We start from the raw sequence: 57671 nt of genomic DNA on the forward strand, positions 1-57671 counted from the left end.
CAATTCCATGAAGTAGTTACCTATTTTACTGGTGAGTACATTGGCGGAATCAATCACTTTTCCTCCAGAGCGGTAATAAGAGAGTTGGTTTTCCCTGTCAAAATAGAGCGTATCGGTAGTCAGGGTCATTTTGCCATCGGTAAGATCTACGTTTTCCCATGCCTTGGCCAATTTGGTATTTCCATCGTAATCCATTTTACCACTGTTCATTTCAATGGAATCTCCCTGTTGCAGGCGGATATTTCCGATTGCTTTCAACCGATTTTCTTGGGTATAAAAAATGGCGATATCACACCATAAATCTGCACCTTGATGTTCAAACTGAACTTGCCTTTCATCATCCTTGCTAAATATGGATGCACCTGGAAATTGTTCCTGATCCTGCGTGAAATTGGCTCCGTAAACAATATTGATTTGTCTTCCTTCACCTGGTTCGGTTTCTTCCTGTGCCAACATGGGGATGGCCAACAAACACAATACTAAAACTAGAAATGGTTTCAATACCCTAAAATTTTGTCCAAAAGTAGGACTTTTGACAAAAGTACATTCAAGGATTTAGAAAGGTTTGGGATAATTGTATCTGTTTTGCCTTAGGTATTTATCGACTGAGAAATATCCTCGGTCGATTTTAAGAGGCCCATATCTTATTAATTTGATTTCTTGTTAGTTCAAACATTGATTTTATGAAAAACCGCATTTTTCTATTTGGTTTTACACTGATTCTGCTATGTTCCTCCAGCTGCATAGATGACCAACCAGCACTTCCCGGTTTTATAAATGAGTTGCCCTTAGAGATCAGTATATTAGAGGATAGCAAGGAAAAACCAATATATGCGGAATATGCAGAGACGAATCCGAATTCAAAGGTCAGCGTTAATCGGCAATTGATAAGGCAGGAAGATAGTACTTGGCTTTATGTCTATACGATTAAGGCCAATGAGGAAGTAGCTATAAATTTGAAGAAGTCATGGAAGGTTAACAACGCCTTATTTGATGCTGCGGAATTTCTATTACCCGGCTTTTGGTATAAACGCAATATGAGATCTCCTGAAAATGCACCCTCTTTTAAAACGGCTGACTTCTGGTCTTTTAGGGAAGATCGCATGAGTGCACCCCTTGCTGTAGGATTTGACCCTAATTTAGAGCAGTGGGTAAAGTTGGAGCGCGCAGATAGCTTGTTACTGGAGTCAAAGCCTGATTCCACAGCGGGAAAAGTAATAAACAAAACAGATATAGGAAGTCTAGGTATTGGAAGAATAGATGAAAATCAAATTCAACTAAATGCAAGTTTTCCTTTTAACGAAAGCCCTAAATCGTATCAGTCTAAGTTGACCTTAAACCCAAGTTGGAAAGCTTTTTATCCACTGAAAAAGGGAGAGACACTTACTTTGAGCTGGGTAATTAGTCATGGAAATGCAGAAAATTTCTCTGAATTGGTGAACCAGACTTGGGAAAAAGCATATGAGGCTTATAACCCAGAACCAGTTCAGCCAAGAAAATCAGATTCCGAAATCAAAGAGATTTTAGCCAATTACTTCTATGAAAGTTATGCTGAAACAAAAAACCTGAAGGGATTTGCGGGATTATGGTTCAATACCGAAACCTGCGACAACACAGGGGTATTATCCATTGGTTTTTGTGGTAAAATCTTTGCCAACGTGTACAATCTGTTGGAATATGGCCATAAAATTGATAATGAAGAACATATAGAATTGGCACGTCGTGTTTTGGACTCGTATTATAAACATGGATTTACAGCGAATGGGCTTATTCGGGAATTGGTATATGGGGCGAACAAAGAAGATGTTTACACTTTGCGCAAGCAAAGTGAAGGTCTAAAAAATCTGCTGTTCTTACTTGATTTTGACCGGCGTCAAGGCGTGAATCATCCAAAAGTGGAGCGCATTGTGGTTGATTTATTGACTGCTCTTGCGGACTTACAAGACAGCGAAGGTGGATTTCCAAGAAAATTTGATGCTCAATTCAATGTTTTAGACGAATCCAGAGGAAGTACGCAAAGCATCATTACTCCCATGATAATGGCATCGCGATATTTTAAGAATACTGCTTTCTTGAAAGTTGCCAAGAATGCGGGACGCTACACAGAAGAAAACATCATTGATAAAGCGGATTATTTTTCTTCCACCTTGGATGCCAATTGTGAGGATAAAGAGGCCGCTGCTATCGCTGCCGTCTCTTATTATCATCTCGCTTCATCAACAACTGGTGAAGAACGAAAGCAGTATGTTAAATTGGCTACGCAAGCGGCATATTTTGGGTTGAGTTGGTATTATCTCTATGATGTTCCTTTTGCCGAGGACAGTCTTTTGGGAGAAACTGGACTTAAAACTAGAGGCTGGGGTAACGTAAGCACAGAAAACAACCATATTGATGTTTGGGCTTTCGACTTTCCACATGTTTTGGAATGGTTGGCCAAAGAAAACAGTGAACCTCGATTTGCTAAGATGGCACAAGTCATTACTTCGTCTATTAAAGATCAGATGCTACCCTACGAAAATCATATGGTTGGTGTGGGCAAAATAGGATATATGCCTGAAATTATCCAACATACGGTTTGGGATTATGGTGCCAATGGTAAAGGCTATTTAAACTCCCATATGTCTGTAGGTTGGACAGTGGCTTCCATTTGGGAAGTTTTGACACCTGGCAGGTTCCAACAATTCATGGAGAACAATCCTGTACAATAATCACTTTGGGTTTTCCATTTTGGCGTTGGTTTGTCTTGCGAAAGATTTTAGGTCGCTAAGCAGTTCTTGGGAAATCTCTGGATTAGCTTCAGCAACATTAAACGCTTCACTGGGGTCCAATTGTAGATTAAAAAGCTGCATGCCCGATTCCTCGGTATACCGCAATTTCCAATCGCCCTTGCGTACCGCTTGTAATGTAGCTTCTTTGCAATAAAAAAATGGCGCTGCCCTCGGTTCTTCATTTCCATGTAGTATCGCGGATATGTCTTTCCCATCAATTGGCCTATCCATGGGTAAGGTTGCACCAGTTGTTTTGGAAATTGTGGCAAACAAATCCATGGTGGTGACAACATCTCTTGAGACAATCCCGGAGGGTATTTTATTGGGCCATCTTATTACTGCAGGTACCCGAAACCCTCCTTCATAGGTGGTGGACTTCGATCCTCTAAGTAATCCTGCCGTTCCAGCATGGGTTTCTTCTACGCCTCGTTGCAGCATACGTTCCGGTAAATTCTGCCAAGGACCATTGTCACTTGTGAAAACAACCATAGTTTGCTCATCAATACCTTCATCTTTTAAGGTTTTCAGTATTTGACCAATACTCCAATCCAAGGTTTCAACAACATCACCATAAAGACCACCTTTGGATTTGCCTAAAAAAGGCGGTGCGGCACTTATTGGGAGGTGCGGCATATTATGTGCTAGATATAGAAAAAATGGTTTTTCCGTTCTGTTTTTAATGAAATCAACTGCTTTTTGGGTATAATCAACAGTTAAATTTTCCTGCATGAAACCTACTTCCACAGTTGGTTTAGTGTCTTCATACATAAAGAGTTTGTCGGCTTCAGTGAGCCACGGGCACCAAGGTAAAATCATATCATTGCTATACGGCAAACCATAAAAGGAATCAAACCCTTGTGCGGTTGGTAAGTAGGCTGCGCGATGGCCTAAATGCCATTTGCCAATTGCCATGGTAGAATACCCTTGATCTTTCAACAATTCTGCTAGAGTTATTTCACTTGGGTCTAGTCCATTTTTGGATTCTGGACCAAAATTGAATGGGGCATTCCTAATGGGATAGCGTCCGGTTAAAAGTGCAGCCCTTGAAGGTGTGCAAACAGATGCTGCCGCATAAAAGGAAGTAAATCGAATTCCCTCATTGGCCATTTGATCTATATGTTTTGTTATGATATTGGGGTGACCATAACAGCTTAAATCCCCATAACCCAGATCATCCACAAATACCAATACGACATTTGGTGGGTTTTCATTTTGTGCATATAGGCTGCTGGATGCGGTTAGAATAATACAAAGTAAACATCCGAGTGTTTTGAACGAGTTAAGGCTTATGTATTTCATTTAATTGGTTTTGGCGTTTTTTAGATGTTAAAGATTATCTGCTTACTAGTTCAATTTTTTTTCCAGGACATAATCGTCCATTACGTATCCATTGCCTATATCCTGTATTATGGCAGTTATAGTTTCAAAACCCATTTTTTCATAAGCCAAAATGGAATTGCTGTTATACTTGTTTACTGTTAATCTTATTTTGGAAAAACCATTAAGCTGCGCTTCATTTTCCATAAAACACATGGCTGCCTTACCTATTCCTTTACCTCTGAAATTCGCGTGTACATAAATCTTGCTTAGAAACAAATGTCCGTCTTTATAACAAAACGCAATATATCCTGCGGGTCTATCATCAAATTTCAAAAGGTGGTATTCATAACCATTGGCTAGTTGTGATTTTATGGAACTTTCAGATTGAAATTTCTCCAACATATAATTGACTTGATCTATTCCGATGATGGGTGTATAATGATGCGTCCATATCTCTTTTGCCAATTGTGCAATCAGCTCGATATCGGAATCTTGTTTTACCGCTGTTATTTGAATCATTCGGTTGCTAACGTGTGTTTAATTTAGTTTGGTTTTTGGAATGACCCAAATGTTCTTCTCCAGGTCAACGGTGCCACCCAGTTCCTTTTCAACAATACGATCAATTATAGAAATACCTACTGCTGACATGTTCTCAAAAGTATCCATGCCGTTATTAGGGAAGTTTTGCCTGGTACGATGAATGTTATAACGGTTGGAAAATGTTCTTCCAAATGCTGTTTCAACACCGTTTTTGCCCATCATAAAACCCAATAATCCTCCCCAAGTTGCCGTGGGATTATCCGAATCCCAACCTGTTAATGAACCTATTTTGATGGTTTCTTTTATATCTCCTTCTCCATAGAAAAGACTTACCAAACTAGCAGCAAAATTTATTCCCGCGGCAAAACAACCATTGCAATGCAAGTTTTGCCCGGTGATTTCATAGCCATCTTTTTGTTGTATTTGGTAACGCACATAGATGGAATCCCTAGTTTGTTCCCATGGTATCCCTGAATTGTACAGGTTCTTTGTGTAGTCATACATATGAGCTGCATACGTAGTATCCGGGAGAACTTTTCTAGCTTCTTCCGCCATCCAAAACAGTTGTGCTTTCGGATTGCTTGCTTTTTCAGTGCTAATGGGTGCCAACGCGTGCATTACAACGTAAAAATTTGAAATATGCTGTGCGGTACCCCTCGCTGTTGTTTGAATGGGTAAATCTGCCAACTTAAGCGCAAAGGCAGGTTGTGAGGGTGCAAAAAGCCCAAAAATTTCAGTCGTCAATTGAGCGTCTATCATATCAAAATGCGCATTGTTGGTTGGATCACCTGTTAACGGAGGTAGCATTCCAGCTTGCATTAAGTCGTAAGTTCTTTGATTGGAAACCCAAAGGTAGTTTTCTTCCTCTGGTATTATGTGTTTTAACCACCCATTTCGAATCTCTTCTGGGGTTAGTATTGTGTTCGGAGAAGCAGCCATCAGGTGCTGATACATATATTCGATATCTGTGTCATCATCTGCGCCCCAGACATCCGAACTATCTCTAAATACAAAATCAATGGTTGGGGATATGTCACTGATTTTATCACCAGACCAAATATTGGGTAAATCGGGTTTGCCCCAGTCATCTCGGATATAAAACGCTCCGGTTTTAATCGCTCCGATATTGCCAATTTTGTCCATTTCAGTAACCAATCCTGTCCAATTGGCAATACACTGACCTAACCAAAATCCATGAAGTTTATTGGCATAATCCTCTCTAGAAATTACATAGACGTCCTCATTTGCATACTTAGAAGTGTCCGTTTGACCTTTGCAGGCGATAAACAGGAGTAGTGGAAGAAGGTAGAATTTTGAGAAATGCTTACCCCATCCTAAACAGCGTAGAGGGTTGGCCATGGTTGATTTTGCTCTGAAGATACAGAATAAAAGCAAAAAGCGACCAAGAAAGTACCTTGATCGCTTTAGTTTTCTAAATAGATTAATCCAGTATTATTCCTCAGGTTTCGTGTAGGTTACAATGTCTATGCCTATTCCGTTTGGATCTACAATGGTAAAATGACGATCGCCCCAAGGTTCGTCCCTTAGTTCGATTGCGATTGGAATTTGCTTTCCTTTGATTTTTTGGTAAAGCACATCAACATTCGCGACTTCAATCGTTAAATACACCCCTTTGCCTGAAAATGCGGTTTGGAAAATGGGTTTCTGACTTGGGTGGTTGGGTTTTAAGAAACTTAGCTGGGCAGATTTGTCTTTGGTATGCATTAATAGGTAAAAATCATTCTCAAAACTTATCCCGAAATCCAAAACATTCGTATAAAACGATTTGGTCTCCTCTATTTTATCCGTTATTATTCCAGCATTTAGTTTCATTTGATTCGAATTCTGAGCATTTAAGACGATCGATAGGGTCATAAATGCAATGGTTAAACATGTTTTCATAAGTGTTGTTTATGGAAACAAAATTCGCATCACTTTGGAGGTTAGGATTGTAAAAAACGGACATGTTTCAACTAAAGGCCTTGCTAGGGGTTATGCCGTAAAATTGCTTAAAGGATTTGATGTAATGTGCCTGGTCAAAAAATCCAACGTCGTAGTAGATTTTGTTGTCATTATTCTGTGCAGAAGGACTAGCATTAAGAATGTATTGGAATCGCACAACATTACTGAAAGCTTTGGGTGTGGTACCGATATAATAATTGAAAACCCTTCTAAGTTGTCGAGCACTTAAGCCAGTGTTCAGCTCTTTTGTGGTGTCTAAAGCACCATTACGTTTGATAATTTCATTCATGGCGTTGAAAAACCGAGTATCATAATCGAGAGTTTTGCCTTTCACCATTAAAAGCAATTTATCCTGAAGTTTTTTTATGCTATGTTCAACGCTATTGGATGCGGCCAACTCTTTACTTATCCATTCCGATAAGGTGGGCAATATGACACTTAAATGCTGTGTCTGATTGGTGAGTGACTTCGCATTGAACCCAAACAGTAGAGGAAATGCGGCAGGAAGAAACCGCACTCCGATATAGTTAAATTCCGAACCTATGTCAAAAGCAGTGAACTTTCGGCAAAAACCCATTATAAAGTTTTCAGATGGAATCAACTGATTGAAAAAAATATCGACACAGCCGTCCGAGACAACACGATAACTATAGTCTTGTTTTAAAGGGCTTTTAGTCCTCAATTGCCAAAAACAATGGATAAAATTGCCAAGTTGGCTATCTGGGGGATATTCTTGATAAGAGATTTCTGGATTTCTGGCCTTAACTGAAGGTTGAATAGGGTGGAAATTGATTTTTGGAAAATCTGAAACCTTCAAAATGATTATATTTCTATTGCAGTTTGATTGGTGCTAAGTTAATTTATAAAAGTCATCTTCGTTTACTTTAATGGAAGTCAATTCAACCGTATGGCCATCTGGATCTTGGGTATATACAGAATCAAAATAAGTGTGGTCTTTAACGGTATATTCCAACCCAAGTGATTCGTATTTTTTTAATGCATTTGCAAAGTTTTCTTGACTCACGTTGAAGGCAAAATGATCAATTTTGACGTTTCTGGAAGTTGCAGGAATTTTCGGGTCATCGCTATCGGCTGGAAATAAGGCAACGCCTGCTTTTCCTGCCATCATGAAAACAGGAAACTCACCCCAAGCTTCCAGTTTGTATTTCCTAAGACCTAAAACCTTGGTATACCAATCCGCCGAAGTTTCAAGGCTTTTTACCCGTATTGCTACGTGATCTAAAAAGTTGATTTTAAACTCATTTTTCATACTACCTGCTTTTAAAGTTCCTTTTTCATTATGATCTCGGTGCGATCTACAACCAACATGCCTTTTGGAGCTGGACAATCCAGGAAACCCATTTTTTGGTACATTATTACTGCAATTTCAAGCTTATGGAAACTTTGAAGGTATAAGGCCGTTCCTCCAACTGCAATAACATAATCGAGACATTTTTGAACGAGCATTTTACCTAATCCCATACCCCTGGCTTCTTTGGTTACAACCAATTTGCAGAATTCATATTCCAATTCATTCAATCGCTTAACTGCTACAACACCCAGACAGGATTTGCCTTTGTTGGCGTAAAATACCATGCCACCTTGCTTTATGTAATTTTTAATGGGGTTTTGTACATCTTCCAAATCTTCCTGCTGCGGCTCAATTCCCATAGTATTCAACAACCAGTCCACCCAAATTCGTTCAAAATCCGACTTGTTATTTTCTGAGTAGTTGTCTATCGTCATTAGTGGTCTTTTGATTTTTGAAAATGCATATCAAAAATGATATTGGAGCAATAAAATCCTGATTTTTCTAAAGCCTTTTTTGATGCAATATTTTCCACAGTTGTAGAGCAAATAGGTTTCCTGCCCATACGTATCACCCGATTGGCCTGTTTTCTCATTACTTTGGTTGCAATTCCTTTTCGCTGATGATCCCGATTTACAATTATCCCTAAATCTGCGAACTGAGGTTGACTTTCACTTAGTCTGCATTCACTGGTGGCAACAAGTTCACCAGAATCTTTATAAAAATACAATTCAGAGCGTTTGACAAGATTTTCAGTATAGCCAAAATCATCTATAAACCCGATCTGTTCTTTCAGAAAGTTCTGAATGGCCAGAATATCATTGGGTTTTGCCTGCGTCAACAACAAGGTTTCGTCTTCTTCAACTTCAATGTTGTTATGCTCAAAACAGAGCGTATTGGCTTTTATCTTGGTGGAAAGATGCAAACATGCATTAAAGGCAAGGGTTTCCTTAGAGCTGAGGTTCGCTGAAGTTATTCGACTTTGTGCAATCAATTCTTGAATGACTTGATTCATTATTGGATTGTATTTTGCTTCTACAAAAACCTGTGTTAAACAACGTTTTTCATTGATGCAACAATAACCAATGTCAGCTCCATTCCATTGGATCAAATAGTGTTGGGAGTTTCCAATGTATAGGATTTCCCACATGGCATCTACTGGGGCATTTATGGTTCGATAAAATTCTGCCCTGTATTGATCTATAGCTTCGGTCTTTTCCGTAGGTTCAAAAATCATTGATTTGAATATTTTTTTAGCACTTCCTCTTTTATCTGATCAAGAGGGAAATCATCATAAATTCCTAAATAACTTAAAGCAATGCCATCCAATTCGGCTATGAAGAGATGACTTTTCACAAGTGCCGTTTTTGCGTCCAATTGTTGGAATATTTCCATGGTTTTCTCGAGAATGTAACTCGAACGCTCTTGAATCAGGTCGTTTAATATTTCACGCGTTTTTGGTTGAACAATGACATTCATATTGAACTGAAAGAACAGACGATCTACCTTAAGTTGTTCAAAAAACGATTCGAGTAGGGCTGTTAGCTGTTGATTTGGAGTAGTGTTGATCTTGTCAATGGCATTTATCTCTTTAATAAGATCGGTTGTTTTGGAAAATATTTCCCTGAGCAAGCCATCTTTGGATTTGAAGTGATGGGAAATCAATCCTTTCGAGACCTTGGCATGCTCACAAACCAGGGATAAGGGCGTGTTTTCATATCCGTGTTCGGAAAACAATGTTGTGGCTATTTCTAAAAGTTGGTCTCGTTTATCCATAAAATTGACTACTGACTGCACGTGCGTTCAGTTCAAAAGTATGAAATTTTCCCATACCATAACTCTGCTTAAAAGATTATTGCGCTAGAAGGTATTTAGACCTGATTTCAGATACATCATTGATTTTGCTCCAAGTCTTAGGTCGTTCAAAATCTTGCCCTGACTTTAGTACCTGTGCAGTTGGATATTTTTCACGAATTGATTTCCAAGTGGTATCTTCCCAGTTCGTTTGGTTCATTTCCAGCAGTTTGACGTTCTGAAGCGGGCCGGAAACTGCTTTGCCAATCAATGGCCACCACAGACTTTCCGTCTCTCTGTCCCATAGAATGAAGCCATCTAAACCACCCCAAACATCTTCATCATAATAAGTGTATCCGCTAAGCGCAAAAGTCAATTCCGTGGTACCGTATGTACGTTCATAGATTGCTCCTAAATCTGCTAAAATGCAATAAGCAGCCATAATGGGTTTCCCATCCAAAACATCATTTACAACTTCGTGACGAGTTAAATCCTCCACAGAATATGCCTTTATTTCATTAACGGATTTAGCCAATAAAAAGCGGGTGCTGTCCGCCCAGATCAAGTTTGCTTCATCAACGGAAATGAATTCTGGTTCCAGCAAAGCAGGAAAACGTTCTCTACCGATTCCATAATGGAATTGCTCATCTTTTAGCAGATACCCACTAATATCAAAATGCTGGTCTTCGCTTTCACCTCCATAAAGCATTTTTTTGCCTTCCCGCTCAAAGAACTTACCATTTTCAATTGCTACAGGACGTTTCTTTTTTTCGGTTGGCGCTTCTGCCTTTTCTGTATTTGTAGTTTCGTTAGTTCGCTGTTTACACCCTGCAAGAAATACAAGTGCAGCCATAAAAATGATTCGTCTCATGAGAAGAAATGTTGTGGATTGCCTTCTTTTTAGTGTTAAGGTTCAATCACTGGTTAACTTCTTAAAGATAAGTGATTCAGCGAATTGTGGAAATCAGTTTCATGCAAAACAGCAAGGTATGTTAATTAGGCAACTAACTTCTGTCCAAATAAGAAAGTAGCGAACTTAAGTCCACCTTGTAAATATTCATCAAGCCATTGTGTATTTGGTCAAGACTTTCCACCAAGGTGTCATATTCGGTGAACTTATCCTGTCCTGCTGCTATTTCACCCAGTTTATCACTCGAAAAATAAAGCGTTTGTCCGTCCGGGGACAGAATCGGGTCGGAGTCCATGTTTCTGGAATTGATTTTGGGTCCGAGGTTAATTCCCTTTCCCCATTTACCATCTTTTTGTTTTTTGAAAATGTATAGATCATAGTGACCCAAACCGCCTTCACGTTGACTTGTTAGGTATAAATAATTACCATCAGGACTGATTTCTGGATCTGCGTCACTTGCGGGTGTATTAAGCTCATCAACCAATTCTGGGGAAGTGTAGGTGCCATTCTCATATTTTGAAACAAAGATATCCCCGCCCTTGGAACCCGGCCTAGACCAAGAAACAAAATGAATGGTTTTATCTGCTTGAACCGTCGGATATACGATTTCGTGTTTATCATTCACGGCACCTTTAACCAATTCAGGTTCCGACCAACCTTGGTCGTTTCGTGCAACAAACCATAGGTTTGTGGCACCCAGTTCCGGGTTAGATGTAGGCCTACTCGATGTAAAATAAAGTCCCTTTCCATCTTTGGCGTGATAAGGGTTGCCATCTCGATATTGGCCAGAAAATGGAGCTATTTTCGGCTTTGACCAGTACCCATCTTGCCATGTGGAATATACCAAAACAGTTCGCCTAAAACCTGAAATTCCTTTTACAAAAAAAAGCTCCTTCGAATCAGGGGAGATGGAGGTTCCAAATTCAAATCCATTAGTGGAAATTGTACCTGGTTGAACAAGTTCAACTTGTAGGTTGTTTAGGATTTGTGTCAATTCTTGATTTTCCTGGGCGAATGTGGTTACCAAGAATGTCAGGGATAAAAATGTAGCAGTGCCGATTTGTTTTAAGTTGATCATAATGTTGATTTTGATTGATGTAACGATTCTAAAATAGGCACTTTATTTTCAACTCAGTATATTCTTTAGGCGACTTAACTTTTTATTAAGGTTTCACCTGAATTCCAGGTCATTTTTCAATCAAAAAAATTGTTGGTTAACAGAAGTTTTTCAATTTTGGTGGTAATCCCCATTACAGGGTAGGGCCGGATATTGCCTAGGATAATAATTGTGACTTTATCATCCAGATACCGATGAATGTTGCATACAAAACCGTACATCGACCCACCGTGACGCACCAGTTTTCCCATTTTACTATGCTTCCTTGCATAGCCTTTGACTTTAAAGCCATAACCATAGCCGCCATATTTTTCTGGGTTTCCATCAAACAATAGCTCTTTACTTTTTGTGTTGAGGAGGTCTTCGTCGTACAAGGATTGGTCCCATTTTAATATATCCAACACTGTCGAATAGATATCCCCGCCGCCCATAGCATAAGCCAAGTAATTTTTTGGTGCGGGTAGCAACCCTAGATTTTCAACTTGATACCCTAATGCCCTGTCTGGAATTATATCCATTGTACGTTGAACCCCGGATGAGTCCATTTGTAATGGATTAAAGATGAATTTTTGTAGATACTGTTTATAGCTAAGTTGCGATATGCGCTCTACAATTAATGCACAAAGCTGGTAGTTCAAGTTGGAGTATTCAAACCGACTCCCAGGAGTAAACGATAATTCAAGTTGGGAGTAGATGTCAAGTAATTCGGTACTAGTTATATCCCGATATTCCAATTGGGTAACTCGATTCAAATGGACGGGTAACCCAGATGCATTTTTCATGAGATGATGCAGCGTTAACGAGCCAACTTTATTGCTGAGTTCGGGTAAATAGTTTTGGATAGGTGCATGCAGATCTAACAATCCTTGTTCTACACATTGTAAAACCGCTGTGGCAGTAAATGACTTAGTGGTAGAACCGATAAGAAACTTTGTATTTCCAGTGTTTTTTTCATTTTTGGTAGTAGAGGCATAACCAAAACCCCCCGCATAAATTATCTTTCCTTCCTTTGCCACTAGCACTGAACCATTGAATTTTTTGTTTTGGTAGTATTGCTGTACCAAATCTTGGATTTGAACGGCTGTCTTTTCCTTTTTTTGGGCAGGAAGGACACCACAAGATAGTATCAATAGTAATGAGGTAATCGCATTAGAAAGCTTCATAGTTGATTATCATTTTTATCGAAATGTTGGGAAGTTCTAGCGCCATCAACCTTATTGTAAGTGAAAATGGTATACGCCCGACCATTATCTTTTCTGTTTACCAATATTCCTGTTTCCGAATGATAGCTGATTTTAATTAATCTTCCATTTTGGCCGTACGCATAGCGCGCAGCATGGTACCCTCTTAGCGCATGAGAAAAGGCTTTACCATTGCTATCAAAGTAGCTTAAGGATTCACGTTGATTACCGAACTTATCCCACTTGATTTGGAGTTGATGATAGCCAGCGTTAAGGTGATAGGTAGGATTATTATTAACATCGTAAAAGGCTCGTTTTTCGATGTTCCCATATTTATCGAATTCTGTTTGACTACGGAATATCCCATAATGGCTCGCTATTGTTTTCCCTGTTTCATCTTGGTGCTCTAGTTCAATTTCATAGCCATACGCATCAAAGTGTTGCCTGCCAATGGCGACATTTGGTCCATTACCGCGTTCCAAATTGTGCTTATTGTCCAAAACATTCCATTCCAAAAAGTTACCGTGGGTGTTGGTTGTAATTCGGTCTTGTGAAGCTCCAGAGCTGTTCTCGAGCAAATTGCCATCGCTATCAATATTTTGCATTAATGCAATATGTCCCCATGGGTTAAATCGAAGTCTGAGCAGATAAAACTCAAAACTTGGTCGGATGCTAACTTGCTTCCCTGTTTCGTCTACTCTATTTTCGATGACGCTTCCGTCTCCTTGAAAATCCCACCTATACTCATATATTCCCCAACCATTGGCCACACGTTTTTTGTGTTTATCCATGAAATATAGCCGATGTCTATAACCCAAATCATTTAAACGATAGACGAATTCGGCACAATTACCAAGTACCTCTATGGCATTGCCATCCGTATTGAAAAAAGTGATGGTTTCCGTATTCGAAGTATAGTTGAATTCCATACGGTGGGATAAGGTGAACAGGTTGGCAGTGTGGTTTGGGTTTCGGGGTACATCTCCATTAAAGAAAGACACAGAAACCAATTGATGCAATTGGTTGTAGGCAAAACGATAATGATTTCGAGTCATGGCTTCTGCTTTGGATAATGCAATACTTCCCTCAATAGGAGATAATGGAGTTTCCACAAATTTCACTGTCGAGTAATAAAACACGTGGAGTTCAGAATTGATATTAGCTTGGGAATTGAAAACCAACCCCAATAACATAAGTGTTAAGAAGTTTATTTGAATGCTTGATTTCAACATTGGTTAATGGATTTTACAGTCTTAACAAAGATGTAGGCTAGCGTAAAATCAGAATGCATCCAAACCCGTTGATTTGGTGTCAATTCAGGTATTGAAACCTATTTTAAAACTTGGTAAGTGGAGTTAATCTAGGATAATAATCTCAAATTGCTGGGTTAATGCTTTGGCATTTTGGTACCCCAACTGCGTTATATCCTGTTGGGCATCTGCAAAGTTTTCCAAAGGTATATGCGCAATCAATAACAGCTTGGCGCCAATATACGTTTCAATGAGGTCCATCCGTTCCGAGGACCCTATTTGCCAATAAGGTAGAATTGCAACATCAATTTTTCTTTCCGCTAAATTTAGTTTGGAAATATTCTCAATATTGAGGTTGGAATCCCCAACATGTAATATTTTTTTTCCATTCAAATGTATGAGATAGGCGTAATTTTCCGCCTTGTTCCAAGGATGTGTACCAAAATGTGCCAATCGGAAGGCTTCCACTTTAATTTCGTTTAAACTGTATGCGGAGGTTTGATGGAGTTGTAAAGAATCAGTATGTACCCTATTGGATATTTCCTGAAAACCTTCAAATTTCTGTTGAAAAACCGAGAAGGTCTCTAAAGGCCCGAAAAATTCAGTTTTTGGGTTGGCCCTTAGATGGTTTCCAGTTAAAATCGGATGGAAGTGATCTCCATGCAAGTGCGTAGCTAGAATCAAATCAATCTCATTGTAGTTCGGTTTTGCATCATCCAGCAATTCCAATTCCGTTTTAGGCAATACATCTAAAAACTCAAATTCTTTGTCAAAAACGGCATCTATCAAGATTTGTTTATCCTGACTTTTTATCCATACACCTTGATTGGCCATGTATTGAATTTGTACTTCTTGAGCTCTGGTTTGATAGAGACCTAAGCAAACAAAGATTAAAGCAAACAACTGTTTTTCCATAAGATGAATATATCAACGATTCTTGTCGGTTGGCATACAAATGAAATTAACAGTCTCTTTTTTGATGTAAATCCAATTTCTACCATTATCATAGTCACTTTTACGGTGTACGCAATAACTAATTGTATTTATGATTACTTCATTTTCAGCTTGATTTACAGATCTAAATCACCTAATTCAGAGTGTATATATTCTCATCTCCTTGCAGCGGTGGTGGTGGCGGTGGCGGGAGTAGACTTACATCATGATCCTCAAACAACACATCATACTCAAAAAAACCCGCACCTTTGGTCAAATTGATGCGATAGAACTCAGAAACGATTTCTTTTAGGGTACGTGATATTGTAGTAACGGGTTGGTCATCCGTTACGTGGAAACTTATTAAAGCCTGATTGAGTTTATGGCTATCGTAGCGATATTTATAGGGTGTTTCCATAATGGATTCAAGAACTAAGTGTAGATCTTCGATGGGTTGCTGCGTTCGTTCTTTACCAAAACCAGAATAAATTGAATCGTTTTTGATGTAAAGATGATTACGATTGAAGTAACACGCAATTTCACCTAGCGCTGGGCAACCCGAAATGCCAATTAAATGATATTGTGTATTCTCCCATTTGAATTGAATTCCTACAATCTTGTCCTCACAATTCAATAGATTCATTTTCTTTAGAAGCTCCGAGTAATTGGTTATGGAATCCAAATCGATTATGTCAAAATCACTCGAGTTGCGAAGTTTTATAAATTCATGCGAGAACACTTTGTGCATTGACGCAGAGCTACTATTCTCAACGCAGGAGAAAATTAAGAACAAGCAGGTAAAACTTAAAAAGAGGGATCTCATTTGGTCAATATTTAGGGGATTATAGAGTTCCACAAGTAAAACAATACTACGATAAACAAGCTTAGATAAGCGTAGATGGCTGAGGTATTGAACAATGCCCCTGCATTGCCCGATGCGCTATAAACTGATTTTAGAACGTTCTGAAACTGATACCATTTCAAGTGTTTGTTCCAGCGTAATTGATTTACATAGTACACAGGTAACATGATCATTGAAATCAATACAAAAGGAAGGAATAGAAGCCCAAATAAGGTGAATCCCAACAAGCCTATGGAAACTATTTTACTTAACATGCTTTGATAATGAATCTGCTCCCCATCGACCCGCTGTACACTTTTGGCCCTTATGTAAATTCCGCTTATTACTAAGGATAATGTTTGAGCATCCATTAACCAATTAGGAACTGTTAGGTCGTTAAATAGCCAGGTGAGCGGTTTGTAAAGCAATTGAAAGATCGGTTGAATCAATTCCCTGTAAAAATTAAGAATTGCTTCGGGACTTAATGCCAGTGGGATATCAAAGCCCATTTGGATCAAACTCACAATGGACGAAGCAGATAACGTTATCCCAAGTATGTTCCATAATTTACCTAAGAATCCAGTCATTTTTTTGAAGTGTTAAGATTTGGGTTGCTGTGTTTGATTTGATGTAAAATCCAAATACCAAGTCCAATTCGAACCAAGGGCTGAAGATAGCCATAGATCCATTCATAACACCAATTTACAATTCCATTTAATGCACTTACATTCAGATAATAACGCAAAAATGAAGATAGACTCAAAATGCCAATGAAGAGCATGGCAAAACCTAACCATCTAGGCCAATTCCTTTCTTGAACAAAGGCCAATCCAAACAATAGGGTTCCTAGACCAAAACCATAAATGACCAGAAAGTACTTGCTGTCTGAAATGCCATTGGCCGCATGTATCAAGGTTGAATACATGTCTTTGGCGATTTCATTTTCTGCGTTTACATAACCTGGACGCCATATTTGATTAAGAGAATCAATAAGTAAAGCTTGTTGTGATATTTCGGTATATGCCCAAACGAATAAAAACAAAGTTCCGATACTGATGCATAAAGGGTATTTTCGAATGAACAAATACGCGATTCCAATAGCCGCAATAAAATTGAATTGGGGATGCATAAACAAAATCCAAAGTCTACTGAGGTACAATTTGTTTTCGTACAGCAAGACACTTGTTTCAAAATCAACAGCCGAAGGATGGGGTAAAAATATCAGTAAGGCCGTTGTCAAAGCGCCTAAAAAGGAGCATATAGCAGTAAACCTTAGAAAAGTGGCTGTTTTGTTCATGATGTTCTGATTAGACTGATTTGATGAATTTTGTCACAAAGGTTTAGGGCCTTCCCTAGTTCTAAGTGGCATGAAGTTAACGAATTATGCAATTCGTAGATTAAAACGAATTGATTATGGTAACTCCGCTGTTTTTAAATTGATCCATTTTAGGTAACAGATCTACGGATTGATCCAAGGAAATTGTCCGTTCTATAAGTAATTCGGGTCTCAATTTCCCCGATTGTATCATTTTCAACATTTCTCCATACTTGAAAGCTTGCATACCATGGCTTCCCAAGATTTCCAATTCTTCAGCAATTACTTGATCCATAGGGATGGATGGATGTTTATCATCCCCGGTCATAAGACCTACCTGGATGTGTTTTCCCCTCTTCCTTAAGTTAGCAATTGAGTTGAAGCAGGTTTGCTGGTGGCCAAGGGCGTCAATGGAAAGATGTGCACCTCCTTTTGTAAATTCCTTGACTTCATCAACCACGTCTAATGACCTTAAGCTATTAATCGTGATAACGGCACCGAGATTTTCAGCAAGTTCCAACGCATCATCATTAATATCCACGGCAATGACTTGGGCGCCTGAAGCATGCGCTATCATAATAGCCGATAAACCAACTCCGCCACAACCATGGACTGCTACAAATTCCCCGCCTTTTAGATTCCCTTGTTCCACAACGGCACGAAATGATGTAATAAACCGGCAGCCTAAAATACTTGCGGTTTCATCATTGATTTCATCGGGTAACTTCACCAAGTTTAAATCTGCATGATTCAAGATCATATATTCTGCGAACGAGCCCCAATGGGTAAAACCAGGTTGTGATTGGTTATCGCAAACTTGATGATTGCCGGAATGGCATTGGTAGCAACTTCCACAGCCACCCACAAAAGGTACTGTAACGCGATCACCTACTTTGAAATTAATTACGTCCTTCCCGGTTTCCACAATTTCGCCAGCCAGTTCGTGACCGGGCACATGTGGTAATATGATATCTGGATCGTGGCCTATCCATCCGTGCCAATCACTCAGACACATACCTGTAGCTTTTATTTTAAGCAGTACACCATGAGACATTGGCTTTGGAATAGGTACATCCATTACTTGGATTTTTCCTTGGAAATTTTCGTATACCGCTGCTTTCATATCAAGTTTTTGGGCTAATTCAAATAGTTGAAAGTGTCGACCATTTCATAATTTTCGTCCCTTTCCATAAATTCCCTCAAAAAGGCAGTGTGACTACCACCCATGAGTATAAATACTCGATCTGTTTTCTTTAGATTCAACCGATTTAGGTTGGAATAGATTCTTAAGTTTCTTTGGTAATATTTGGCCGCCTCATCTGCGCCTTCAAAGCCCTCTTCAGTGCCCGCATAGGTTAGGATATCAGCATTGGCGGTAATCAATAGGTCCAATACCTTGGGATGATTCATACGTTTTAGCTTTTCCGGTAAGGAGAGCCCGCTTTCGAAAAGGTTCAAATTTGGAATTGCGGCAAATGGGTCAGATTGAAAACGATTCAGTGTTACAGAATCTATTGCATTGTCAATTTCAAATCCAATTCCATAATTATATTGCAATTTATGGTCTATGCCCCATATTTCCTTCGTTCCAGATAGTCTACCTACTTCAAAAGCAAGGAGCTCCACTTCGTTTGGTTCTTCAAACGTGGAGGTAGAGTCCGAAAGATAGGTGGCATAGTTTTTTTGTAATGTGGGATTGTAATCCGGTACGGTCTCCACAATTAGTACCGTAGGTTTGAATCTGGCTAATTTTTTGGCTATTTGATGGATTGAATCCACATTTTTCTTATCGTATTCGTCAAATTCTATGGTCTTGGAATCTGAAGTATATCCCATATGAAAAGTGCCAAAATTTAAGACTTGGATGGCTGATGGAGCTACTTCTTCTACGATGGGCTCTTTCTTTTGTTTAGCAGCAGACTGTTTATTGTTGCAGGAACCTAGGAGTAAACTAAAAGCAATTAATGGTATGTATTTCGGTATCGGCATTGGTTATTTTTAATTCAGTAAATACTATTTGTTTTTCAAAGCTATTTCGTGAAATCGTCAATTTCCTTAAAGATTTCAACTCCAGTTCTTCTCCCTAAATCATGCATGGAGCTCATTTGGGTTGGTTTACTATCCTGCCAAAAATTTTCCCAATCTTGCAAACTATCCCAACGGGCAATCGTTTTTATACTATTGGCATCTGCCTCATTTTGAAGCATAAAACTACCCCGAGCCCCCTTCACTTCTTGATGTATCTTGTTTGTGGTGGTTTTCCAGGTTTCAATGAATTGAAGTCGATTTTCCGCTGGCACATCCCAGCTATAAATTATTCGTATCAAACTTTCGTTTTTTGGATTGATTTTCTATTCGTAATTGATGAAGCTATGCTGCACAAATGATGATTGTGCTATAAAAATAGTTGCTTAGCCAATTTGGTATTTAAAATACCGAAAATTAAGGATAAAGTTCAGGCTTGAACTTCTATTTTTTCAATTCGTGAAGCATTTTTATTCGGTTGGATTTGAGTTCCGAGACGATCACTCAAGATTTTAACAAAAGATGCACCCAAAAACAGGATTTGTGAAGTGTAATAGACCCAGAGCATAAGTAGGGCAAGAACGCTCGCTGAACCAAAGGTTGTGGATACTTTACTATGGCCAATATAGAGTCCAATACCTACTTTCCCTAGCATAAAAAATACGGCTGTACCAATACCTCCTGCTACAATGGCCTTCCATGGAATAATAGCATCACCTAAAAATCTGAACATCAAACTAAAAATAATACTAAATACCACAAAGGATAACAGATGTTCATAGAGGTATGCAAGTTGAAGGCTATGATGCAGCTTGTCCGAATGTGTGATGAGAAAACTGTTGAACACGGTACTGAGCAAAATAACAAAGAAAGCACTAATCAATACCAAAAATGCCGTCAGGTGTTTGGAAAAGTATTTCAGTATACCGCTGTTTGGCTTTGCTTTGATATTCCAAATGCTATTAAAAGCACCGTGAATTTGACTGAACATGCCAGAGGCACTTAACACTAATGTGGTAAAACCAATAATGGTGGTAAGACCATTATTATAACTTTCATGCTGGTTCTTGATGAGGTTTTGAATTTGCATTGCCGCATCTGTGCCCAAGAGCCCTTGTAATTGGGAATGAATTTCACCAGAAACGGCTGGCTCACCAAATATCAGTCCCAGTATTGAAGTGATGATGATAATAATGGGAAACATTGAAAAAACGGCATAATAAGCCAAGGACGCACCTTTTTGGAAGGTGTTACTTTCAAGGAAATGATCTAGGACTTCTTTTAAAAATTTTAGTGTTCTAGATATTGTCATGTTAATGATTGGCCGCATTCTTAATCCACAACCTAGAATAAGGTTAAAAAAGGTAATACGATTTATTCAAATTGATATCAACGGTGAATGGTCTGCACACGGTCAGGTCCAACGGATACAATTTTAATCGGTACGTTTAATTCACCCTCCAGAAACGCGATATAATCATTTAATGCCGGTGGTAAGTCTCCAGCTTTTGTCAATTTGGTCAAATCCTTGGCCCAGCCCTTCATTTCCGTGTAAACCGGTGTTACGTTTTCACTTTCAATATTATAAGGCAAGTGCTGGATTTGTTCTCCGTTGTATTCGTAAGCCGTGCAGACTTTCAAAGATTTGAATCCACTTAACACGTCCGCTTTCATCATCATCAATTCGGTCACGCCATTAACCTGAACCGCATATTTCAACGCTACTAAATCCAACCAACCACAGCGTCTTGGTCTTCCAGTGGTAGCTCCAAACTCGTTGCCAACCCGACCCATGGTCTCTCCATCTTCATCAAATAGTTCTGTGGGGAAAGGACCACTTCCAACTCTAGTGGTATAGGCTTTGAAAATTCCCAATACTCGACCAATTTTGTTTGGTGCAACACCAAGACCAGTACAAGCACCCGCTGCAGTAGTGTTTGACGAGGTAACATACGGGTAAGTTCCAAAATCAATATCCAAAAGGGAACCTTGAGCTCCTTCAGCTAAAATCTTCTTGCCTTTGGTTTGTGCCTGGAATATGTACTCTTCACTGTCAATAAATGTAAGTTTTTTTAGCGCTTCCACTGCTTCAAAAAACTCAGCTTCCAATTCAGCCAGATCATATTGGATATCCACGTTGTAGAAACCAATCATGGCTTCATGCTTGTTGGCTAAATTTCGATATTTCGTTTTCCAAGCATCAAATTCCAAATCGCCAATGCGCATTCCATTTCTTCCAGTTTTGTCCATGTAAGTTGGACCAATGCCCTTGAGCGTAGAACCGATTTTGGCCTTTCCCTTGGCAGTTTCGGATGCGGCATCCAGCAAACGATGTGTTGGTAAAATCAGATGTGCCTTTCTGGATATAAGTAATTTGGCAACAATATCGATATTGAACTTTTCCAGATTGTCCAGTTCCTTTTTAAAGATCACTGGGTCAATTACAACGCCATTACCCACAATATTGATGGCATTCTCATGGAAAATCCCAGAAGGGATGGTGTGTAAAACGTGTTTAATACCATCAAATTCCAACGTGTGACCGGCGTTCGGTCCACCTTGAAATCGTGCTATGATATCGTAATCTTTGGTAAGTACATCAACAATTTTTCCTTTTCCCTCGTCTCCCCATTGGAGTCCAAGCAATAAATCTACCATGAAATGAGCTGGTTATTCAGTTAGGTTTTCTTCTTTGTTACGGGTTCCGTAAAAGTAAAGTGAGTGGTTGCTGATTTTGATGTCAAAAACCTCCTCAATGGTTTTTTTGATGGATTGGATTCGTGGGTCGCAGAATTCAACTACTTCCCCAGTATCCGTTAAGATAACATGGTCGTGCTGACGGTCAAAATAAGATTTTTCATATTGGGCCTGGTTTTTCCCAAACTGATGTTTTCTCACCAACTTACATTCCAACAAAAGTTCGATGGTATTGTAAAGAGTGGCCCTACTTACCCTATAGTTTTTGGTTTTCATTTTGATGTAGAGTGATTCCACGTCGAAATGATCGTCACTTTCATAAATTTCCTGAAGGATAGCGTAGCGTTCAGGGGTTTTTCTATGCCCTTTTTCCTCCAAGAAAGAGGTGAACACATTCTTTACGATTTCCTGATTTTTATTGTTGCCCATAGCGTCTCACCATTGCTAAATGACAAAGGTACATCTTAAAATTTAAATTCGTGAGACTTTGTCTATTCCCTCTACCTGCTTAAGGCTATTGATCAATTTTTTAAGGATATTATTGTTCTTGACCACTAAGGTGATCTTACCTGTAAACGTCCCACCATCCGCACTAAAGTTTAGATTGCGCATGTTCACATGTAGGTTGTCTGAGATGATGTTGGTGATTTCATTTACTAACCCAAGGTTATCAATACCTGTAATTTGAATGTCCGCGGTGAATTCTTCCTGTGTGGAATCTATCCATTTGGCAGACATGATGCGGTATGCATAATTGGATTGCAAGGAAATAGCGTTAGGGCAACTTTTGGTGTGCACCTTGATACCGTCATTAACGCTCAAGAATCCAAATACGTCATCACCTGGTATAGGATTACAACATTGCGATAGTTTATAAGGCAATTTTTCTTCCTCTTTACCAAATACCAACATGTCGTATTTGGTGGTGATTTCGTCTTTGTCCACGTCCTTAGGCGTGGGATTTCTTCGGATTTTGTTCTTAAAGAAGTTCAGGAAGGCATTGTGATAGGACGACGCGAAATCCTTGATGCGCTCATTGTCGATTACGCCGATACCTACGCGGTAAAAAAGGTCTAAACTGGTCTTGAGCTTGAAGAAGGTCACCAATTTATTAACCGTGTCCTCGTTAAGTGTAATCTTTTGGGACTTGAGCTTTCGTCTTAAAATCTCCTTGCCATCCGCAGCAATACTCTTCTTTTCTTCACTAAGGGAAGATTTGATTTTAGATCGTGCACGCGCAGTTTGGGCATAATCCAACCAGCTTTGAGTGGGTTTTGCACTCTCGGAGGTAATGATTTCGACCTGATCACCACTTTGGAGTTCAGAACCTAGAGGTACCAATTTTCCGTTAACACGTGCGCCGCGGGTTTTCATTCCTATCTCGGTATGGATATGAAAAGCAAAATCCAAAGCTGTAGCCCCTTTGGGCATGGATTTTAGATCTCCTTTTGGGGTAAAGACAAAAATTTCCTTGGAATACAGATTAAGTTTGAATTCCTCCACAAAATCCACAGCGTTACCATTGGAGGTTTCGAGAGCTTCCTGCAGACGGTTAAGCCATTCCTCAATTCCCTGTTCCTTCTGTTCACCGTGTTTGTATTTGAAATGCGCGGCATACCCTTTTTCCGCGATTTCGTGCATTCGCTCACTTCTTATTTGCACTTCCACCCATTTGCCTTTTGGCCCCATCACGGTAATATGTAAGGCCTCATATCCTGTAGATTTGGGGGAAGTGATCCAATCCCTCAATCGTATGGGGTTAGGGGTAAAGTGATCAGTTACAATGGAATAGATTTTCCATGCGAGGAACTTTTCGTTTTTCCGATCGGATTTATAAATGATACGAATCGCAAACTTGTCATACACCTCATCGAAAGCCACATTTTGAGCCTTCATTTTACGCCGAATGGAAAAAATGGATTTCATTCGACCTTTGATATCATAGTTCAACCCTTCCTTGTCCAAGGAATTTCTTATGATGTTTGAAAAGTCCTCGATATAGGCCAATTGGTCTTCTTCCGTGTCCTCTATCTTGGCCTGAATATCGCTGTAAACCTCCGGCTCAGTATATTTTAAACTAAGGTCTTCAAGGTGGGTTTTGATATTGTAAAGACCAATTCGGTGAGCCAATGGCGCATAAATATATAAGGTCTCCGAGGCAATCTTGACCTGTTTATGCTCCGGCATGGAATCCATGGTGAGCATATTATGGTATCGATCAGCAATCTTAATAATGATCACACGCACATCATCGTGCAGTGTAAGGAGCATTTTCCTGAAATTCTCCGCTTGCTGACTGATATCCTTGTCTTTATTTAAATGTGCTATTTTGGTAAGACCATCAACGATTCGGGCCACGGTTTCACCAAACATGCGATCAATGTCGTCTAAGGTATAAGGTGTATCCTCCACCACATCATGGAGTAGGGCAGATGCGATTGATACAGCATCCAATCCAATTTTTGAAGCAACTATCTTGGCTACGGCGATGGGATGGAAAATATAGGCTTCTCCTGATTTTCGCCTCTGATCCTTATGGGCATCAACGGCCACGTCAAAGGCAGAGCGTATCAATTTCTTGTCCTCATTGGTCAAGGTTTGATAGCTGATGCGAAGCAATTCCTTGTACTGCTTTGCAATCTCCTTATTCTCCTTTTCAATAGCAGCCTCCGTCATATTAAATTAAAGTTAGCATAATCTTAATAGCTAACCAACAAAAATTATGCCTTTAGGTTACGGATGCGTTCAATTAGTGGTGGGTGCGAATAATGTACGAACACGTACGCCGGATGGGGCGTGAGGTTGCTCAAATTGTTTTTGGAGAGCTTTTTCAATGAAGTGACCAAAGGTGCCGAGGCATATGTTGTTTTGGCATAATCATCTGCCTGAAACTCAAATCTCCTGGAGAGGTAATTCATGGCCAATCCAGTTACTTCAGAAATGGGACTATACAATAACGCAAAACCTATTAATCCTGCATGAAAACTTGGAGTGGACACGCCAATGGCCAGGGAAATCTCTGGATTATTTATAAAAAGAGACAAAACATAAAGTGTAATACCAGTAAGCATCAAGGAGGTCACTAAATTGAATATAATATGCTTGCGCTTATAATGCCCCACTTCATGGGCCAATACCGCTACGATTTCTTCCTCTTCCAGATCATTGATCAAAGTATCGAATAAGGTGATTCGTTTTTCCCGACCAAAACCTGAAAAGTAGGCATTGGCTTTGGTAGACCTTTTAGAACCATCAATTACAAAGATATTTTGGAGTTCAAATCCAACCTTTTTCGCATAGCCTTCTATGGCATTTTTCAAACTACCATCGTCCAGTGGAGTTTGTTTATTGAACAAGGGAACTATAAATCGACTGTAAAATAAATTGATAAATAGAATAACCACAGTGAACATGATCCAAGTGTAAAGCCAAAATTTGGGGCCTGTCCATTGATAGAATAAAATAAACAGTGTCAAAATACCGCCACCGAAAACGGTTGTTAGAATTAGACCTTTTACTTTATCCAAAAAGAACAATCCTTTGGTTGTTTTATTGAAGCCGTATTTTTCCTCAATAACAAAGGTTTGATAATAGGAAAATGGTAGTCCCGCTATGCTGCTAATGAGCATAATGATGCCAAAAAATACTAAGGTCAAACCAATGGTATGGTCAGTAATGCCACGTGCAATATTGTCTATTAATTCAAAGCCCTCCAGCAGTAAAAAAGCGAGAGTTGCAATCAGAGAAACGCCTTCTGAAAGTGAACCAAATCGATAGTTGGTTAATTTATATGCCTGAGATTTATTGTATTCTTGGGCATCGAAAACGTCTTGCAATTCTGGTGGCACTTGAGCGTCGAAATTTTTGGCGTTCAAATATTCCAAAATTTGGTGGATGATATATTGCACCATCAGGATTCCGATGATGACATAGAATAGATTAGTCTTTTCCATAGGTTAGTTTCCGCGTTGCCGCTTCGCTTCAAATATAAGTATTGCCGCCGAGACCGATACATTCATCGAGTCAATTTCCCCTTCCATGGGAATGATAATGTTCTGGTGGGATTGTTCCAGCCAAGTAGGTGTCAAACCTATGGATTCCGTGCCTACAACTATGGCTGTGGCTTCTTTATAATCACAGCTGGTATATGTTTTGGAAGCTGTTAATGCTGCACAGTACATCTTAATGTTATGCTTTTGCAGAAATTCAATGATTTCTGTAGTGGTCCCCATTCCAATTTGATTGGTGAACACGCATCCTACACTGGAGCGTATAATGTTTGGATTGTAAAGGTCAGTACGTGGATTCGCAATTAATACCGCATCAAGGGCTGCTGCATCCGCAGTACGCAATAAAGCACCGATGTTCCCTGGTTTTTCAGGTGCTTCCGCAATCAGTATCAATGGATTTGGGTTGTTGAATGCAATCTGGTCCAAATGATGTTCCTTTGCTTTTACCAAGGCCATAACGCCTTCCGTAGAACCTCTATAGGCAAGCTTTTCATAAACAGTTTTGGGAACTTCCGCTAGCTGTATATGCCCCTGATTTAGGTAATCTTGAATTGGGAAATCCGAAAGCAACTCGGGACAATAAAGAAGGGTGTCCAAAATGTAATCGCCCTTCTGCGCTAATTCAAGCTCCCGCTTTCCCTCCAAAACAAAGAGTCCAGTTTTCCTTCGTTCCCTTGATTTATCCTTTAGCAGCAGTACTTTTTTGATCAACGAATTCTGCGCACTTATGATTTTCTTAACAGTAGCCACGGCGTAAAAATACGTATTCTTGTAATCCTGTCACCCAAAATCCGACAGAGCTTGAAATTGACTAAAATGAAACACTTATCAACCCTATTTTTGGCTATTGCCATTGTATCCTGTCAACCCAAAGCGGAGAAAAAACAGGACATTGAAACTACTGTTAAAATTGAAACCAAGGCTAAAAAGGATTATCCTGAAGCACTCAACTTAGTATTTGAGGCCCATGGTGGTTTGGATGCTTGGAAACAACAACAAACCTTGGTTTATGAACTTCCAAAAAAGGATTTTACGGAAACTCACACTACTGATTTACATTCACGTAAAGACCGCATTGATGCTCCAGATTTTTCTATGGGCACAGATGGAGAAGGCGTTTGGTTATTGGACACTGATGAAAAATACCAAGGCGATGCCGGTTTCTATCACAATTTGATGTTTTATTTCTATGCCATGCCTTTTGTATTGGCCGATGATGGTATTTTGTATCATACCACTGAGGATTTGGTTTATGAAGGTAAAAGTTATCCCGGAGTTGGTATCTCGTACAAATCGGGCATTGGGACCTCTTCCAAGGATGAATACTTTATTCACTTTGATCCTGAAACACATCAGATGGCGTGGTTAGGATATACGGTTACTTATCGTACGGGTGAGATATCAGAAACAGTAAAATGGATTCGTTACGACAATTGGCAGCGCATAAACGATTTGACATTGCCAAAATCCATCACATGGCATAATTTTGAAGGTTCGACCATATTGGAAGCTAGAAGCACTGTGGAATTTGAAAACGTAGCTTTAAAGGATTCTCGAATGGCGGATGATTTTTATTCCAAACCGGAATTGGCAGAATTTGTTGAGGTAAAAACAAACTAGAAGTAAAAAAGGCGTTCATTGAACGCCTTTTTTTAGTCTTATTTTCCTTGATATTTGCCCATATATCGCTTCCATAATTCGGTTTGATGGGTTTCCAACGAGATGTCCCTACCATCAATAAATGCCTTGGACAATTGATTGGTTCGCATGTCGAGTGCATCTCCTGCTGAAATAAAAAGCGTTGCACTCTTACCAACTTCCAAGGTTCCATAATCGCTATCTATACCTAGAATCTTAGCATTGTTTCCTGTTAATAGCTGAACAGCAACTTCATTATCGAGACCTTGACCTACCGCTTGCCCTGCATAAAAGGGTAGGTTTCGAGTTTGGAAATTGGAAGCATCAGCATTTTGCAATCCAACTACTAAACCGGCATCTACAAGCAATTTTGGCAATTTGTAATTGAAGTTGTAATCATCATCATCAAATCGAGGTAGACTGTGCGTGAAATTTACTAAAACAGGAATATTGTGTGCTTTAAGTTGGTCAGCAACCAAATGGGCATGATATCCTCCTACGAGTACCAAGGATTTTATACCCTTATTGGTCAAGGACGTAATGGCATCCAATATTTCCTTTTCGCCATTAGCATACACATAAAGTTTTTTGCTGCCATCAAAAACACCTTCCATGGCTTCAAAGGGTAAATTTCGGTCGGTTGATGGACCTGCACCGTATACTTTGGCATTCTCCACGAATGACATCAGTTCCTCGATCTGTTGGTCATAATTTTTGTTTGGAATAAAACCTCTAGGCTCGCCCATCCACCATCTTCCGGTTCTAAATGTTGCGGGCCAATTTAAATGTATGCCGTCATCAGCTTTTATGGTTGCATCTTCCCAGTTCCAAGCATCAAATTGAACAATGGATGACGTGCCGGAAATCCTGCCACCTTGTGGTGTGATTTGTCCCAAGAGCACTCCGTTAGGACGCATACTTTCTACTACTTTGGATTCTGCGTTATAGGCAATGATACTTCGAACATGGGGAATCAATTCCCCAATTTCATCCTGGTCATTACTTGCCCTAACAGCATTTACTTCTACCAAACCCAGTGATTTTCCAGGGGCAATAAAACCCGGATAGATATGCTTCCCGGATGCATCGATGATTTTTCCAATGCGGGCAATTCGCATTTTGGCATCACCAACAAAAGTGATTTTTCCCTCGTCAAACATGATCAAGGAATTTTCGATGATTTCTCCATTGCCTAAATGGGCCACTGCACCTTCAATGGTGATAGGACCAGTTTGAACCGGTGCTGGCGTTTGTTGTGCCCAACAGAATGCAGTTAACAGTCCCAGAATTAATGTGATTCTAATTTGTTTCATGGTTTTTTGTTTAGAGGGTATCACAATGGAACCGCATTTTCTTGTTTTGTTTTGGTCCTTGGGTCTTGGCCCCGGCTTCTTTTTCATTCAGCATCATATTTATCAGCTGATTCCTTTCGTTACTTACGGCTTCTTGAAGTGCCTTATCTTTCTCAAGATCAAAGTAGATCGCACCTTCAATCATGGTCATTTCAGATTTTGCATAGACCGATAATGGATGGTTGTTCCACAAGACCAAATCTGCATCTTTTCCTGCTTCAATGCTTCCTACACGGTCATCGATGTGGAGTAAAATGGCAGGATTAAGTGTTACGGTTTTCCAAGCTTCAATTTCCGACATGCCACCGTATTTTACGGTTTTTGCCGCTTCTTGATTAAGCCTACGTGACATCTCCGCATCGTCACTGTTGATGGCAACCGTAACCCCTTGGCTATGCATGATGGCCGCATTGTATGGTATGGCATCATTGACTTCATACTTATAAGCCCACCAGTCGCTAAAAGTAGAACCACCAACGCCATGTTTGGCCATTTTATCAGCCACCTTGTAACCTTCTAGGATATGGGTGAAGGTGTTTACCCTGAAATTGAATTGTTCTGCGACTTTCATCAACATATTGATTTCACTTTGAACATAGGAATGGCAACTAATAAAGCGTTCACCATTCAGGATTTCTGCCATAACCTCCAGTTCTTCATCATAGCGAACACTTTGCCCATTTTTCTTTTTGGCATCGTATTCCTTGGCACGTTGGAAATAATCCACAAAAACCTGTTCAACTCCCATTCTGGTTTGTGGAAAGCGTGAGTAACTTGGCCAGTTGGACTGTTTTACATTCTCCCCCAACGCAAACTTGATGAACTTAGGGGCGTTTTGAAAGACCAGCCCCTGTGCAGATTCTCCCCACTTTAATCTTAAAATGGCAGAACGACCGCCTATCGGATTGGCGGAACCATGGAGTAATTGTATTGTGGTTACTCCTCCGGCTAGATTGCGATAGATGTCCATATCCTTAGGGTCAATGGCATCTGTCATTTTAACCTCTGCTGAGGAATTATGCCCTGCCTCATTAATGGCAAGAGCGGCAATATGCGAATGCTCATCGATGATGCCAGCGGTAAGATGTTTGCCGGTTGCATCTACTATTTTTGCGTTTCCTGAGCTTAAATCCTTACCTATTTTAGCAATCTTTCCGCTTTTGACCAAAACATCGGTAGCTTCTAAGATGGATTCCCCGGTCCAAACTGTGGCATTTTTAAAAAGGATGTTTTCTTGTTTGGGCAGCGCATCATAGCCATATCCAACATTTGGATAATTGAGGGTAACCTGATGTGGCACTACCATAGTGGTATTGGTGTTTGCTTTTACTTCAAAACCTTTTGTACGCTCAAGTTTAACCTGCGATTCGCTCCCATCAACAGAAACCAACTTCCCTTGGATAGTATCTGGATTAGCTACTAATGCTATAAAACGATGTGATTTACCCTTTTCTTGGTTAATGGTAATATTTAGCCAATTGTCTTTATAGTTGATTTTAGAATCAATGGATTCATCCCCAGATTTGACTGAAATTTTTGGTTTATTGATATCTCCGGTAATAGAAACTTCATAGCTTCCCGTATCTGTAGCCAAGGCGTAATCTCCTCTAACATCTTTAGTGCTCATGGAAGTAATGACATTCTTTTCGCCTTGTACCCAGTTTTCATAGAGTACCGTTGTTTTGTCAAAAACATCACCGGAGGTAATCAAGAAATTTGCATGACGACCTGTTTGCAATGATCCCACCAAATTCGATTTTCCTAAAATCTTTGCTGGGGTTGTGGTAAGCGCTTCTAAGGCTTTGGTTTTGGATAGGCCATATTGGATGGCCTTTGCCAATTTTGAACCAAACTCGGCAGGTGACTCCAATGTATGTAGCGTAAAGGAAAATTCAACAGAATTGTCCTCCAGTGCCTTTGGGTTGGATGGTGCCAGATTCCAGTGTCTCATGTCCTGCAAGGAAACATAATGCGCTTGGTACGGGTTAGAAACATCGTATGCCTTGGGGAAATTAAGGGGCACTATCAATTGTGCGTTGGTCCTGCGAATTTCATTTATGTATTGGTATTCATCACCGCCTGCCAAGATCGCATATTGTATTCCAAATTGATCCCCGATTTTATCAGCACGCTGAACATTTCCATTTCCACCGGCGGCAAAAATCTGTGTTAATCCTTTATTGGATATCATTGCTTCAAGGGACCTGTCCTTAGTTTCCACATTTCCGTTATTATACCAATTCATGTCGTGGTATAGTTGTCGCATTAAAGCTGTTGCCCCCATAAGTGATGTTGGGTAGGATTGTCTTTTGGCGATGCTTTTTGAAAACGAAAAGTACTGCGCAGAACGATCTTCCAAAATTCGCTTTGATGCTGTACCCTCATCGTTAAGGGCAACTAGAAGCCCCGTACCTCTGGCAATACCATCTTGAATATGGGCATTAACCACTCCAAATCCAGCTTTTCTTAATTCTTTAGCCTTCTTAGCATCGTAGGTAAATCCCGCTATAGCATTGTTTTCCGGCATTATGTGGTCATTCCAGTAAAAGCCTTCTCTACTGGCTTCGTATTCCGCAGAACGACCTTGGCCACTAGCTCTCTCAGGTTTTTTAATGCCGAAATCGGAATACACATCAATAAAAGAGGGGTAAATGAACTTTCCTTTAAGGTCTTCCACCACCGCGTTTTGGGGAATGTTTACGGAGCTACCTACTGTAACTACTTTTCCATGTTGAATAAGCAGTGTTCCGTTTTGAATTACCTGCGTTGGTGTCACATAAATAGTGGCATTTGTGAATGCCGTGTAGTTGTTGTTCTTTGTTTTGACACCATCATTTTTCGGGAAATAATCTTGTGCCCACAAAGAGGCACCACCAAACAGTAGGGCGAGTGCCAGCAGCTTTACTTTCATAAGTACTTTCTTGAATTAGTAGTTTAAAGGTAAAGGAAGGTGACTTAGTTTACAAGTGATTGGTTAAAACCCTGACTTTTTATGATAATTGATAAGTAATCCTACAACTGAATTGTAACTCATAATACCTTCCTCTTGATTGTTGGCTTTTAAAAAGGTATTGAAAATGGATTTAAAGACAGGTTCCAATGGGTTTTCATATTGAGCCCAAAAATCAGATACTTCCCGGAAATTTCGCTTAACACCTTCATTCATAGCTGCTAGTTGTTCCTTGAATGCATCTTCATCCATTCTCGATAAGTCGGATAAACAATAGCCTAAGGCGTGTGAATAAGCTGCATATTTAAAATAAGGGTCTTCATTGGTCGCAGTAACCAAAAAGCCAATAAAATTTGTGGCGTCTTCTGCGGAATATCCAAGTTGATGGCCAATTTCATGTCCGCTTACGGTAGGCATCCGATAGATGGGTGTAATTCCATTAACCTGAGCCTCATTGGTAAACGGATTTAAGTAACCACCGTACCCCATATAACTCAATGGGATGCTAAACACAGAGGACTTAATGCTCTCTCCTTTATATGCTAAAAATGGATATATATTTTGTAAGCTGGAATACCCTGTTTTTGTTTTACTGAAAACTTCTTTTCTGGAATAGGGGATGGTCACCGAATTAAGTGTATCTCCGGTAATTTCTTCTTGGTATTGATTTGATTCTTGAATAAGATAAGCCGTGAATTCGATCAAGTCCGTTTTGCTGTATTCCTGTTGGATCCCCAGCTTCCAGGTTATGGGTTGTCGATAGTAATTTAATCCCCATAATAAATGAAAGGAAAAATAGACAATGGAAAGCACCACAATAACATCCTTCAGAAATCCAAATGGTTCATGCTTAATGTAATGCCATTTTCGATAAATATATCGAAGGGCCAGAATTATTGCTACTGCGTACAAAATATCCCCAAAAGAAAAAGGTATCCATCCAAATAGCCATCGTAGCGTACGAGAAATATAAGGGTAGAGTCCTTCGCTATAATACCTTTCAACTAGATCGGGATAACTGCCAACCCACTTTACTAATAGTATCTGAAGTGGTAACAACGCAGCGATTATTGTCTTAACTCTTGGTCTCATGATTTCCCTAAAAGGTGCTTCTAATCTAAATTTAAAATTTTAGATAGTACAGCCGGATATTTGTTCTTAACAAAGCTTTAGCGAATTAAAAAAGGGAGCATTGTAGTGCTCCCTTTTAATAAATTTTATAATGCCTATTGGATTCCTGTAATTTCCAAATCGAAAACCAAATCTGCGTTTGGTGGGATTGGTCCGCCGCCTTGTGGTCCATAACCTAAATGAGGAGGAATAAACACACGTATCTTATCACCAACACTCATGGTCTGTAACCCTTCTTTGAATCCTGGGATCAATCGCGCTTCAGGGCTGTATTCCATTGGCGTAGGGAAATAGCCGCCACCTTGTTTTCTTCTTAAATCGAATTTGTTGTACTTGGTTGCCACTTCTTCATAATTACTGTCAAACAGCGTTCCATCTGCCAACCAACCGGCATACATTACCATCACGGTTTGTCCAACTTTTGGTTTTTCGCCTTCACCTTTTTTAAGGGATAGGATTTTCAATCCGGAGGGTAATTCTTCAGCTTCTTCTTTTTGCTGGGTCAATTCAGCGGCAAAATCCGTGATCATTTTGTTGAACGCAGCTACCGCAGCTTCTTCTTCCGCAAAATAATCTGTCATAATTTGGACAGCATCAAAGTTTTTGGCTTCCTTTCCATTTCTTACGATTTCGACTTTGTTCATTACGACTTCCTCTACTGGATTGTTCGCAGGTGCAGAGACTTCTACATTGGCTATTGAATCCACCACTTCCAAACCTTTCACAACTTCGCCAAATACGGTATGTCTACCATTTAACCATGGTGTTTCTTTGTGGGTGATAAAGAATTGACTTCCATTGGTCTTAGGACCCGAATTGGCCATGGAAAGTATTCCTTTTTTGGAATGCGCAAGTGAATCGTGGAATTCATCTTTGAATTTATAACCAGGATTTCCGCGCCCTGTACCTTGGGGATCACCACCTTGAATCATAAAATCCTTCATGACTCTATGGAAAATCAGACCGTCATAAAATTTCTTGTTTTTTAAACTGTCAGCTACAAAAGGACTGTTCCCTTCAGCCAAGGATACAAAATTCGCGACTGTAACTGGCGTTTTTTGATATTCCAGTTTTAATATAATATCGCCCTTGTTCGTTTGGATATCTGCAAAAAGTCCATCGCCCAAATCGGTGTAATGGCTGGATTTGCATCCTAACAACGTCAAGGTGAACGCTGTGATCAATATTAGAGATCGTTTCATGGTATTATGGTTTTAGATTTAGACTATCTTGATTAATAATTATTGTGTGCAACTCCACGGTAGATTTAATAGGGGTTCTTGGGCTGATTCTATCCCCATCTCCGTGGTATCCATAAGCTTGAAGTGATGGAAATAGAAAAGTGGCTTTTTCGTTGATTTTAAGTAGTTTAACTGCGTTCTGAAGTCCACTGAATAACTGTTCTTTGTCTACAACATAAGAGGTTGGGCCAATTTCTTCAGCAGTATAAATCGTATCATTGTCCAAGGTGACCAAATTATAGGAAAACAGAATTTGGTCATCGGTTTGTGGCAAATAAATTGCCGTATCGTTTTTACTTTCGAAATAATACCAAAAACCACTTGGACTGTTCAGGTATTGATGTGCTGTATCTTTACCTATGATGTTTTGGATAATTTGTTCTTCTTGTGCCAAAAGTACTTTGTTTCGCTCAACAGATTCCTTAAAGAAACTTCCTGAACTGACCTTAACAGGTTTTCGAGGTTCAGGTCCTGCACAGTTGATTAAAAATAGGACCAATGCCACAATTAGAATTGATTTTTTCATGAATTCAACTGAGTTTTATAGGATTCCAATACGTCATTGAATTTTTTCAAGGTATCTTCCATGCTAAGTTCACTTCGACCTCCAGCTGCATTATCATGTCCACCTCCGTTAAAATGGGTTCGAGCAAATTGATTCACTGAAAACTCGCCAATGGAGCGGAAGGAAATTTTGATGATACCTTCTTCTTTGTTTTCAATAAAAATGACAGCGAATTTGATGCCTTCCAAGGTCAAACCGTAATTCACGAATCCTTCGGTATCCCCTTTCTTAAAACCATGTTTATCCAACTCGGCTTGACTTAAAGTTATAAAGGCAGTGCAAAGTTCAGGTAGGATAACCATATTACTGAGGGCAACCCCAAGAAGGTGTAAACGGGAGGGTGAATTGGTGTCAAACACGTTTTGATGAATCTCCATGTTTTTCGCCCCTTTGTCTATCAAATCAGCTACCACACGATGGGTTCTGCTTGAAGTTGAGCGATATTTAAAGGAACCCGTATCGGTCATGATGCCTGTATATATGTTGGTGGCAATTTCCGCGGTAATAGCATTCAAACCATCCAAATATTCTATAAAATTATAGACCATTTCACAGGTGGAACTCATGCTTACATCAGAATAGGTTACACGAGCATAGTCAGATGGCTGTTGATGATGGTCAATCATTATGAAATCAGCATTACTTGCTTCTAAATGTGATTCCAACTGACCTGTTCTTGAAAGATCGTTGAAATCCAGTGTGAATATCAAGGATGCCTCCTCCAGTAATTTTTTGGACTGACTGTTTTCGCGTTCAAAATTTAAAATAGAGGCACATCCGGGCATCCATTTCAAAAATTTAGGAAAATCGTTAGGTGCGATTACGTTCGCAATGTGCCCTTGTGAATCGAGATATGCCTGCAATGCCAAACAGGAGCCTATTGCATCTCCATCTGGATTTTTGTGGGGTATGATTACGATTTTTTGGGGCTGGGAAAGAATCGACTTAACCGTCGTGATATCCTCTAAATTCATGCGCCCAAAGATACAATAATATAATATAGAGGTAAACCAGAATACACTATTTTTGAGATAATCCAATTGTAAGATATGAAAGCACAACATCTACTTTTTTTAGCTTTTTTCACCGTTTTAAGTTGTAAGCCAACACAAGAGGCGGTGCCCGAAACCAATACATCAAAAGCACAAGATCAGGCTGTTTTTAGAGTTGCTTTTGGCTCCTGCAATAGACAAGAATTAAATAACCCGTTTTGGGATGATGTGCTGCAATTAAATCCACAGGTATGGATTTGGGGTGGGGATAATATTTATGCCGACACCTCGGATATGGAGGTGTTAGGTGCAATGTACGAGGCGCAAAATGAAGTTGAGGGGTATGCACAATTAAGGGCCAATGTGCCAGTAATCGGAACTTGGGATGATCATGATTATGGATTGAATGATGGGGGAGAGGAATTTGAAATGAAAGCAGAAAGTCAACAGCAGTTTTTAGATTTCATGGGGGTATCCAAGACCAGCGAAAGAAGAACTAGAAAGGGTGTGTATGCGGCTCATACCTACGAGACTAAATGGGGGATGGTCAAAGTTTTAGTGTTGGATACGCGTTATTCAAGAAGTAGATTGCAACGCGATTCGAATCCAAACAGAAGGTATATCATCAATGATTCGGATTCGGCGACCATTTTGGGGTCAGAACAATGGCAATGGTTAAATTCAGAATTAACAGATTCTCAAGCTGATTTCAACCTTATTGTAACCAGTATTCAGTTTTTATCCGCTGAACATGGATTTGAAGCCTGGGCAAACTTTCCAAAAGAGGTCGAAAAATTGAATGGCTTGATAGCGTCCTCAGGTGCCAACGGGGTTATACTACTTTCAGGTGATAGGCACATTTCTGAATTTTCCAGAGCTAATATCAACGGGTTAAGTTATCCTTTAATTGACTTTACCAGCAGCGGGTTAACGCATTCATATTCAAATTTCACCTCGGAACCTAATAGAAGAAGGGTTGGTGAGGTAACTTCATCGCTTAGTTTTGGGGTTGTAGATTTGAATTTGGAATCCAAAGAAGTGGTCTTTAGGATTATGGGTGAAAATGGGCAGGTATACCAAGAGTTAAAACAGGCTTATTAAAGCTTGTCCGTTGCTTGAAAAAGTGTAAGTTTGCGCAAAATTTTAAAGCATAATGGGAAATAGAACGTTTACCATGATTAAGCCAGATGCCGTCGAAAACGGTCATATTGGCGCTATTTTGGAAAAAATAACAGGAGCAGGCTTCAAGATCGTAGCCATGAAATACACTCAGCTGAGCAAGAGGGATGCTCAGGAATTCTATGCAATTCACAAAGAACGCCCATTTTTTGGCGAATTGGTTGAATTTATGACCCGAGGTCCTATTGTTGCAGCCATCTTAGAGAAAGATAATGCTGTTGAGGATTTTCGTGCATTGATCGGTGCAACTAATCCAGCCGAAGCAGCCGAAGGTACAATTCGTAAACTGTATGCAACTAGCATAGGAGAAAATGCGGTACATGGTTCAGATAGCGATGAAAATGCCGGTATTGAAGGTGCATTCCATTTTTCAGGCAGAGAAGTATTCTAATCCTGATAATCAAGAATACGGAAGCCACTTCATATGAAGTGGCTTTTTTTATGCCGTAAAAAGTAAATATTCAATTTCTTTACCAGGCGGGCTAACGGTTCCATTCGGCTTTAGCCCGATCTTTTTGAGCAGATAACACGATTTGATGTTGGAAGGAGTGGTGATGCCGTTTATCCGTTCCAAGCCCAATTTATGTCTTGCGTGTTCCATTAATGCCATACATGCTTCATAGGTATATCCGTTACCTTCAAATTCAGGGAGTATGGCAAAGCCTATGTCTGGATGATTTAGATATTCCCGTTGCAGGAAACCACATAATCCGATGGGTGTATTTTCAGTTTTCAAAATCATTTTGAAAAGCCCGAATCCATGCTTTTTGTAGGATGCTGTAAGGCTATTCTTTATGTATCCCTGCGCTTGTTTTTCTGTTTTTACGCCACGATCACCAATATGAGCGATCCAACTAGGACTATTCAATAAGTCCAATATGAATTTAGTGTCAGCGGCTTCAGCCTCTTGAATCCATAATCTATCTGTGGCAGTTATTTGTTTCATGGATTCGAAATTTGGTTTTGAAGAATTAGCGAAGGACGATTTTCTTAATCATTTCCTTGCCAAGTTCTTCGTTTAACATGTTCATGATCTTGGTTTTGCCTAAACTCAATTCTTCACGAAGTACAGATGAAGACAGCGATACAAAAAGGGTTTCATTCCTTAGCTCAACAGCGGTAGTGTAATTGTTGACGCCATTCCCCATTAATTTAACCCAGGCTTGTCTTGCATCTACCTTATCCATTCCTTTTTGGAGTTTATTTTCTTTGATGAACTCGCCCAAGGCATCTTTCAAAGGAAGATGTGAATTTTGTCTTTTGGCCATTATTTTGGAATGCTTATGGGTGTAAATCTACTATAGGTATACAACACTCCTTCTTCGTTTCGTACTGAAAAACTCATTGAATCCAAAGTTTCAAGTGTTTCCTCCCAACGATTTAGGGAATTCTCATAACTAAATAAGAAATGTTCAGTGTTTTGGACGAGCACAAAATTTTCTACCGCATTTGTTGTCTGATAATTGCCATCAAATTTAGGTTTCATTTTTTTACGGTAACCTTTTTGATCCTCAAAATGGATGAAATCAATAGTGGGATTCATGCCGTATTCCTTTTTACTTCCATCTGGAAATGTAACCTCCTTGATTTCCCAATAACCATTTAACATTGGCAATTGGTCTTTGTCGATTTTCGTATCGGCACAACCAATGCAAAATAGTGCTATTGCTATAACCAGAAATCGTCCCATCCTACAAATTAAATATTTTATAACTCTGTTTGATATTCTTAACTACACTTTCTGTGCGCTCAGCATGTGTATCGCTTATAAAGAGTTGACCAAAATTCTCATCATCAACCAAAGCAACGATTTGTCCAACACGATGTTCGTCCAACTTGTCAAATATGTCATCTAACAACAAGATAGGAGTTGTCTTTGCTTGTGCTTTGATGAAATGGAATTGCGCCAGTTTTAAGGCTATTAAAAATGACTTTTGCTGCCCTTGACTGCCAAATTTCTTAATGGGATGGTTTGCGATGGTAAATTGAAGGTCATCTTTGTGTATTCCAACACTGGTATATTGCACCACCCGGTCTTTTTCTATTGCACCTTCCAAAAGTTGCAGTAGATCGGTGTTTTCCAATTGACTTTCATAAGACAGCATAATTTGTTCATCCTTTTCGGAAATATGCGCATATTGTTCCTTGAAAATCGGAAGAAATACATCTATAAATGCTTTACGCTTTTCATGGATTTTAGTACCTAAAACATTTAATTGTTCATTGTAAATACCCAGGGTGTTAGGGTCAAAGGTATGATTCGCCACAAAATACTTCAAAAGTGAATTGCGCTGCACAAGAACCTTGTTATACTTTAAGAGATCTTGAAGATATTGCTTGTCAGATTGCGATATCACTCCATCCATGAATTTACGTCGTGTATCACTTCCTTCTGTAATCAAATCCCTATCAGACGGGGAAATAATGACTAAAGGTAAAAAGCCGATATGGTCGGAAAACCGTTCATAGGGTTTACCATTGCGTTTGATAATTTTTTTGGTACCCCGCTTAAAACTACAGATGATCTTTTCTTCCCTTTCGTTTTTTTCAAAACTTCCGTCTATGACGAAGAAATCGGTACCATGTTTGATATTCTGTGTTGCAACGGGATTAAAGTAACTTTTGCCAAATGCGAGGTGGTAAATGGCATCAAGAATGTTGGTTTTGCCCACTCCGTTATTGCCTACCAAACAGTTTATTACGGGGTCGAATTCCAGATTTTTGGAATCGAAATTTTTGTAATTAACTAAGGATAAATGCTTTAAAAACATAAAAAGCTAGAAGGATAGTGGGTTATGGACGGTTTTGAGCTTAATAAAGATTCCAAAAATAACGAATAAATTGCCTTTTGGTTTTGGATAAAAACTTTATTTTTGCGCGATTAATTAAATGAAGAATGGCAACATACAAGAAGCGTGGCTTTAAGCCAAAAAATAAGGTAGAGGAAGTACCGGTTGATGAAAACAGCACAACCGCTGAGGTGTTTAGCACCTTGGACGAGAGTGCATCCAAAACAGAAGCTTGGGTACAGAAGAACCAAAATTTTATTTTAGGAGCTATTAGTGTTATTGCCATTGGAGTGTTGGGTTACTTGGGTTACAATGAGTTTATCCAAAAACCAAAAGAAGCTTCTGCAGCCAACGAACTTTTTTATCCGCAACAATATTTTGACCAAGCTCTGACCAATGAGACAGCGAAAGATTCGCTATTTACGTTAGCGTTGAATGGAGCAGAAGGTAAGTTTGGCTTCTTGGACATAATTGAAGAATACAAGGGTACAAAAGCCGCTAATTTGGCAAGATATTCTGCTGGGATGACCTATCTAAATTTGCAACAGTACGATGAGGCCATTGATCAGCTGGATGGATTTACCTCTAGCGATGCGATACTTAGTGCCATGGCTAAGGGAGGCATTGGAGATGCTTTTTCCCAGTTAAACCAAAAAGATGATGCCCTGGATTATTACGAAAGGGCTATCGCGGAAAGTGATAATGAGTATACTGCGCCTAGATTTTTGTACAAAGCAGGCGTATTGGCGTTGAACCTTGAGCAAAAAGAAAAAGCGCTAGGTTTCTTTGAACGCATTCAAAATGAATACGAGGAATCCCAAGAGGCAAACGGTGTAGAAGTGCTTATTGGGTTGGCCCAAAACTAAGAAAATGGCCACTGAAAATAAAAACCTATCAGTTTACGATAAATCTAAAATCCCAAATGCGAAGTCACTTCGGTTTGGGATTGTTGTTTCTGAATGGAACCATAACATAACTGAGGCACTTTATAAGGGTGCAGAGGAAGCGCTGTTGGATTGTGGTGCATTGCAGGAAAACATCATTCGTTGGGATGTCCCCGGCAGTTTTGAATTGACTTTTGGATGTAAAAAGTTGCTGACTACGGAAAATGTTGATGCAGTTATTGCAATTGGCAGTGTGATTCGAGGGGAAACCAGCCATTTTGATTTTGTATGTAGTGCTACAGCTGAAGGTATCAAGGATTTAAATATCACATATGATACCCCGGTTATTTTTTGCGTGCTTACGGATAATACCCTTCAACAAGCCCAAGACAGGAGTGGTGGTAAGCATGGCAACAAAGGTACGGAGGCGGCCATAGCTGCTATTCAAATGGCCGGATTGGGAAATAACTAAGATTCCAAGCTTAAGTTTTCCACTGTTAACATTTTTTGGCAAGCCAGCCAAGTCATGTTTTTTGATTTTAAGTACCTTTGAGGTTACACCGAAAAGGATTTCATGCGAAACTTTCTTAAACTTAGAAGAAACAAGTCTTTCGACTATTCTCCACGCCATTATAAGGGGGAAGGAAATCCATATAAAATAGAACATAAACTCGATAAATTCCGAAGTACTGCGCATACCCAAAGAGGACTTAAGAACAAGGTTTCCAATGCTGTTGAAGATTTGAAAAATGAAGGGGATAAAAACCTTAAAATCAGGTTTTTGGTGATTGTGGCGGTTTTGATACTCCTGTTCCTCTATATCATTGACTTTGATTTATCCATATTCCTGAATCCCTAATGGCGGACATCATTAAACTTTTACCAGACCATGTTGCCAATCAAATTGCAGCAGGGGAAGTGGTTCAGCGCCCGGCATCCGTAGTCAAGGAATTATTGGAAAATGCCATTGATGCAGGGGCAACTTTGATCAAGCTTATCGTAAAGGACGGAGGTAAGGCTTTGATTCAAGTGGTGGACAACGGACAAGGAATGAGTGAAACCGATGCTCGATTGTCTTTTGAAAGACATGCAACCTCCAAGATTTCCAATGCACAGGATTTGTTCAATCTTCAAACCAAAGGTTTTCGGGGAGAAGCTTTGGCGTCCATCGCGGCAATCGCACATGTTGATATGCTTACAAGGACCGAAGACTATGAGGTAGGTACGCATTTAAAGATTGAAGGAAGTAAAGTGGTATCGCAGGATATTGTGGCAACTCCCAAGGGCACTTCAATCGCTGTAAAAAATTTGTTTTTTAATATTCCTGCGCGAAGAAATTTCTTGAAATCGAACCAGGTGGAACTCCGACATATCACGGATGAGTTTCATCGGGTTGCTTTGGTGCATCCTGCTATTGAATTCCATTTTTACAATAACGGCACAGAACTATTCAATTTACCGAAAGCCAATGAACGCCAAAGAATCAGCCATGTGTTTGGCGGTAAAATGACAGAGCGTTTAGTTCCGGTGGGTGAGGATACTGAAGTGGTTAAGATATCAGGATTTGTTTGCAAACCGGAATTCGCTAAAAAAAGTAGGGGGGAGCAGTTTTTCTTTGCCAATCATCGCTTCATTAAAAGTCCCTATTTGCATCATGCAGTAGTTTCGGCATTTGAAGGGTTGATCAAACCAGATGTTTTTCCAGGCTATTTCCTGTATCTGGAGGTGGACCCTAAAAGCATAGATATTAATATTCACCCAACCAAAACGGAGGTGAAATTTGATGATGAACATACCTTGTATGCTATTCTAAGGTCTACTGTAAAACATAGTTTGGGCCAATTCAACGTGGCTCCAGTGCTCGATTTTGAACATGATCCCAACTTGGATACACCCTACGCCTATAAAGAAAAAGACGCAGTTTTACCCGGGGTGACCGTGGATGCTGGGTTCAATCCATTTAAAGAATCTGTAAAAGCGCCCAAGTCATCCTCCCCAGTCCAAAAGCAAAGTGTTAAAGGTTGGGAGACTTTGTATCAAGGCTTGGAAATGGATGAAATGGCCGCCTTTAGTAGTTTAGAGATTGAATCTGAAACAGAGGTGCAAGGCAGTATTTATGGTGATGCTGAAGTTGAAACTCCTTCGGGAATTACTTTTCAACTGCAACGAAAATTTGTAGTAAGTACCATAAAATCAGGCTTGTTACTTGTACATCAAAACAGAGCTCATGAACGTGTTTTGTTTGAAAAATTCCTGGGAGAGATTACCGTGAAAGAAGGTATTAGCCAACAGCTACTTTTTCCTTTGGAAGTTTCCTTCTCTAAACAAGATTTGGAGATTCTTAAAGAGGTCAAGGATAGTTTGTACAATGTCGGTTTTGCCTTTGAAAACTTAGATCAGGAGACTGTAAAAGTGACAGGAGTACCCGTATTGGTTTCTGAAAGTGGGATTGGCACGGTATTGGATCGTTTGATTGCGGATTATAAAGAGGGCTATGAGGTTAGCGTATTATCCCAAGCAGAATTGATTGCTAAAACCTTGTCCAAAAACCTTGCGATAAAAACAGGTGAAATATTGGATAATGAATCCCAATTGGCATTGGTTCACGATTTGTTCGGGTGTAAGGAACCTACATTAAGCCCTTCTCACAAAAAAACATACACTATTATCTCTGACGGGGATATTGAAAAAAAATTGAATTAGATGGGTAGATTGACAGAAACAGTAAAACATCTTATTATAATAAATTTCATTGTATGGATCGGCCTAATTGCTATTGGAAATGAGAACCTTTACAATATGTTGTCATTGCATTTTCCATTAAACCCGGAATTCAAGCCATGGCAAATAATTACCCATATGTTCATGCATAGTAATGTGTTCTTCCCACATATATTCTTTAACATGTTAGCTTTATATATGTTTGGAAGCCCTTTAGAGCAAATGTGGGGGAGAAATAAGTTTTTGTTTTTTTATTTCTCCGCTGGTTTAGGGGCTGTATTATTACCTTTTGCAATTGACTATTTTCAGTTTAATTCTGCCATCGAGTTGCTGACAGGACAAGGGTATGTTAAGTCTGATATTCTAGCATTATTGGAACAGGGAAGATACAATGAACAATGGGTTGAAATTTTAGGGCAGGAAAAATGGATTGATAACGTTTTTAGAGTTTATTTTCAACAAGGTGTCGGCGCTTCTGGCTGCGTAATGGGCTTACTTGTTGGATTTGGAATGTCTTTCCCTAATGCTAGACTAATGCTAATTTTTTTACCAGTTCCTATAAAGGCAAAGTACTTTATTCCCCTAATTTTAGCTTATGAAATTATTTCTGGTGTTTCAGGGGGAGCAAGTGTATTTGGTGTTAATGTAGCACATTTTGCCCATGTCGGAGGTGCTCTTACAGGCTTTATCATGATGTGGTATTGGAAAAAAAATCAGTTCAATCAAAATAGATGGGATTAAGCGATGGCAACTGGAGGATTAAAATATAATTTCGCTAGGCTGAATATAGCTGAAAAGCTTATTGCCATTAATGTATTAGTGTTTATACTTGATGGTTTGGCCAGAGCCCTTTACAACTATTCGCTATCTGAATGGTTTCAATTGCCAAAGGCTTATTTGGCATTCTTCGGACAGCCATGGTCCTTGGTCACATATTCGTTTTTCCACGCTGGTTTGGGTCATATCTTTTGGAATATGATCATGCTGTATTTTTCTGGGCGTATTTTTCTTAATCTCTTTGGAAACCAAAAGTTCCTTAACGTCTATTTCCTCGGTGTGATTGTGGGAGGGCTCGTGTTTTTACTAAGCTATAATTTCTTCCCAACACTTTTACAATCCAACACGGTGTTAATTGGTGCTTCAGCTGGTGTTACCGCCGTATTGATATTTGTATGTGCCTATTTACCCAATCAAGAGGTTAGATTATTGTTCTTTAATGTGAAACTATGGTATATAGGGGCATTTTTTGTTCTGATAGATTTAATTCAGATTCCCTATGGAGGTAATGTAGGAGGCAGGTTGGCGCATCTTGGAGGTGCATTTTTGGGTTATCTATATGCGAGACAATTGTTAAATGGCAACGATATAGGTGCTGGTTTTGGTAAACTATGGAACGGAATTACCCAATTATTCCAACCAAGAGAAAAGAAAGTTCCCCTAAAAACAGTGTATAAAAAGAAAACATCCAAAGCTCAAGGTAAGGCCGAATATGATAAAGCAGCCCACCAAAAAAGGATAGATGATATTCTAGATAAAATCAGTAAATCAGGATATGAAAGTTTGTCCAAAGCAGAAAAGGATTTTTTATTCAAAGCGGGAAAACAGGAGTAGAGTTTGAAAAAACGTTCAAAAATCATTGATAAGGTTCTTTATTACATTAACCTAATTTTTGTGCTATTAGCGGTTGTTGCGTTAATAGTACCTCATGTTCCAGTCAACTACATACCCACGCTTTCAACTGCAAGTTTGGCGGTACCCATACTAATTTCCATTCATGTGCTTTTCACCTTATTTTGGTTTGTCAGGAAAAAGAAAAGAATGCTACCGTCCTTATTGATACTTGTGGCATGGTATCTTACCTTAGGACCATTTTATTTGTTTTCAGGTCCTCAAAAATCAGTCAAGGGGAATGGAGTTTCCATCATGACATTTAATACCAGGGGATTTAATGAATATGGGCAATTAGATAAGGAAAATGTAGATAGCTTGATTATAGATTTTGTCACAAAACAAGATCCTGACATTGTTTGCTTTCAGGAATGTTACCATGTGATGAAGATAAATGATGCTTTGGCGCAATTTCCCTATAAATATGTGGATTACGAATACGGTAAACGTTTTGACAAGGTAATTCAGGCGATATATTCGAAATTTCCAATCCTCGAAATTGATTCAGTTCCCTTCCCTAGGAGTGCAAATACAACTATCTATGCAGATTTATTGATAGATTCGGACACAGTACGCATGTATAATGTACACCTACAGTCCTTCCGCATAATACCTGAATTGGATGTGCTTTCCAATCAAAAATCTTCCAAGCTCTTATCTCAGTCCAAGAAGGTAATGCAAAAGCAATATCAGCAAGCGGGCCTGATCCAGGAGAGCATGCAAAAAAGCCCATATAAGAATATCTTGGTGGGTGATTTTAACAATACTCATTACTCCAATATTTACCGGACCATTATTGGGGATATGAAGGATTCCTTTATGGAAAAAGGTTCAGGGTTTGGTCGGTCCTATAATTTTCTTGGATTCCCTATGCGTATTGATTATATCCTCGCTGATCCTTCATTTGAAGTGTTAACGCATCAGAATTTTGATGTAAAGTTATCTGATCATTATCCTGTAATGGCGACTTTAAAACTCAAGTGACATTAAGAGGCAATCGGAGAAATCGGCAATGATATGAATGATAAGCGCAAGACCGATTAATCGTGTTGGTTTAAAAAATGGTAGAATACAGTAAATCAGTATGGCCCAATAGCTATGTAGAAAATGAAAATTGATACTGCATCTGTTACTATCAAAAATTGGGTCTGCCCATAAATGATCAATGTCAATTAGCATTCCAGCCAGTAAAATTAGGGTGATTTTTAAACGGTTTTCTTTAAATAGTAGTAATCCAATTGCAATTGGGACTAAAAAATGGATGCCATAATGGATAAGGAACCTAAGCATCCAGAAAATCTAAACGGACGTTCTTTAGGTAGTCTAAAGTACTTGGTCCCTCATTGAAGAGCAAATCCAGCACACTGAGATTTGGTATAAAGCCATGTCTTTCGCCAAATACCTGAGTGTATTCTGGAGTCATCACTTGATTGTCTTTTTTGGCATTCACGAGGATTCTTGCATCAACGGATTCATTGGGGTCTAAGATGTATTTTTCCGTAAAATCTTGTGATAAGTTAATGCCTAAGCAGTCACCAATAGTTGCTATGGTTTTAAGATTGAATTGGAAGAGATTTGTGGCGTTAGTTTCAAATAGGGGTTTTAAATCATCTTCAAAATACTCAAAGAAAGGAGAGGTCCGATATGCGGTTTCCAGGGTTCGCCAATGTTGTTTTTGCCAATTCTCTGAATGGTCAATAACAACATCCTTGTATTTTTGCCTGCCTTCTTTCCCGCCAACATGCTTTATCGGGATATTGAGCATGTGTTTGCCTTGATCCGTGCAGATATAACAGCGATTCCGGTAGGTTTGCTTTTGAAAGTTATCTTCTGCCTCCCAAAGAATATTTTTTTGAACCATCACCGCAAAATTGGTGATACTTGGAAAATACGTTGGATGAAGAAGAACCTTGGACATTATGGTGGGGTTATCCCTTATTCTACATTTTCTTTTTTCGTTTCCGAAAGAAATCAAAGACAAACCATCCTAAAACGGCGGCAACAAAATACCAGCGATAGGACACAGGTTCTCCACTTCCCCCAACGGTAGTGAATACACGGTCCCAGCGCGGACGCCAATTGAAAAATCCGTCTTTGAAATTGTCAAAGCTCAACCAAAGAAATACAGGCTTTCCTACTATGTGGTTGGCAGGTACATATCCCCATGTGCGACTGTCTTCAGAGCTATCCCTGTTGTCGCCCATCATCCAATAATAATCTTGTTTAAAGGTATACGAGTTGGCCTCCTCACCATTGATCAAAACTTTTTGTCCTGAAACTTTTACATCGTTGTACTCATAATCCCGAATTATCTTCTTATAAAGCGGAATGGTTCTGGCATTGATTTCGACCGTTGCACCTGCTTCTGGTAAATATATTGGTCCAAAATTGTCATTGTTCCACGGATATAGATTAGGTTTTTGTGGATAGGAACCGCCGTATTTACCCTTGGGTTCATTCGTTCTGATCACCGAATCTATTTCAGGGTTGTTACGCAGTTGTTCTACCATTTCATCCGTCATATTGGCCAAGCGAGAAAATGGACGCTCTTCGGATAAAGACAAACGTAATTGTCGGATTGCATCTGCAGGTATTCCTTTTTCGTCGGTAATGATTTCAATTTGTCCTTGATTGTTCTTGTATGCACCTCTGATGAAAGGAGATAGACCGTTAGCCTGGTTTTCATTCAATGTGGCTGTTATGTACTTTCTACTATAATCAGCTGCATCTACCTCGGCCAAAGCTTTGCTGGACACTCCTTTTTGCGAATAAATGGTATAGAAATACATGACTTTCGCACGATCGGACAGTTGTAAACGTTCTCCGTTGATATGCACAAATCCATCAATAACAGCCAATGAATCACCGGGTGTACCCACACATCGTTTTACGTAGTTGGACTTTTTGTCTATTGGTTTCTTTACCGCTTTTTCTGCCCTGAAAAATTGATGTAAGGTGTCCGAGGGTAAACTAAAAACCACAATGTCATTCTTTTTTACCTCATTAAAGCCAGGCAAACGCATATAGGGTAGCCTGAGTTTATTGATCCAAGAGGTTTTGTAGGTTTCTGGACTTACATCTGCCAAATAGGAGCGGGTTTTAAGTACTGGTAAGGTATCATGCACCATAGGAGCCGCCATGGTGGTCATTGGTACGCGTGCGCCATAATGGAATTTACTCACAAACAAAAAATCCCCAATTCGTAAGGTTCGTTCCAAAGACCCTGTTGGTATTACGTAGGGTTGAATAAAATAAGTATGGACAAAGGTTGCTGCCACAATAGCAAATACGATTGAACTCACCCATTCGCCTAAACCAGTTCGTGGTTTTAGGCTACGGTCTTCAATATATTCAACCTCCTCAAAATAATTGACGTAATAAATGTAAAAACCCAGGGTCAATATAACGGCCCAGGTTTCCAACAATGAATTCTTGCCAAAACTTCTAATGGTCTCTACCCAGACTACAGGGAACATCAAGAGATTTATAATTGGGATGAACAATAGGAGAACCCACCACCAAGGACGATTGATGATTTTCATCAATACAATACCATTATAAATGGGAATAGCTGCTTCCCAAGCTTTACGGCCAGCTTTTACGTAGAGTTTCCAGGTGCCTAAAAAGTGAATGACCTGAATGATCAAAATAAAGATGATCCATTGTGTTCCGTCCATAAAAATATTTATTTGTGAGACTTGATGTCTTGCTTATTGTTACTACGTTATGTAAGATTTAACACGTCTTTCATGGAAAAAACACCAGTTTTTCCTTGAATCCATTCTGCTGCAATCACAGCTCCCAGTGCAAATCCTTCACGATTATGAGCCGTATGTTTGATTTGAATTTCGTCAACCTGACTTCCATAGCTTATGGTGTGGGTGCCAGGCACCGAACCTTCCCGCTTGGAATTGATGGTAATACTGTTTTCAGCTTTCTTGTCCAATACCCAACCGCTATAATTTGAATGGTCCACAATGCCTTCTGCTAAACTAATTGCCGTTCCGCTAGGGGCATCCAATTTCTGGGTATGGTGTATTTCCTCTAGTTCAACATTATATTGATTGAGACCTTTCATCATTTTGGCCAGATAGGCATTGAGTTCAAAAAAAACATTTACACCTAAACTAAAGTTGGAAGCATAGATAAATGCGCTTTGCTGATCCTTGCAAATTTTTATTGCTTCATCATACTGATCTAACCAACCTGTTGTTCCAGAAATAACAGGGACTTTGTTTTTAAAACAAGAGGTGATGTTACCAAAGGCTGAATCAGGGGTGCTAAAGTCGATAGCTACGTCCATCGCCTCAAATGGAATGTTGGTGTTTTCCAAATCTATTTTTGCAACGATGGTATGGCCGCGTTCTGTAGCGATTCGTTCAATCATCTTCCCCATTTTGCCATATCCGAACAAACCAATTTTCATACATCAGAATTTTATGACCAGTGCCATCCCGTAATTCGGATTGCTGGTAAAGGGATTTAAATCTAAATAGGGTTTGAAATCAACGGAGAGGTTGTCATCTACATTGTATTGCTTCAAATGGGCATCTACATTGGCGTCGATGATATTCAATGCGTAGAGCGCAATAGAAATCAACAAGGATAAATCCCTGTCACGTTGTGCTCTCTCTTGCGCATCTTGGAGGGCTTCCAACGATAAATCAGGTCCTTGGCCATCACCATTGATATCGTAAAATTCATCATCGGTAAAACCAGCGCGTCTACGCTTAAATGCGTCCCGGGCACGATTGTATTCGGTGTTGTTGAAGGAATAGGTATAAACCGCTGTTCCAATTGCTCCCCAAACGATGGGGGCTTTCCAATAGCGCTTATTATAGATTTGTCCAAGCCCAGGTAAAATTGCAGAATAGAAGGCTGCTTTACTGGGGGCTAATGGATTGATTCTTTTTTTCTCATAGGTGACATCGTCCAATGTAATCCCTTCTCTTTCCAAGTCCTGCGTCAAGGAATCAACTGCTGTTGGAGGTTTCTGGATCTCATCCTCTTGCCCATGGGCAATACTAAGAAATAAGAAAAGAAAGCTTAAAAAAAAGAGCTTTTTAATCACCAGTCAATAATTTTCTTAAACGCTGGAATTCTTCCTTCGAATGAAATGGAATCACAATTTTTCCTTTTCCATTAGCGGAGGTGGTAACATCTACTTTGGCTGAAAGGTGTGATTTTAAAGCGTCAATACCCTTGGTTACAAAGTTGGGCACTTCTTTGGTTAAGGCTGCTTTTTTACTTGGGTCTTTCTCAATTTTCGCCTCCTTGTAACTTTTTACCAAACGCTCAGTTTCACGAACAGATAAACCGTCGGAAACGATTTTTTCATAAATATTGATTTGATCCTTCTTCTTTTCAATATTAATAAGCGCCCGTCCATGACCCATGCTTACAAACCCATCTCTCATGCCTGTTTGGATAATAGGGTGTAATTTCAATAAGCGTAAGTAGTTGGTGATTGTTGAGCGTTTTTTTCCGACACGATCACTTAGTTTTTCTTGAGTGACTTTTACTTCATCAATCAATCTTTGATAGGACAATGCAATTTCAATAGGATCAAGATCCTGTCTTTGGATATTCTCAACCAAGGCCATTTCCAACGATTCTTGATCATTGGCAATTCGGATGTAAGCAGGAATGGTTTCCAACCCTACAATCTTGGAAGCTCGAAACCTACGTTCACCTGATACCAACTGAAATTTATTGAAATCCAGTTTCCTTACGGTAATAGGTTGGATGATGCCCAATTCCCTAATGGAACTCGCTAGTTCTTGTAAGGATTCATCATTAAAGTTGGAACGTGGTTGAAAAGGATTGACCTCAATGGATTCCACATCAAGTTCTACCACATTACCGATTACCTTGTCAGCGTTTTTGTCAGATACGGATTGTATATCGTTTTCCGGGTCCTTCAATAGCGCGGACAGGCCTCTACCCAAAGCCTGTTTTTTGGTTGCTTTCGCCATCTAAACTTTCTCCTTGTTTTTCTTCAATATTTCATTGGCTAAGTTGAGGTAATTGGTAGCACCTTTACTACTAGCATCGTATTTAATAATGCTCTCCCCATAACTTGGGGCCTCGCTAAGCCTAACGTTTCTTTGGATAATGGTGTCAAAAACCATATCCGCAAAGTGTTTTTTAACTTCTTCAACAACTTGATTGGATAACCGAAGTCTAGAATCATACATGGTAAGTAGCATACCTTCGATATCCAAATCATTGTTATGGATTTTTTGGACACTTTTTACGGTGTTCAATAATTTCCCCAAACCTTCTAATGCAAAGTATTCACATTGGATTGGAATCATTACGGAATCTGCTGCAGTTAATGCATTCAGTGTCAATAATCCCAAAGATGGTGCACAATCAATCAGAACAAAATCGTAGCGATCGCCCAATTCACGCAACGCCTCTTTCATCATATATTCCCGATTGTCCTTGTCTACCAGTTCAATCTCTATGGCAACTAGATCTATGTGTGCCGGGATTAAATCTACATTTGGGGAATCTGTTGGGATGATTACGTCATTTACACCTAGGGTATGTTCCAATAGCTGATACGTGCCCTTTTCAACACTGTCCACGTCTATCCCTAAACCTGAGGTGGCATTGGCTTGAGGGTCAGCATCAATCAACAAAACCTTTTTCTCCAGTACACCTAGTGAGGCTGCCAAGTTTACTGTGGTGGTTGTTTTACCTACTCCGCCCTTTTGATTTGCAATAGCAATTATCTTGCCCATTTCATAGTAAGTTAGGGGCTAAAAATACGATTATTTAAGACGCTAAAAAATGTATTTTGTTAACAGAAGGTGAATAACCAAGCTTGGGTGCGTTAAAGAAAGTTAAAGTTATAATTACTAATGGGTTATGGTCCATTACTCCATTAAAATCTTTAGTATTTGAATGGCCGCATCACTGATTTTGGTACCTGGCCCAAAAACCGCCACTGCTCCATGCTCCAGCAAGTGGGCATAATCCTGTTTGGGAATTACCCCGCCAACAATAACCATAATATCTTCTCGATTGTGATTTTTGAGCTCCTTAACAACTTCAGGGACCAAGGTTTTATGTCCTCCGGCAAGAGAAGAAATTCCCAAGACATGCACATCGTTTTCAACGGCTTGTTTTGCAACTTCTGCCGGTGTTTGGAACAATGGACCTATGTCGACATCAAAACCTAAATCCGCATAGCCGGTAGCAACTACTTTTGCGCCACGATCATGTCCATCCTGACCCATTTTGGCTACCATAATCCGCGGACGTCTTCCTTCTACAACCGCAAATTCATCTGCCATTTTTTGAGCTTTGGCAAAACTTTCGTCGTTTTTGATTTCTTTGGAGTACACGCCTGTAAACGATTGGATTTTTGCACGGTATCGACCAAAGGCCTTTTCCATTGCATCACTGATTTCACCTAAGGAAGCCCTCAATTTTGCGGCTTCCACTGCTAAAGCTAGCAAATTTTCCCGTTCGGTTTCATGGTTCATTGCCTTTTGAGAGGCTGCTGAAATCCGTGTCAACGCCAATTGAACGGCTTTTTCATCTCTTGTAGCTTTTAATTTTTGGAGCTGATCTACCTGTTGCTTTCGTACTTTATCATTGTCAACTTCAAGAATTTGAAGCTCATCCTCATCTTTCAATTGGTATTTGTTCACACCTATGATTGCATCTTGACCACTATCAATTCGTGCTTGCTTCTTTGCTGCAGCTTCCTCAATACGCATTTTGGGTATTCCTGCTTCAATAGCTTTGGTCATTCCGCCCAATTTTTCTACTTCCTGTATCAGCTCCCAAGCTTCCGCTGCGATTTTGGATGTTAGTTGTTCTACCAACACACTGCCCGCCCACGGATCTACGGTTTTGGTGATATGGGTTTCTTGCTGCAGATAGATTTGGGTGTTTCTAGCAATTCGAGCTGAAAAATCGGTTGGTAATGCAATGGCTTCGTCCAAGGCATTGGTATGAAGACTCTGGGTTCCTCCAAATGCAGCTGCCATTGCTTCAATTGTAGTCCGTGCCACGTTATTGAACGGATCTTGTTCGGTAAGACTCCAGCCACTGGTTTGACTATGGGTGCGAAGCATCAGCGATTTTTGGTTTTCCGGATTAAAATCCTTGACCAACTTGGCCCACAACATTCTACCTGCACGCATCTTGGCAATTTCAGTAAAATGATTCATACCAATACCCCAAAAGAAGGATAGTCGAGGAGCGAACTCATCAATTTTTAGACCTGCCTTTATTCCTGTTCTTATGTACTCAATACCATCAGATAGCGTGTAAGCCAATTCCATTGCTGCTGGTGCTCCAGCTTCGTGCATATGGTAACCAGAGATACTTATACTGTTGAAACGCGGCATGTTTTGACTGGTAAATTCAAAGATGTCGGCTACCAATTGCATGGATGGGGCGGGAGGGTAGATATAGGTATTGCGCACCATGAACTCTTTAAGGATGTCATTTTGGATGGTTCCGGAAAGTTGTTCCATTTTCACTCCTTGTTCCAGGGCCGCCACAATATAGAATGCCATTATTGGAATTACTGCACCGTTCATGGTCATGGAAACAGACATTTTATCCAATGGAATACCATCAAAAAGGATCTTCATATCCTCTACAGAATCTATGGCTACACCAGCTTTTCCAACATCCCCAACTACTCTTGGATTGTCACTATCATATCCTCTATGGGTTGGTAAGTCAAAGGCAACTGATAGTCCCTTTTGGCCAGCTTCAAGATTCCTGCGGTAAAATGCATTACTCTCTTCGGCGGTGGAAAACCCGGCATATTGTCTAATGGTCCAAGGACGGAGCACATACATGGTGGAATAAGGACCGCGCAAGAATGGTACTATACCGGCTGCATAATCCAGTTGGGCGGTATCCTTACTATTGTTTTGGTTTTCCGTGTTTTCAACTAGTTGTATAAGGGAGACATCCTTCCTACTCATAATCCAATCGATTTTTTTCAATGTTCTCAGACAAACGTTTTTCGATAATAGGTTCTATGATGGTCTTGCGTGCGTGGATTTTAACAAAGGGATAAAGCTCTAGGTTGTCCTTCATCCGATCTTCAGGATTCTGGAATTTATTGGTGCCCAGTAATGTGATCTCTCCTTCATCAAACAATAGTTGCTCTTTTGCGCCACTTTCTTTTATCTTTTTTTGAATGTTACCTTTCTTGAGTTCCGAAAGAAATCCGCCAGCGGCTTCAATTTGTTTGAACAGGGCCAGCGCTTTTTCTGCTAGCTGTTCCGTTAGTGCCTCTATATAGTAACTGCCTTCAGCTGCATATGCACCATTGTTGAAGTAACTCTCATCCTTTAATAACAGCAACTGATTACGCGCAATACGATCTCCAAATTCATTGTCCTTGTGGTATATGGCATCGTAAGGCATATTGCAAACAGTATCCGCCCCTCCCAAAATCGCGGCCATGCATTCTGATGTAGTACGCAACAGGTTCACATTGTAATCATAAAGGGTTTTGTTCCGCTTGGACGGTAGCGCTAAAATATGGCAGTCTGAATTGATTTTATATGCATTGCACAAGGAAGACCATAGCCAACGTAAAGCTCTTAGCTTGGCGATTTCAAAGAAGTAGTTACTGCCTATAGCTACCTTGAATTGAATTTGAAGAGTATCACCAATTTCCGATGCTAGTCCATTTATGAAATGATTCAAATACTCGTTGGCATGAGAAATTCCATAAGCCAATTGTTGCACCATGTTGGCTCCTGAATTTTGATACAATCCCATATTGACCCCTAGGATTGCGCAAAATTGAAATTTGCTTTTCAAGGCAAGTATCTCTTCCAGTAATTGATGGTCTTTTTCTAGATTATGGAACCAATTCCCGTTTTGGGCGAGATTCCCAATAATGTCAAGATGTAAAAAAGTTTTTGGCTTTTGGGTGTCTAAAAATTCCAGCAATCTTGAAACCGCCAGTGGGTTCAAGGATTTAAATTGGAAGTGCAGCGGGATTGGACTTAAATCTATACCCTCAAACAAAATTGAATAATCGGAACTGTCATCTGGAATGGTAATTATCAAACTTTCAGCACCTCTAGAAATACAATCTTTAATCTTAGCATTACCCTTGGTCAAATCCCCGGCATAAATAGATTGCCCAATTTTCCAATCATGATCCTTAGATAAGGTAACGGTCTTTATGTTTTGCAGATCTTCTGAATGATAGAAAGGCTTAACTTTTATGCCTTCAAGTGATTCCCATACCAGAGCCTCATTGTAATCTGCACCTTTAAGGTCAAACTGGATCTTTTGCTTCCACTCCTTGGATGAAACTTTGGGAAAATCGGCAAATAAAAGATGTTCACTCATTTTTCTTCAACTTAAGGCTATCCTCGTACTCGATAAGAAAAATCTCTTCATTTGCCTTCCTCATATAATATTTCTCCCGGGCAAATTTTTCAAGTTCTTCCTTATTGGAAAGTTTGTCGAGTATAATTTTGTCTTTATCTATTTCACCTTGAAGGAATTCTTTTTGCTTTTCCAATTTCTTGATCTCTTGGTTTAATTCCTGGTGAATCAAAAACGAATTTGCATCAAAAAAAAGCATCCAAACCGCAAAAGCCGTAAGTACCAGAACATAAATGTTCCGCATAAACTTGAACCACTTTTTGTTAAACAAATCGTGTATAATCATATCAACCTAATCTTTCGTTGATAATGGTTCTGACCATATCCACCGCCACAGTGTTGTAATGGTTGTTAGGGATGATGATGTCCGCAAACTCCTTGGATGGTTCAATAAATTGCTGATGCATGGGTTTAACCGCAGTTTGATAGCGATTAAGCACTTTTTCCAAGTCATGTCCACGTTCCTTGATATCCCTTTGAAGACGTCGGATTAAACGCTCGTCTGAATCGGCATGCACATAAATCTTAATATCGAACATCTCCCGTAGTTGTGGATTGCTCAAAACCAATATGCCCTCAACGATCATAACCTTTCTTGGTAGGGTCAACTCCGTTTCCGCCAATCGGGTTTCTTCTACAAATGAATAGATTGGTTTTTCGATGGATTGTCCATTCTTCAATTGCTGAAGATGAGAAATCAAGAGCTCAAAATCAATGGAATTAGGGTGGTCAAAATTGATTTTACCCCTTTCTTCCTTGGTTAAATGGGCCAAATCGTTGTAATAGGAATCCTGTGAAATGACACCCACTTCATTTTCAGGCAGTTCTTCCACAATTTGATTGACAACAGTGGTTTTTCCACAGCCGGTTCCGCCGGCAATCCCCAAGATTAACATAAACGATTTATTTAATCCCAAAAGTAAGCATTTGATAAGATTCTTATCTTCAAACTCATTTGCATAATTAGTTCAGCCTATCTAAATAATCAATGATCAATGTCATGAATCGCAAAAGGAATTAGAGATAGCTTTGCTACGATATACAGCTTAAACCTTATATTTATCTAGCTAACTGTTGAGCATAAATTTTATGGAAAAATCCTATAAACTCAAGGTAGACGGACAACTGGAATACGAGTTGGACGAAAAACAGATTTCCACATTGGACCTTCAGAAAACCGGCGAAGATAGCCTGCATTTGCTACATGAAGGAAAATCGTTTCATATTAAGTTCTTAAAATCCAATTTTCACGAACGTACCTATACCGTTGATGTGAATGGTAGTGCGTATGTTGTGGAAATTGATACCCCTTTGGATGTATTGATTGACAAAATGGGATTCGCAAAGAATGGAGCCAAAAACATCAATTCAATTTCAGCGCCAATGCCGGGACTTATATTGGATATTTCCATTGCTGTTGGAACCGAAGTACAGGAAGATGATCAACTGATCATACTTGAGGCTATGAAAATGGAGAACATTATTACATCTCCACGGAACGGAACGATAAAGAAAATCGCGGTAAGTAAAGGAGATGCGGTAGATAAAAAACAACTACTCATAGAATTTGAATAATTCCAGCATGAAAAAAATATTGGTCGCCAATAGAGGCGAAATTGCTTTACGGGTAATGCGGACTGCAAAGAAAATGGGAATTCGGACTGTTGCTATTTTTTCAGAAGTAGACCGGAATGCACCTCATGTACGTTTTGCGGATGAAGCTGTATGTGTTGGAGAGGCACCCTCCAATAAGTCCTATCTATTGGGGGATAAAATCATTGCCGTTGCCAAAGAACGAAACGTTGATGGTATTCACCCAGGCTATGGATTCTTAAGTGAAAATGCCGATTTTGCTGAAGCCGTTGAGCGTAATGGTTTGACTTTTATTGGGCCTAAATCCAAAGCCATACGGATTATGGGGAGCAAGTTGGCAGCAAAAGAAGCAGTGAAATCCTACGACATCCCCATGGTGCCGGGTATAGATGAAGCCATTACAGACCCAAAGAAAGCACAGGAAATCGCCAATGAAATTGGATATCCGGTTTTAATAAAGGCTTCAGCTGGGGGTGGTGGAAAAGGAATGCGCATTGTGGAAAAGGAAGCAGATTTGAAATCTGGAATGGAGCGGGCAATAAGTGAAGCCACTTCCGCTTTTGGTGATGGTTCGGTCTTTGTTGAAAAGTATGTTACCTCCCCGCGT

General features: G+C 39.7%; 61 protein-coding genes (2 of these 61 only partly in view). 13 read left to right on the forward strand and 48 right to left on the reverse strand.

Annotated elements, in window-relative coordinates:
• Positions 1–456 carry the 5' end (the start) of an OstA-like protein gene (locus tag M3P19_RS02255; RefSeq protein WP_249656795.1) on the reverse strand. The gene continues 1197 nt to the left of window position 1, outside the view, so 456 of the gene's 1653 nt are visible here — the first part of the coding sequence; it begins with the start codon at positions 454–456; the stop codon falls past the left edge of the window.
• 227 nt (positions 457–683) lie between these two features.
• Here M3P19_RS02255 and M3P19_RS02260 point away from each other — a divergent pair, with 227 nt between their 5' ends.
• Positions 684–2708 (forward strand): hypothetical protein, encoded by a 2025-nt coding sequence (locus M3P19_RS02260; RefSeq protein ID WP_249655993.1) that lies wholly within the window; start codon positions 684–686, stop codon positions 2706–2708.
• Here M3P19_RS02260 and M3P19_RS02265 read toward each other — a convergent pair whose 3' ends face one another.
• From M3P19_RS02265 to M3P19_RS02390, 26 genes are all read right to left on the reverse strand, one after another.
• Entirely contained in the window at positions 2709–4067 is a 1359-nt protein-coding gene (locus M3P19_RS02265; RefSeq protein WP_249655994.1) for a sulfatase family protein, read from the reverse strand.
• 45 nt (positions 4068–4112) lie between these two features.
• Positions 4113–4607: a GNAT family N-acetyltransferase gene (locus M3P19_RS02270; RefSeq protein ID WP_249655995.1), complete on the reverse strand. Its 495-nt coding sequence runs from the start codon at positions 4605–4607 to the stop codon at positions 4113–4115.
• Positions 4608–4625: 18 nt separating this feature from the next.
• Positions 4626–5987 carry an ADP-ribosylglycohydrolase family protein gene (locus tag M3P19_RS02275; protein ID WP_249655996.1) on the reverse strand — a complete coding sequence of 454 codons (1362 nt, stop codon included), beginning with the start codon at positions 5985–5987 and terminating at the stop codon, positions 4626–4628.
• A 93-nt stretch (positions 5988–6080) separates the two neighbouring features.
• Positions 6081–6461: a VOC family protein gene (locus M3P19_RS02280; RefSeq protein WP_249656796.1), complete on the reverse strand. Its 381-nt coding sequence runs from the start codon at positions 6459–6461 to the stop codon at positions 6081–6083.
• A gap of 136 nt (positions 6462–6597) precedes the next feature.
• On the reverse strand, positions 6598–7407 hold the full coding sequence (locus M3P19_RS02285) for an AraC family transcriptional regulator (RefSeq protein ID WP_249655997.1): 810 nt from the start codon (positions 7405–7407) through the stop codon (positions 6598–6600).
• A gap of 33 nt (positions 7408–7440) precedes the next feature.
• Positions 7441–7860 (reverse strand): VOC family protein, encoded by a 420-nt coding sequence (locus M3P19_RS02290; protein ID WP_249655998.1) that lies wholly within the window; start codon positions 7858–7860, stop codon positions 7441–7443.
• Positions 7861–7871: 11 nt separating this feature from the next.
• Complete coding sequence (locus M3P19_RS02295; RefSeq protein WP_249655999.1) at positions 7872–8336, reverse strand: GNAT family N-acetyltransferase; 465 nt, start codon at positions 8334–8336, stop codon at positions 7872–7874.
• A complete protein-coding gene (locus tag M3P19_RS02300; protein ID WP_249656000.1) occupies positions 8336–9136 on the reverse strand; it encodes a GNAT family N-acetyltransferase in 801 nt (266 codons plus the stop codon). Before M3P19_RS02300 ends, M3P19_RS02295 begins: the two co-directional genes overlap by 1 nt.
• Complete coding sequence (locus M3P19_RS02305; RefSeq protein WP_249656001.1) at positions 9133–9675, reverse strand: TetR/AcrR family transcriptional regulator; 543 nt, start codon at positions 9673–9675, stop codon at positions 9133–9135. Before M3P19_RS02305 ends, M3P19_RS02300 begins: the two co-directional genes overlap by 4 nt.
• Before the next feature lie 76 nt (positions 9676–9751).
• On the reverse strand, positions 9752–10564 hold the full coding sequence (locus M3P19_RS02310) for a DUF3179 domain-containing (seleno)protein (RefSeq protein ID WP_249656002.1): 813 nt from the start codon (positions 10562–10564) through the stop codon (positions 9752–9754).
• Between the two features lie 133 nt (positions 10565–10697).
• Positions 10698–11681 (reverse strand): TolB family protein, encoded by a 984-nt coding sequence (locus tag M3P19_RS02315; RefSeq protein ID WP_249656003.1) that lies wholly within the window; start codon positions 11679–11681, stop codon positions 10698–10700.
• 116 nt (positions 11682–11797) lie between these two features.
• A complete protein-coding gene (locus M3P19_RS02320; protein ID WP_249656004.1) occupies positions 11798–12883 on the reverse strand; it encodes a serine hydrolase domain-containing protein in 1086 nt (361 codons plus the stop codon).
• A complete protein-coding gene (locus M3P19_RS02325; RefSeq protein ID WP_249656005.1) occupies positions 12880–14133 on the reverse strand; it encodes a hypothetical protein in 1254 nt (417 codons plus the stop codon). The genes M3P19_RS02320 and M3P19_RS02325 overlap by 4 nt, the downstream gene beginning before the upstream one ends.
• 123 nt (positions 14134–14256) lie before the next feature.
• Complete coding sequence (locus M3P19_RS02330; RefSeq protein WP_249656006.1) at positions 14257–15066, reverse strand: MBL fold metallo-hydrolase; 810 nt, start codon at positions 15064–15066, stop codon at positions 14257–14259.
• 172 nt (positions 15067–15238) lie between these two features.
• Positions 15239–15907 (reverse strand): hypothetical protein, encoded by a 669-nt coding sequence (locus M3P19_RS02335; RefSeq protein WP_249656007.1) that lies wholly within the window; start codon positions 15905–15907, stop codon positions 15239–15241.
• A gap of 11 nt (positions 15908–15918) precedes the next feature.
• The gene (locus M3P19_RS02340; RefSeq protein ID WP_249656008.1) at positions 15919–16512 is read right to left on the reverse strand and encodes a hypothetical protein; all 594 of its coding nucleotides are present in this window, start codon (positions 16510–16512) and stop codon (positions 15919–15921) included.
• Positions 16509–17222, reverse strand: coding sequence for a hypothetical protein (locus M3P19_RS02345; RefSeq protein WP_249656009.1), 714 nt, complete (start codon positions 17220–17222; stop codon positions 16509–16511). The genes M3P19_RS02340 and M3P19_RS02345 overlap by 4 nt, the downstream gene beginning before the upstream one ends.
• Positions 17223–17322: 100 nt before the next feature.
• Complete coding sequence (locus M3P19_RS02350; protein ID WP_249656010.1) at positions 17323–18363, reverse strand: zinc-dependent alcohol dehydrogenase family protein; 1041 nt, start codon at positions 18361–18363, stop codon at positions 17323–17325.
• A 14-nt stretch (positions 18364–18377) separates the two neighbouring features.
• Positions 18378–19229: a DUF5694 domain-containing protein gene (locus M3P19_RS02355; RefSeq protein WP_249656011.1), complete on the reverse strand. Its 852-nt coding sequence runs from the start codon at positions 19227–19229 to the stop codon at positions 18378–18380.
• A 41-nt stretch (positions 19230–19270) separates the two neighbouring features.
• Positions 19271–19567 carry an antibiotic biosynthesis monooxygenase family protein gene (locus M3P19_RS02360; protein WP_249656012.1) on the reverse strand — a complete coding sequence of 99 codons (297 nt, stop codon included), beginning with the start codon at positions 19565–19567 and terminating at the stop codon, positions 19271–19273.
• Between the two features lie 128 nt (positions 19568–19695).
• Positions 19696–20577, reverse strand: a complete 882-nt coding sequence (locus tag M3P19_RS02365) for a YihY/virulence factor BrkB family protein (protein ID WP_249656013.1) — start codon at positions 20575–20577, stop codon at positions 19696–19698.
• 77 nt (positions 20578–20654) lie between these two features.
• On the reverse strand, positions 20655–21923 hold the full coding sequence (locus tag M3P19_RS02370) for an adenylosuccinate synthase (RefSeq protein ID WP_249656014.1): 1269 nt from the start codon (positions 21921–21923) through the stop codon (positions 20655–20657).
• A gap of 12 nt (positions 21924–21935) precedes the next feature.
• Positions 21936–22391: a Fur family transcriptional regulator gene (locus M3P19_RS02375; protein WP_249656015.1), complete on the reverse strand. Its 456-nt coding sequence runs from the start codon at positions 22389–22391 to the stop codon at positions 21936–21938.
• Positions 22392–22433: 42 nt separating this feature from the next.
• Entirely contained in the window at positions 22434–24638 is a 2205-nt protein-coding gene (locus M3P19_RS02380; protein ID WP_249656016.1) for a RelA/SpoT family protein, read from the reverse strand.
• Positions 24639–24682: 44 nt separating this feature from the next.
• On the reverse strand, positions 24683–25915 hold the full coding sequence (locus tag M3P19_RS02385) for a M48 family metallopeptidase (RefSeq protein ID WP_249656017.1): 1233 nt from the start codon (positions 25913–25915) through the stop codon (positions 24683–24685).
• A 3-nt stretch (positions 25916–25918) separates the two neighbouring features.
• Positions 25919–26722 carry a TrmH family RNA methyltransferase gene (locus tag M3P19_RS02390; RefSeq protein ID WP_249656018.1) on the reverse strand — a complete coding sequence of 268 codons (804 nt, stop codon included), beginning with the start codon at positions 26720–26722 and terminating at the stop codon, positions 25919–25921.
• A 66-nt stretch (positions 26723–26788) separates the two neighbouring features.
• Here M3P19_RS02390 and M3P19_RS02395 point away from each other — a divergent pair, with 66 nt between their 5' ends.
• Positions 26789–27592 (forward strand): DUF6503 family protein, encoded by an 804-nt coding sequence (locus M3P19_RS02395; protein ID WP_249656019.1) that lies wholly within the window; start codon positions 26789–26791, stop codon positions 27590–27592.
• Positions 27593–27630: 38 nt separating this feature from the next.
• Here the strand turns inward: M3P19_RS02395 and M3P19_RS02400 are convergent, their stop codons facing one another.
• The 6 genes from M3P19_RS02400 to M3P19_RS02425 form a co-directional block, all read right to left on the reverse strand.
• On the reverse strand, positions 27631–28923 hold the full coding sequence (locus M3P19_RS02400) for an amidohydrolase family protein (protein ID WP_249656020.1): 1293 nt from the start codon (positions 28921–28923) through the stop codon (positions 27631–27633).
• Between the two features lie 10 nt (positions 28924–28933).
• Positions 28934–31873 carry an amidohydrolase family protein gene (locus tag M3P19_RS02405; protein ID WP_249656021.1) on the reverse strand — a complete coding sequence of 980 codons (2940 nt, stop codon included), beginning with the start codon at positions 31871–31873 and terminating at the stop codon, positions 28934–28936.
• Positions 31874–31936: 63 nt separating this feature from the next.
• On the reverse strand, positions 31937–33004 hold the full coding sequence (locus M3P19_RS02410) for a DUF3810 domain-containing protein (protein ID WP_249656022.1): 1068 nt from the start codon (positions 33002–33004) through the stop codon (positions 31937–31939).
• Positions 33005–33138: 134 nt separating this feature from the next.
• Positions 33139–34245, reverse strand: coding sequence for a peptidylprolyl isomerase (locus tag M3P19_RS02415; protein ID WP_249656023.1), 1107 nt, complete (start codon positions 34243–34245; stop codon positions 33139–33141).
• 4 nt (positions 34246–34249) lie between these two features.
• Positions 34250–34810: a gliding motility-associated peptidyl-prolyl isomerase GldI gene (gene gldI / locus M3P19_RS02420; RefSeq protein WP_249656024.1), complete on the reverse strand. Its 561-nt coding sequence runs from the start codon at positions 34808–34810 to the stop codon at positions 34250–34252.
• A complete protein-coding gene (locus M3P19_RS02425) occupies positions 34807–35823 on the reverse strand; it encodes a DHH family phosphoesterase (RefSeq protein ID WP_249656025.1) in 1017 nt (338 codons plus the stop codon). The genes gldI and M3P19_RS02425 overlap by 4 nt, the downstream gene beginning before the upstream one ends.
• 75 nt (positions 35824–35898) lie before the next feature.
• Between M3P19_RS02425 and M3P19_RS02430 the strand changes: the two genes are divergently transcribed.
• The gene (locus M3P19_RS02430; RefSeq protein WP_249656026.1) at positions 35899–36942 is read left to right on the forward strand and encodes an alkaline phosphatase D family protein; all 1044 of its coding nucleotides are present in this window, start codon (positions 35899–35901) and stop codon (positions 36940–36942) included.
• A gap of 49 nt (positions 36943–36991) precedes the next feature.
• Complete coding sequence (locus tag M3P19_RS02435) at positions 36992–37411, forward strand: nucleoside-diphosphate kinase (protein WP_249656797.1); 420 nt, start codon at positions 36992–36994, stop codon at positions 37409–37411.
• 48 nt (positions 37412–37459) lie between these two features.
• Here the strand turns inward: M3P19_RS02435 and M3P19_RS02440 are convergent, their stop codons facing one another.
• The 4 genes from M3P19_RS02440 to recF are packed head-to-tail and all read right to left on the reverse strand — an operon-like array spanning position 37460 to position 39791.
• Positions 37460–37966, reverse strand: coding sequence for a GNAT family N-acetyltransferase (locus M3P19_RS02440; RefSeq protein WP_249656027.1), 507 nt, complete (start codon positions 37964–37966; stop codon positions 37460–37462).
• Positions 37967–37991: 25 nt separating this feature from the next.
• On the reverse strand, positions 37992–38288 hold the full coding sequence (locus tag M3P19_RS02445; RefSeq protein WP_249656028.1) for a DciA family protein: 297 nt from the start codon (positions 38286–38288) through the stop codon (positions 37992–37994).
• Entirely contained in the window at positions 38288–38710 is a 423-nt protein-coding gene (locus M3P19_RS02450) for a hypothetical protein (protein WP_249656029.1), read from the reverse strand. Before M3P19_RS02450 ends, M3P19_RS02445 begins: the two co-directional genes overlap by 1 nt.
• Position 38711: 1 nt before the next feature.
• Positions 38712–39791: a DNA replication/repair protein RecF gene (gene recF / locus M3P19_RS02455; protein WP_249656030.1), complete on the reverse strand. Its 1080-nt coding sequence runs from the start codon at positions 39789–39791 to the stop codon at positions 38712–38714.
• 125 nt (positions 39792–39916) lie between these two features.
• On the opposite strand from recF, the gene M3P19_RS02460 reads away from it, so the two are divergent.
• The 7 genes from M3P19_RS02460 to M3P19_RS02490 all read left to right on the forward strand — a co-directional run bounded on the left by M3P19_RS02460 (position 39917) and on the right by M3P19_RS02490 (position 46066).
• The gene (locus M3P19_RS02460; RefSeq protein WP_249656031.1) at positions 39917–40675 is read left to right on the forward strand and encodes a tetratricopeptide repeat protein; all 759 of its coding nucleotides are present in this window, start codon (positions 39917–39919) and stop codon (positions 40673–40675) included.
• A gap of 4 nt (positions 40676–40679) precedes the next feature.
• Positions 40680–41165: a 6,7-dimethyl-8-ribityllumazine synthase gene (ribH, locus tag M3P19_RS02465; RefSeq protein WP_249656032.1), complete on the forward strand. Its 486-nt coding sequence runs from the start codon at positions 40680–40682 to the stop codon at positions 41163–41165.
• Between the two features lie 102 nt (positions 41166–41267).
• Positions 41268–41552: a riboflavin synthase subunit beta gene (locus tag M3P19_RS02470; RefSeq protein ID WP_249656033.1), complete on the forward strand. Its 285-nt coding sequence runs from the start codon at positions 41268–41270 to the stop codon at positions 41550–41552.
• Positions 41552–43396, forward strand: coding sequence for a DNA mismatch repair endonuclease MutL (gene mutL / locus M3P19_RS02475; RefSeq protein ID WP_249656034.1), 1845 nt, complete (start codon positions 41552–41554; stop codon positions 43394–43396). Before M3P19_RS02470 ends, mutL begins: the two co-directional genes overlap by 1 nt.
• A complete protein-coding gene (locus tag M3P19_RS02480) occupies positions 43397–44155 on the forward strand; it encodes a rhomboid family intramembrane serine protease (RefSeq protein ID WP_249656035.1) in 759 nt (252 codons plus the stop codon).
• A 3-nt stretch (positions 44156–44158) separates the two neighbouring features.
• On the forward strand, positions 44159–45025 hold the full coding sequence (locus tag M3P19_RS02485; RefSeq protein WP_249656036.1) for a rhomboid family intramembrane serine protease: 867 nt from the start codon (positions 44159–44161) through the stop codon (positions 45023–45025).
• 3 nt (positions 45026–45028) lie between these two features.
• Entirely contained in the window at positions 45029–46066 is a 1038-nt protein-coding gene (locus M3P19_RS02490; RefSeq protein ID WP_249656037.1) for an endonuclease/exonuclease/phosphatase family protein, read from the forward strand.
• Here the strand turns inward: M3P19_RS02490 and M3P19_RS02495 are convergent.
• From M3P19_RS02495 to udk, 11 genes are all read right to left on the reverse strand, one after another.
• Positions 46052–46372 carry a DUF6122 family protein gene (locus tag M3P19_RS02495; protein ID WP_249656038.1) on the reverse strand — a complete coding sequence of 107 codons (321 nt, stop codon included), beginning with the start codon at positions 46370–46372 and terminating at the stop codon, positions 46052–46054. The genes M3P19_RS02490 and M3P19_RS02495 overlap by 15 nt on opposite strands.
• On the reverse strand, positions 46365–47000 hold the full coding sequence (locus M3P19_RS02500) for a WbqC family protein (RefSeq protein WP_249656039.1): 636 nt from the start codon (positions 46998–47000) through the stop codon (positions 46365–46367). The genes M3P19_RS02495 and M3P19_RS02500 overlap by 8 nt, the downstream gene beginning before the upstream one ends.
• A gap of 22 nt (positions 47001–47022) precedes the next feature.
• Positions 47023–48759 carry a signal peptidase I gene (gene lepB / locus M3P19_RS02505; RefSeq protein ID WP_249656040.1) on the reverse strand — a complete coding sequence of 579 codons (1737 nt, stop codon included), beginning with the start codon at positions 48757–48759 and terminating at the stop codon, positions 47023–47025.
• Positions 48760–48806: 47 nt separating this feature from the next.
• Positions 48807–49508: a 4-hydroxy-tetrahydrodipicolinate reductase gene (gene dapB / locus M3P19_RS02510; RefSeq protein ID WP_249656041.1), complete on the reverse strand. Its 702-nt coding sequence runs from the start codon at positions 49506–49508 to the stop codon at positions 48807–48809.
• Positions 49509–49511: 3 nt separating this feature from the next.
• Positions 49512–50153 carry a DUF5683 domain-containing protein gene (locus M3P19_RS02515; RefSeq protein WP_417953272.1) on the reverse strand — a complete coding sequence of 214 codons (642 nt, stop codon included), beginning with the start codon at positions 50151–50153 and terminating at the stop codon, positions 49512–49514.
• The gene (locus M3P19_RS02520; RefSeq protein ID WP_249656042.1) at positions 50146–51057 is read right to left on the reverse strand and encodes a ParB/RepB/Spo0J family partition protein; all 912 of its coding nucleotides are present in this window, start codon (positions 51055–51057) and stop codon (positions 50146–50148) included. The genes M3P19_RS02515 and M3P19_RS02520 overlap by 8 nt, the downstream gene beginning before the upstream one ends.
• Positions 51058–51831 (reverse strand): ParA family protein, encoded by a 774-nt coding sequence (locus M3P19_RS02525; protein ID WP_249656043.1) that lies wholly within the window; start codon positions 51829–51831, stop codon positions 51058–51060.
• A 135-nt stretch (positions 51832–51966) separates the two neighbouring features.
• Positions 51967–54042 carry a methylmalonyl-CoA mutase gene (scpA, locus tag M3P19_RS02530; protein WP_249656044.1) on the reverse strand — a complete coding sequence of 692 codons (2076 nt, stop codon included), beginning with the start codon at positions 54040–54042 and terminating at the stop codon, positions 51967–51969.
• Positions 54035–55432 carry a methylmalonyl-CoA mutase subunit beta gene (locus M3P19_RS02535; protein WP_249656045.1) on the reverse strand — a complete coding sequence of 466 codons (1398 nt, stop codon included), beginning with the start codon at positions 55430–55432 and terminating at the stop codon, positions 54035–54037. The genes scpA and M3P19_RS02535 overlap by 8 nt, the downstream gene beginning before the upstream one ends.
• Positions 55425–55715: an FtsB family cell division protein gene (locus tag M3P19_RS02540; RefSeq protein WP_417953275.1), complete on the reverse strand. Its 291-nt coding sequence runs from the start codon at positions 55713–55715 to the stop codon at positions 55425–55427. Before M3P19_RS02540 ends, M3P19_RS02535 begins: the two co-directional genes overlap by 8 nt.
• 43 nt (positions 55716–55758) lie before the next feature.
• Entirely contained in the window at positions 55759–56367 is a 609-nt protein-coding gene (gene udk / locus M3P19_RS02545; RefSeq protein ID WP_249656047.1) for a uridine kinase, read from the reverse strand.
• A 193-nt stretch (positions 56368–56560) separates the two neighbouring features.
• Between udk and M3P19_RS02550 the strand changes: the two genes are divergently transcribed.
• Entirely contained in the window at positions 56561–57046 is a 486-nt protein-coding gene (locus tag M3P19_RS02550; RefSeq protein WP_249656048.1) for an acetyl-CoA carboxylase biotin carboxyl carrier protein subunit, read from the forward strand.
• Between the two features lie 7 nt (positions 57047–57053).
• On the forward strand, positions 57054–57671 hold the start of the coding sequence (gene accC, locus M3P19_RS02555; RefSeq protein ID WP_249656049.1) for an acetyl-CoA carboxylase biotin carboxylase subunit. The gene runs 825 nt beyond the window's last position; the window shows 618 of its 1443 coding nt (coding positions 1–618); the start codon lies at positions 57054–57056; its stop codon lies off the right edge, out of view.

This window comes from Flagellimonas spongiicola (assembly GCF_023502425.1).
Classification (GTDB): domain Bacteria; phylum Bacteroidota; class Bacteroidia; order Flavobacteriales; family Flavobacteriaceae; genus Flagellimonas; species Flagellimonas spongiicola.

Coding starts and splice junctions, on each gene's coding strand:
- M3P19_RS02260 (WP_249655993.1), top strand. CDS start 684: ATGAAAAACCGCATTTTTCTATTTGGTTTTACACTGATTCTGCTATGT.
- M3P19_RS02265 (WP_249655994.1), bottom strand. CDS start 4,067: ATGAAATACATAAGCCTTAACTCGTTCAAAACACTCGGATGTTTACTT.
- M3P19_RS02270 (WP_249655995.1), bottom strand. CDS start 4,607: ATGATTCAAATAACAGCGGTAAAACAAGATTCCGATATCGAGCTGATT.
- M3P19_RS02275 (WP_249655996.1), bottom strand. CDS start 5,987: ATGGCCAACCCTCTACGCTGTTTAGGATGGGGTAAGCATTTCTCAAAA.
- M3P19_RS02280 (WP_249656796.1), bottom strand. CDS start 6,461: ATGAAACTAAATGCTGGAATAATAACGGATAAAATAGAGGAGACCAAA.
- M3P19_RS02290 (WP_249655998.1), bottom strand. CDS start 7,860: ATGAAAAATGAGTTTAAAATCAACTTTTTAGATCACGTAGCAATACGG.
- M3P19_RS02295 (WP_249655999.1), bottom strand. CDS start 8,336: ATGACGATAGACAACTACTCAGAAAATAACAAGTCGGATTTTGAACGA.
- M3P19_RS02300 (WP_249656000.1), bottom strand. CDS start 9,136: ATGATTTTTGAACCTACGGAAAAGACCGAAGCTATAGATCAATACAGG.
- M3P19_RS02305 (WP_249656001.1), bottom strand. CDS start 9,675: ATGGATAAACGAGACCAACTTTTAGAAATAGCCACAACATTGTTTTCC.
- M3P19_RS02310 (WP_249656002.1), bottom strand. CDS start 10,564: ATGAGACGAATCATTTTTATGGCTGCACTTGTATTTCTTGCAGGGTGT.
- M3P19_RS02315 (WP_249656003.1), bottom strand. CDS start 11,681: ATGATCAACTTAAAACAAATCGGCACTGCTACATTTTTATCCCTGACA.
- M3P19_RS02320 (WP_249656004.1), bottom strand. CDS start 12,883: ATGAAGCTTTCTAATGCGATTACCTCATTACTATTGATACTATCTTGT.
- M3P19_RS02325 (WP_249656005.1), bottom strand. CDS start 14,133: ATGTTGAAATCAAGCATTCAAATAAACTTCTTAACACTTATGTTATTG.
- M3P19_RS02330 (WP_249656006.1), bottom strand. CDS start 15,066: ATGGAAAAACAGTTGTTTGCTTTAATCTTTGTTTGCTTAGGTCTCTAT.
- M3P19_RS02335 (WP_249656007.1), bottom strand. CDS start 15,907: ATGAGATCCCTCTTTTTAAGTTTTACCTGCTTGTTCTTAATTTTCTCC.
- M3P19_RS02340 (WP_249656008.1), bottom strand. CDS start 16,512: ATGACTGGATTCTTAGGTAAATTATGGAACATACTTGGGATAACGTTA.
- M3P19_RS02345 (WP_249656009.1), bottom strand. CDS start 17,222: ATGAACAAAACAGCCACTTTTCTAAGGTTTACTGCTATATGCTCCTTT.
- M3P19_RS02350 (WP_249656010.1), bottom strand. CDS start 18,363: ATGAAAGCAGCGGTATACGAAAATTTCCAAGGAAAAATCCAAGTAATG.
- M3P19_RS02355 (WP_249656011.1), bottom strand. CDS start 19,229: ATGCCGATACCGAAATACATACCATTAATTGCTTTTAGTTTACTCCTA.
- M3P19_RS02365 (WP_249656013.1), bottom strand. CDS start 20,577: ATGACAATATCTAGAACACTAAAATTTTTAAAAGAAGTCCTAGATCAT.
- M3P19_RS02370 (WP_249656014.1), bottom strand. CDS start 21,923: ATGGTAGATTTATTGCTTGGACTCCAATGGGGAGACGAGGGAAAAGGA.
- M3P19_RS02375 (WP_249656015.1), bottom strand. CDS start 22,391: ATGGGCAACAATAAAAATCAGGAAATCGTAAAGAATGTGTTCACCTCT.
- M3P19_RS02380 (WP_249656016.1), bottom strand. CDS start 24,638: ATGACGGAGGCTGCTATTGAAAAGGAGAATAAGGAGATTGCAAAGCAG.
- M3P19_RS02385 (WP_249656017.1), bottom strand. CDS start 25,915: ATGGAAAAGACTAATCTATTCTATGTCATCATCGGAATCCTGATGGTG.
- M3P19_RS02395 (WP_249656019.1), top strand. CDS start 26,789: ATGAAACACTTATCAACCCTATTTTTGGCTATTGCCATTGTATCCTGT.
- M3P19_RS02400 (WP_249656020.1), bottom strand. CDS start 28,923: ATGAAACAAATTAGAATCACATTAATTCTGGGACTGTTAACTGCATTC.
- M3P19_RS02405 (WP_249656021.1), bottom strand. CDS start 31,873: ATGAAAGTAAAGCTGCTGGCACTCGCCCTACTGTTTGGTGGTGCCTCT.
- M3P19_RS02410 (WP_249656022.1), bottom strand. CDS start 33,004: ATGAGACCAAGAGTTAAGACAATAATCGCTGCGTTGTTACCACTTCAG.
- M3P19_RS02415 (WP_249656023.1), bottom strand. CDS start 34,245: ATGAAACGATCTCTAATATTGATCACAGCGTTCACCTTGACGTTGTTA.
- gldI (WP_249656024.1), bottom strand. CDS start 34,810: ATGAAAAAATCAATTCTAATTGTGGCATTGGTCCTATTTTTAATCAAC.
- M3P19_RS02425 (WP_249656025.1), bottom strand. CDS start 35,823: ATGAATTTAGAGGATATCACGACGGTTAAGTCGATTCTTTCCCAGCCC.
- M3P19_RS02430 (WP_249656026.1), top strand. CDS start 35,899: ATGAAAGCACAACATCTACTTTTTTTAGCTTTTTTCACCGTTTTAAGT.
- M3P19_RS02440 (WP_249656027.1), bottom strand. CDS start 37,966: ATGAAACAAATAACTGCCACAGATAGATTATGGATTCAAGAGGCTGAA.
- M3P19_RS02445 (WP_249656028.1), bottom strand. CDS start 38,288: ATGGCCAAAAGACAAAATTCACATCTTCCTTTGAAAGATGCCTTGGGC.
- M3P19_RS02450 (WP_249656029.1), bottom strand. CDS start 38,710: ATGGGACGATTTCTGGTTATAGCAATAGCACTATTTTGCATTGGTTGT.
- recF (WP_249656030.1), bottom strand. CDS start 39,791: ATGTTTTTAAAGCATTTATCCTTAGTTAATTACAAAAATTTCGATTCC.
- M3P19_RS02460 (WP_249656031.1), top strand. CDS start 39,917: ATGGCAACATACAAGAAGCGTGGCTTTAAGCCAAAAAATAAGGTAGAG.
- ribH (WP_249656032.1), top strand. CDS start 40,680: ATGGCCACTGAAAATAAAAACCTATCAGTTTACGATAAATCTAAAATC.
- M3P19_RS02470 (WP_249656033.1), top strand. CDS start 41,268: ATGCGAAACTTTCTTAAACTTAGAAGAAACAAGTCTTTCGACTATTCT.
- mutL (WP_249656034.1), top strand. CDS start 41,552: ATGGCGGACATCATTAAACTTTTACCAGACCATGTTGCCAATCAAATT.
- M3P19_RS02480 (WP_249656035.1), top strand. CDS start 43,397: ATGGGTAGATTGACAGAAACAGTAAAACATCTTATTATAATAAATTTC.
- M3P19_RS02485 (WP_249656036.1), top strand. CDS start 44,159: ATGGCAACTGGAGGATTAAAATATAATTTCGCTAGGCTGAATATAGCT.
- M3P19_RS02495 (WP_249656038.1), bottom strand. CDS start 46,372: ATGCTTAGGTTCCTTATCCATTATGGCATCCATTTTTTAGTCCCAATT.
- M3P19_RS02500 (WP_249656039.1), bottom strand. CDS start 47,000: ATGTCCAAGGTTCTTCTTCATCCAACGTATTTTCCAAGTATCACCAAT.
- lepB (WP_249656040.1), bottom strand. CDS start 48,759: ATGGACGGAACACAATGGATCATCTTTATTTTGATCATTCAGGTCATT.
- dapB (WP_249656041.1), bottom strand. CDS start 49,508: ATGAAAATTGGTTTGTTCGGATATGGCAAAATGGGGAAGATGATTGAA.
- M3P19_RS02520 (WP_249656042.1), bottom strand. CDS start 51,057: ATGGCGAAAGCAACCAAAAAACAGGCTTTGGGTAGAGGCCTGTCCGCG.
- M3P19_RS02525 (WP_249656043.1), bottom strand. CDS start 51,831: ATGGGCAAGATAATTGCTATTGCAAATCAAAAGGGCGGAGTAGGTAAA.
- scpA (WP_249656044.1), bottom strand. CDS start 54,042: ATGAGTAGGAAGGATGTCTCCCTTATACAACTAGTTGAAAACACGGAA.
- M3P19_RS02535 (WP_249656045.1), bottom strand. CDS start 55,432: ATGAGTGAACATCTTTTATTTGCCGATTTTCCCAAAGTTTCATCCAAG.
- M3P19_RS02540 (WP_417953275.1), bottom strand. CDS start 55,715: ATGCGGAACATTTATGTTCTGGTACTTACGGCTTTTGCGGTTTGGATG.
- udk (WP_249656047.1), bottom strand. CDS start 56,367: ATGTTAATCTTGGGGATTGCCGGCGGAACCGGCTGTGGAAAAACCACT.
- M3P19_RS02550 (WP_249656048.1), top strand. CDS start 56,561: ATGGAAAAATCCTATAAACTCAAGGTAGACGGACAACTGGAATACGAG.